Consider the following 49,464-nt stretch of genomic DNA (forward strand, 5'->3'; position numbering starts at 1 on the left):
TTTTCATATATAAATGAGCTCTAATGATAAAATTTATAGATTTTTAATGGATTGCATAAAAATTAAATTTTATACATTAGTTTCTGTGACTACTCATTCTATCCCATAACACACCTTAACCTTAAAAGTTGCCATTAGCTCACAGACGGGTTAACTTCCGCTATTGCTATAAATGCAGGCTTTATTTTCTGGTCAACTAACATAAATCCATAAATAAGTACTAAAAATATAAGTAATATGCTAATAAATGCTTTTAAGCTACCCTTCGTTTTTATACGGTGGTATTTCCTATAACGCAAAAAATCACCTCCTTCTTATATAAATATGATAAAGGTGGGTGATTTAGTTACAATTTTAATTTAGTTTGCTTCAATACGCAAGATAATAAAAGTACGTACTAATTTAATAAAGGTTATGCTCAATTGGCGTAGTATTACTAAAATTCGCATCTATAATAATCAACTTGAAAACCAATCTGAAATCCACACTTCTTATATAAATTAAAAGCTGTTGGATTTTCTGAATCCACATCAAGCACTACTTTATCCGATTTTTTTAGTCCTTCAATCAATGCAAACCCAACCAGTTTCTTTCCTAATCCTTTTCCACGATATGGTGTTGCAATCCCCACACCATAAAGGAAAGTATTTCGTTCCTCATAATTAAAATCAAAAACGCCTACTGGAATTCCTTCTTTGTAAGCTACATATCCCTTTCGGTTTTTAGAAGAAATTACAGTATCAATAAAATTGCTGCTTTCCTCTAAGTCCGGAAAAGCATCCCGTGTAATTTCTGCAAATATTTCTTTGTTTTGATTACTCACCTCAAAAAACTGTAAATCCGGATATTTGGGCAAAGCTTTTGAGCCATTATAAAACATCCTATATTCTGAACGCGCTAACTTCGCACACTCAAAAGTTTTTAAGACCGCAATACCGCTTTTGCTTTTGGGTTCTACGACCAACAAAGTTTTATTTATTCCTGCCAATACTAATGTTTCTTTAGCAGACTGAAATAGTTTTTTAAAATATCCTTTTCCTCTGTGCTCTGGATGTGTAACAGCTAATATTTCCGCTTCATAAGAAGTTGGCATAAATGTAGTTAAAAAAGCAATCAACTCATCATTTTCATATCCCATGTAGAAGCACTGCAATGACTTGTCAAAGTTTATTTCGTTTGATAAAAAAGCATGATTTTCTAAAGTATCTTCACAAAAAGCGACTGTTTCTAAATTTAGAATTTCAGTCATCTGATTTTCTGTTAATCTATTTGTTGTTTCGATTCTCATGTAAAGTCCACCTACCTCATAAAATATAAATAATCCTTAACTTCGCATTATAAGAAGATTATACTAATTATCTCATAGTAATTTTTCATATAGTCTAAACCAGTTCAACCCATAGTTTCCAAGTCCCAAGTCAACTGTATCAATATATTTAAAACCACATTTTTCATACAGCCTAATGGCAGGTATATTACCTTCGTAAACATCCAACCTAATTGATTTAGCTTGTGAATTAATACTGTGTTCAATAGAAAAATCCATTAATGCTTTGCCTACACCACATTTCAAGAATTTTGGATGCACTACAAATGTATATACAACAAAAACATCTGAATAGTCAGACTCAAATTCCCATTTAGCTTTATAATATGCAGGTTCAGGTTCAGGTTCAGGTTCAGGTTCATGGTTTAGAATAACAGAGCCAATGATTTTCCCATTATGTTTTGATACATAGAGATTACCATGTTTAACTCCATCGATTGCATTTTGCCGAACAGGATATATATCCTTTATCCATCCAGGATAGTTTACTCCTTTTGCCAAATGGTCATTCAAATCATTATAAAGCTGTTCTAATTCATCAATATCATTTGCTTTTCCTAAATTAAAAATAATATCCATATATGTATCTCTCCAATCCACGTAAAATATAAATAATCTTCGTAATATCTTACTATTGTATACAATATATTTTATCTTTTTTATCCTTCCCATAAATAAGTACTAAAAAAATAAGTAATATGCTAATAAATACTTTTAAGCTATCTTTCGTCTTCCTACGGTGGTATCTTCTATAACGCAAAAAAAATGACCCCCTTCTTATATAGATATGTCTCATAAGGGTGATTTAGTTATAATTATTCAGGGATAATATCTCCCGAAATATTCATAGCTTTAGATTTCAATAATCATATTACAGAATATGCAGTTATGATCTAAAGTTTTTTCATTTCTGTGTTTGTATTTTGTGGTAGCATCTTATAACGCTATTTTTCTACGATTATTTTCCAATACATTCCTTAAAATAGAGACACTTATCCCTTGTTCTTAAAAATCTGTGAATTTTATTAACAGTAGGTTATAAATCTATTTCATTCCTTCTAACGAAGGTATCCTTTCTATTCGATTGAATATTTCCCAAAATAGATTTATTATAAACTAGTTGACCTTCTTTTCTCTCGATTTTTACAACTACTCTTCGTGCTTTATTCCAGCTTTTCGCTTGGTACATAAATTCTCCATAGTGCGTGTAGTTTTTAAAGTAATTATTATCAATAATATCGTTTATTTCTTCAGTTAATTGTTTTAGTTACTCTATTTCTAATTTTGTATTTAAGCGAGAAACTGTAGGTTGTGAAGCAAGTTTTTCATCGAAGGATTTGTAAAGTAATAATCCGGAATCAGAGGATAAATTACCACCGTTGAAATTAATTTTAAATTTGCTATTGAAATTTGTTGCTGTAGCGTGTACACTAGTCATGAAAATAGCCCCTTATATTTGGATTGTTTTTACACTTTACAATACCAGATTTGAGGCTATTTTCATATATTTTTTTATCACTTATTAAGTGAAAGTGATAAATTATTGGAAGTATTCAAAATACATGTGTTTAGTAATTTATCATATAGCCTATGCATAATTCAGGATTATACTGTATTTCATTATATTTTTGGATTAATTTATCTCTAAAAATTTTTACACGTTACAGCTAAAACTTGATGAAGTGATATTTATAGGGATTCGTTCTAAATTAAATGTTATTTAAATAGGCTTCAAGTTCTACGGTTTTTTCTCTACTCATTGGTTTTATACCCTCTAGCTTATAAGGGATTCCCATAGCCTTATACTTGTTTTCTCCTAAGTTATGGTAAGGAAGAAGTTCAATCTTTTCTACATTTTTAAAGCCTTTTATTATTTTTTTCAAGCTAGCTAAATGTTCTTTACTATCTGTTATGCCTGGAACCATTACGTGTCTAATCCAAAGCTTCATATTTGCATCTATTATGGCTTTTTTAAATATTTCAAATGATGAAATATTTCCACCTGTTAGTTTTCTATATCCTACTCCGTTTATATGCTTTATATCTAAAATGACCAAATCTGTATACTTTAGTATTTCTTCATAGCTGCCTTTCCCAAATCCTGCAGTATCTATGGCTGTATGAATACCATTTTCTTTACATAATTTAAGAAATTCAATTAAAAATTCTGCTTGCATAAGAGGTTCCCCTCCTGAGCAGGTAACTCCTCCACCTGATTTTTCAAAATAAGGCTTAAACCGTAGTACTTTTTTTAAAAGTTCCTTTGATGTGAATGTTTCTCCTTTATAAAAATCCCAAGTATCAGGATTGTGACAATAGGCACATCTTAACTTGCATCCTTGAAAAAATGTCACAAATCTTATGCCTGGGCCATCCGTAAGCCCCATGCTTTCACAAGAATGTATTTTCCCAATCATATCCTCACCTCTACACTGCCATATTTTCGTGAAAGGTTCTACTAATGACTTCTAATTGCTGTTTCCTTGTAAGGCGATTGAAATTCACCGCATATCCTGAAACCCTAATAGTTAGTGTAGGATATTTTTCTGGATGATCCATGGCATCTAAAAGAGTTTCTCTATTTAATACATTTACATTTAAATGATGTGCCCCTTGCCCAAAATATCCATCTAATATATTTGCTAAATTACTAATTCTGCTATTTTCATCTTTTCCTAAAGCTTCAGGTACAATGGTAAAAGTATTTGAAACACCATCTTGACAAACAGATTCATAAGGAATCTTTGCTACTGAATTTAAAGATGCTAAAGCACCATTTTCTTCCCTACCATGCATAGGATTTGCCCCAGGTGCAAAAGCTTCTCCCTGCTTTCTTCCATCTGGTGTTGCCCCTGTCTTCTCCCCATAAACAACATTTGAAGTAATGGTCAGTACCGATAAAGTGTGCTCTGCTTCTCTATAGGTTTCATGTTTTTTTAGTTCTTTGATAAACTTATTCACAATTTCCACTGCGATATCATCCACCCTATCGTCATCATTTCCAAATTTAGGAAAATTTCCTTCTATTTGAAAATCTACCGCAATGTCATTTTCCATTATAGGTTTTACTTTTGCATATTTTATAGCACTGAGAGAATCCGCTGCAACAGATAAACCTGCTACACCAAATGCCATAATTCGATCAACATCTGTATCATGTAGACTCATTTGCCCTGCTTCATAGGCATATTTGTCATGCATATAGTGAATGATATTCATGGTATTTACATAAAGTTCTGCCACGTATTCTAGTACTTTAAAATACTGCTCTTTTACTTTTTTGTAGTCTAGTAATTCATCTTCTATTTTATTCATTTTAGGTACAACCAAAGTTTTTTTCTTTTCATCTATTCCACCATTGATCGCATATAAAAGGGCTTTTGCTAAATTACATCTTGCCCCAAAAAACTGCATCTGTTCTCCTATCTTCATTGCAGAAACACAGCAGGCAATTCCATAATCATCCCCATAAATACCTCTCATTAGATCATCATTTTCATACTGGATCGAGTCTGTCTCAATAGACATTTTCGCACAATATTTTTTAAAAGCCTCAGGTAGCTTTTCTGACCATAAAACAGTCATATTAGGTTCTGGAGAAGATCCTAAATTTGTTAGTGTATGCATAAAACGATAAGATGTCTTTGTTACAAGGCTCTTTCCATTTATACTCATACCTCCTATGGACTCTGTGATCCAGTTTGGATCTCCTGCAAACAATTCGTTATATTCAGGTGTTCTTAAATGTCTTGCCATTCTTAGTTTTATAACAAATTGGTCAATAATCTCTTGTGCACCAATTTCTGTGATTACACCATTTTTTAAATCTCTTTCAATATATATATCCATAAAGGTACTTGTTCTTCCAAGAGACATAGCTGCTCCATTATTTTCTTTTATTCCAGCCAAATAACCAAAGTATATAAATTGCATCGCTTCCTTTGCATCCTTGGCAGGTTTTGAAATATCTATACCATAAGCATTGGCCATATTTTTCATTTTCTTAAGTGCACGTATTTGTTCTGCTATTTCCTCACGCTGTCTTATTAATCTTTCATCCATTTTCCCTTTTAACTTTAAACGGTCTTGCATTTTTTTCTCTATTAAAAACTCAATACCATATAAAGCAATTCTTCGATAGTCTCCTATGATTCTTCCTCTCCCATATGCATCAGGAAGCCCTGTTAGCAATCCTGCATTTCTTGCAGCTTTCATTTCCTCTGTATATACATCAAATACCCCTTCATTATGTGTTTTTCTATAATTTTTAAATGCCTGATCCATTTCATGATCTATTTTATATCCATAAGCTTCTAAAGATGATCTTACCATTCTTATTCCCCCAAAAGGATTGACCATTCTCTTTAGCAGTGCATCTGTTTGTAATCCTAAAATAACCTCATTTTCCCGATCTATATAACCTGGCGCAAAGCTATCGATCCCTGAAACATGCTTTGTATCCACATCCAAAATCCCTTTTTTTAATTCTTCTATACATAATTTTTTGCAAATAGCCCAAACCTTTTCTGTTTTTTGTGTAGCTCCTACTAGAAAGTTTTCTTCACCTTCATAAGAAATATAATTTTTTTGTATAAATTCTCTTACATTTACTTCTTCTACCCAATTTCCTTCTTCAAATCCTGTCCATTCTTTTCTTAACATAAAAAATCCCTCCCTGACTTAATCTCAAGTCCAAGAGGTTTCAAAAAAAACAGAGAACCCCCTGGACTTTTGTGCCCAGGCGGTCGGCTTTTATTCAATCATGCTCCATGTGGTTCATTCCACTTCCGCCAGTCGCATGATTTATGCTAGTCAATTTAATTGTTCATTTGAATAATGTAATATTATCAGCAATCAAATATTTTGTCAATCATTTAAATAAAAATAAAGTATTTGTTCTGCTTTATGGACAATAAAAAAGTTCACTATAAGTTAACTTACAGTAAACTTTTATTTGTAAAACAATAAATTTAATAATCTTTCTAATGTTAAGCAATGACATCCTTTTTCATTTTAGATACCTGAATAAAATATCCTGCTATCATAAGTACTCCACCGATTGCAGTCCATTTTATATTCGGCATTACCAAAAATACCCCACCTATACAGAATAACAAACGTTCTAGTACTGACATATTCGTTCTAAAGTAACCTGTCAATGCTGCTGCTACACCTACGATTCCGATGAGTGATGTTACGACGATAAATACAACCTGCATAATGGTTACATCAATTAATAACATTTGAGGACTATATACAAAAATATAAGGGATTAGGAAAGCTGCAATGGCAAGCCTTGCTGCTTGCATCCCTGTACGCATTGGCTCTGACTTAGCTACTCCTGCAGCTGCAACAGCAGCAAGACATACTGGCGGTGTTACGTCCGCAATAATTCCAAAATAAAATGCAAACATATGTGCTGCTAAGATCGGCACATTCAACATTAATAAAGCTGGTGCTGCTATCGTAGATGTTATAACATAATTGGCTGTAGTCGGTACACCAATTCCTAAGATCAAAGAAGTAACCATGGTAAAGAATAATGTTAGTAAAAGTTTCCCATTTGCGATACTTACTAGCATTGATCCCATTTTGAGTCCTAGTCCTGTTTGTGTTACAACCCCTATTATAATCCCTGCACAAGCACATGCAGACACTACCGTTAATGCAGTTCTAGCTCCTTTTTCAAGTCCATCAATAATATCCCTAAAGCTTAATCTCGTTTCTTTCTTGAGTGCAGAACAGATAATCGATGAAGCGATTGCACCCAATGCTGCTCTAATCGGCGTGTATCCTGCAACTAATAAATAGATCACAAGAATAATTGGTAATAAGAGATGTCCTCTCTCTTTCATAATCTTCGCAAATTTAGGAATCTTATCTTTTGGAAGTCCTTTTAAACCAAGCTTCTTTGCTTCAAAATGTACACCAGCAAATACCCCAAAGTAATATAATAAAGCTGGAATACAAGCTGCCGTAATAACACGAACATATGGGGTATTGGTAAACTCAGCCATCAAAAATGCAGCTGCACCCATAATTGGTGGCATTAACTGCCCCCCCGTAGAAGCTGTCGCCTCAACCGCTCCAGCGAATTCACTTTTATATCCTAATTTCTTCATCATTGGAATAGTAAAACTTCCTGTTCCAACAACGTTCGCAACAGAACTTCCTGTAAGCGTACCCATACACCCACTAGAAATTACTGCAACTTTTGCAGGGCCACCTGCCGCAAAACCTGCAATTGCATTTGCTGAGTCTATAAAAAATTCACCCATACCTGTTTTTTCAAGATATGCACCAAACAGTAGAAACATAAAAATAAAGGTTGATGAAACGCCTATAGGTATACCAAGTATTCCTTCTGTAGTAAAAAATAGTTGTTGCACTAAATTCTCAATATCAACACCTCTATGTGCAAGCTTTCCAGGAATATATGGTCCAATCAAGGCATATCCAATAAATAATACTGCAATAACAACCATTGGCCATCCAATTACACGTCTTGCCGCTTCTAATACTAAAATAATAGCAATTAACCCGACAATCATATCAATAGTCGTTACTCTTCCTGCTCTAAACACTAGCTCTTTATAAAATACAACAATATACATACACACAGATGCTGCTGTAACAGCTAAAAGCACATCTACAGGATGCATCTTTTCTCTGGACCAATTCTTTCGTGTAGGATACAAAAGATACACCAAACTTAAACCAAATGCCAAATGTATAGCCCTTTGTAACATTGCATCTAGTACACCAAACACACCTGTATATAATTGAAAAAGTGTAAAACATATTAAAATAGCAGATATAATCTTCGCTGCAAAACCTTTGAGTTCACGATAATCTGAACCTTTATCGAATTGTCTTAAAATCTCATCGGCATTTCCAACTTCCTGAATTGATTCCATATCTAGCGGTTTTTTTTCAGACATAATCGAGCTCCCTTCTCAATAGTCTATCTTGTCATTAGAATAATCACATCTATTTCTTCGTATTAATATGAAAACTTGAAATAATCCTCAAACCTCTTTTATCAAAAGAGGTTTGAGCATTAGATATACTTTAAAACACCTTATAAAATTGTTTCCCTACCTTAAAACCCCACTGATCAACAGCATATATTTTGACTAGATCTTCTGGTTCTTTCACTAAGTTAATCAATTCATATCGATCTTCTCCTATGCTTAACCAATGCTTTGGAATGGGAGACACTCTTAAATGAATTAAATCGCAAGACCTTTTTATATTCAATATAAATTTCCCATTCTTTATGTCAAATTCCCATTTTTCCTGAGAAAATGGCAGTCCCACACCAAAGGATTCATAGATTGTTTTGTAAAGCATTAGATTATTATCATCCTCTACTTTGAAATATTCCTCTGCTGGCGTTAGTAAAACAGAGTGAATATATCCCAAAGTAAAAGTTTTATCTGGAAGGACATACTCTGTCTTCATCTTTTTATCAAGATCTTCAACGATCAATACTTTCTCTTCTTTCAAAAAGCTTTTTGAACATAATACAATCAATCCTATGCATAAAATGCATGCAATAACTATTTTTTTCCCAAAGATGCTTTCATTTTGAAAGTCCCACACTTGTCTTCAAACTCCTTATTTTAGTAATCCTTTTTCTTTAAAGTATTTTTCAGCACCTGGATGTAATTTAATTGACATACCATCTAATGCTGTATCTTCTGTAATATATTTTCCAACATTGTGTGCTGCAACGACTCTATCATGATTTTCATAGATCGTCTTTACTAATTGATATGCTAAATCTTCATTCAATTCAGCATTTACAGCTAACATAGATTTAACTGTTAATGTTTGTACATCTGCTGTTTGACCGTTGTAAGTATTTGCAGGTATTGTGAATTTTGTGAAGAACTTATATTTCTCTAATAATGCGTCTGCAATTTCACCATCTACAGGTACTACAAAGACATCATGTTGTGCACCAAGGTCTTGAATGGCAGCCGTAGGGATTCCTGCTGTTAAAAATGCTGCATCTACTTGCTTATCCTTTAAACCCGTTGATGCTTCTCCAAATGATAAGAATTTTGCATCGATATCTTTTTCAAAATCAAGTCCAGCAGCTGCTATGATTTGTCTAGCATTTGCTTCAACCCCACTACCAATCGCTCCAACTGCTACTCTCTTACCCTTTAAATCCATTACTGATTTTATACTTGAATCTGTTGTAACAACTTGAAGTGGCTCAGAGTACATAGTAACTAATCCTCTGATATCTTCATATTTTCCATCTTTAAACATAACTTCTCCGTTCTCTGTGTACCAAGCAACATCATTTTGTACAATGACAACTTCAACTTTTTTGTCTTTCAATAAGTTAATGTTTGCTACTGAAGCTCCGGTGCTTTGTGCAGTTGCATTAATCCCTTCGATATTATTATTCCATATTTCAGCAAAAGCACCCCCTAATGGGAAATATGTTCCAGCTGTTCCACCTGTTCCTATATTTACAAAAACTTGCTCTGCTGGTTTATTCGCATCGTCATTCGCTTTTTCATCAGTATTACTGCTACATCCAACAAATAATCCAATGATCATAACAAATACTGTTAATAACGCTAATAATTTAAATTTTCTTTTCATTTTCTTTTCCCCCTTAAAATTTTCAGTGAATTTTTTTCTCATTTTTACAATATGTACCTAATACGCTTATGATCCATCCCCCTTCATTCATATTTTTATAGTTAATTTCGTAACTATCCATCTAAAAAACATACGCATTATTCATATATTGAAAAATACCTCCCTTATGTATAAATACGTATTTTTTTATACAATAACCGTTTTGCAAGTCATGCATATCTTTCATGCAATTATTCGACCTTCTCTAATCACAACACACATATATTTTTCATCAAAAAAGATTTAATATTCCCTATTACCAGATGGCAATCCCCTTAAAAAACATTATGTTTTAGATATTTTTCTACTTTTTACAACATAATTATTCTATATTATGTTATATATAGAATTATTTTATTTTTCTTAATTTTTAACACTTTAATATATTTTAACATATATGCATCAATTTCACAATTTTTTTAAACCGACACAACACTGTAAAAATATTATAGAGTAAAACGGTGGATTTGATTTAATCTCTTCCCCCATCTCCTCATCAAACCGTACGTGAAGTTTTCCCTCATACGGTTTTCTGGTATTCTTCTTCTATCTGCATTACGAGTTTTTAGCAACGTATTTTAAGCCATTATCATTAAAGAAATATACTATTTTATAAAATTCTTTTCTCTTGCGTTCTTGTCTTTTGTTGCTTAAACCAAAAGACTAAACGCATCCTAATATACCTAACGTATCCATAGTTAATACCCATATATTTACACATTCAAAAAAACATAGCCGAATCCTTTAAAATAAGTTAAAATATTTTCTCCACAAAATATACTTATATGAAAGGATTGACTATGATTAACAACCAAGAATATTTAGGCATCTGGTAATGATTTCAAACCCTGTAGCAAGCATATTCTTTTGGATTGGTTTAACTGCTCTTTGAATTCTTTTTATGATAGGAAATTGCTATCTTACAAAATGGATTTATAAGATTACTATAAAGTATTTAAAGATGAATTCAAAAATGATTAAGAATTTATTTAGAAATCTACTTCGGGAGGGTGCAAAATGAATAAAAATATGAAAAAAATAATTTTGGTTACATTTGTTATTATGCTTGTATCTTTTGGAATTTCGGGGGCATTGTTTATTCAATCAGGAGATAACATTATAAATATTGAGAGAAAAGATATTGATCTTACAAAAAACGTGAAGCTAGATGATATTAAAAAGATTCATATTGATATGACAATTACCGATGTGCAGTTGATTTCAGAAGATAGAAAAGATGTAAAAATTCATTTTTATGGAGAAATAACTAGAAAGACTCCCCAATTAAATGTGGAAAAGAAAAATAAAGAATTACTCATTCATAGAGAAGATGAAAAAGCTTTTTCAATAGAAATTAAAAATTTTTTTAAAAAGCCCTCTGTGTTAAAACTTGATGTGTATATACCAAAAGATTATGCAAAAAATATGGAGATAGAAACCGTATCAGGAGATATTGATCTTTCAGATGTTCAAATAGAAAATGGGAAATTTTCAACTGTATCAGGAGAAATAGAAGGAAATACAATAATTGTAAAGAAAGGAAGTTTGGACACTACTTCTGGGAATGTTCATATAGATCGCTTTGAAGGGTCATTAGATTGGAATACCACATCAGGTAATATTGATATAGATAATTTTATAGGAAAGTTAGATGTAGATACTACCTCTGGTGATTTATCCGTAAAAGTAAAAAAACTAGATGATAATATATCGGTTTCATCTATATCAGGGGATGTTCAAATAAAACTTCCTGAAAGTGCTCAGTTTCGCTTAGAATCAAAAACTGTTTCGGGAAGTATTCAATGCGCATTTCCCCTCACGATAGAAGGAGAGATAAATAAAGATTATGTAGTAGGAAATACTGTAGAGGCTAATGAGATTCAAAGTATAATAAAGATTGAAACTATTTCTGGTGATATTGAGCTATCAAAAGAATAATGACATATTAAAACCATCGATCGACATATGCCTTTTGATGATGATAGCATTCAGTATATTATCAATGATATTGAATCAGAGTATAAGTTATTTGAATTTTTACCCAAAATTCGGTATAAAATGAGCCAGCTTTTAAAGATTCAAAATAATGCTATAAGGTGTTTTGATTCAAAGAAAAGCCCAACTGTCCCTTTTGTTTCTTATTTGGTGTAGTTCTCAAGTTCTGCATCTTTATAATCACTTGGTCCAACTATAGGGTTAAATCTCGTTCAAAGTTCTAAATTGTAAAGTCCCGCACTACCATTTGCACTCTCTAAATCCATGTTAACCCCCTCCTATGATATCAATCATCTTTGTATTATTCTACTATTGCGTAATATGTATTTTATCTTTTTTATAATATATTGATCGTACAGATAATACTATACAGCAAAACCAGTTCTTTATCTTTTTGTGATGTTATTTCCTTAATAGGATGTGCTTTAAATATCTTTTTAGTTTTGGCATTGACTTAGACCAAAATTGATAACTAAATCCACCTATCACCTGTTTCAGTTCTCTAAAAGTACATTCGATTTTGAAACGATAGGCATAAAGTTCTATCATACTTGTTGGGCCTAAATCAAGTTTTGTTGATACGAGAATAGTGCACTTCCCTTGGTATTTTACAAGAACAAAGCGAAGTTCACTATAATAGCCTTTACCCCCAAAAAAGATTGAGCGTAAGATATTCCACTTCTTCCATCTTTCCATAAAGGGTTCTTTCTTATTTAGTGTGGATTTAATCGCTTGATATTTTTTATAATTATGGAAATTAGAATTATAATTATGCAAAAGCTGTTGGTAGATTAAATTCTAAAGTTTTTTGGTTTTGTGCTTTTAACATCTTATTCCCAAGGAGGTATCATAAATTTAAAACACAACTCTTCTTAATCGTATGTAGAAAAAATCATCATTTTATTGTTTTTTCTTTTTTTCTTCTCGCTTTATTTTATCAGGAATTAACTCTTCTGAAGTTTCCATATGCGCTTTAGGAATAATTATTCTTATTGGCTTGATAGATTTTGAAACTTTATCTTTATAGATACCCTCTTTTAAATTTTTTGAAAAGTATTTCTTCACAAAATATAATGCTGTATATAGTAATACCAATGTAACACCTGCTATCAACCCATATCCTTGTCCTTCAACTAAGGGCATGCTCAGTATAATACCCATTAAACTTAACATTGCTATCCACGAAGAAAACGGATAACCTGGTAGTTGGCATTTCCCATTTGGTGGACAACCATTTTTCTTTCGAAATTTATGATGTGTAGCCAATATCACTAAATACGTAAACAGTAGCGCAAATCCACCTGAGCTAACTAGAAAAATATACACTTTCTCTGGTAACACAAAGCCGAAAAATAATCCTAAAAGCATTGCAACCCCTGAGAAAATAATCCCTCTATAAGGAATATCCCCTTTATCTTTTAGCCATAGTGGAGCATGTCCTTCATCTGCAAGAGAGCGAATCATCCTACCGAGACCAAACATAGCTGCTAACATAGTAGAAAGGATAGCCGTTATTAATACCACATTCATTACTCTTCCAGCCCAACCTAGGTTCCACCTTGTCAATGCCAATACCATTGGACTTTTTTCTTCTGTAAACTGACTAATAGGGATTAATGGTAAAAGCACCATAATAGCTGCTACATATAGTCCTACTAAAATGATTACAGTATAAGCTATTGCTTTTGGAACTGTCTTATGAGGATTACTAGTCTCAGAAGCTGCTAAACCAATGATTTCAAATCCAGCATATGTAAACATAACAATCAGCATACTTCCAGCAATCCCTAAAATTCCGCCAGAAAACCAAGATTCTTGCTGCAAAGCACCCATTCCAATCTTTGGTGCATCTAAGCCAATATCAAAAATCAACATGATTCCTAATACAATAAATCCAACAATCGCCAAAAGTTTAATGATAGCTAAGCCACTTTCTAATTTGCTTAATTTATCAGCTCCTAGTAAGTTAAGCAGTGTAACAACAATAATAATAATTGAACCAATTAAAGGTAAAGAAATATTAGGTATCCAACCTTTCAGAAAAATAGATACCGCTGTTGCTTCACTAGACATGGCTAAGGCAATTCCCGTCCAATAGACCCAGCCTACTACAAACCCTACCCCTGGACCATATGCTTTCTCAGCAAAGGTTCTAAAAGATCCTGGAGGTGCATCTGCTACTGTCATCTCCGATAAAGCAAAAAGAATAAAATACACTAAAATACCTCCAAGTATATACGAAATGACAACAGCAGGTCCTGCTGCACGAATCGCTACAGAAGACCCAAGAAAAAAAGATCCTCCAACCACTGTCCCAAGTGCCATCATGGCTAATTGCCCTGCCGTCAAACCGTTATGAGATTCTTTCATCCTCATACCTCCTTATGCTATGCCTTTTAAATAGTATTTCCGTATTATTGAGAAGCTACTCATTCATTCTGTTTATAGGAGATTTATTTACTATACATGAGCAAATTTCAATCCAATAAATATAAAACATTAGATTTCAATCGACGCAAAACTCCCCCCCTTCTTATAAAAGAATTTGAAAAATCCATAGGAAGAAAAGCCAAAATTAATCAATTATATTTATGATCTTAGTGAACGGGATCTTAATCCTAATGATGTGGAACCAATCTATAGTAATTTGTTAAATATAGTAGAAACAAACGAAGTTTTAGAAACATATGGATACTTTGATGTCTGAGAATAGAAGATGCAAAAATGGCTTATAACTAAAAAAAAGCAATGAACAAACCAGAAGATCATGCAATCATAGGTTGCGCAACAGGCTGTTTAGAAGTTTCTTCATTCATGTATCCATACACTGCATGGAAGGACTCATTTATTCATAATGCCTTTGAAAATACTGGTGCTACAATGAGTGGCGTTGAAGCTGCCTGTAGGAAAAGTTTCCCCTGGATAAGCAACAATTTAGAAAAGATCTTACGCAAGTTATGGCTGCACATACACGCCCAAAACCAAACTACCTATTGAAGAATTTTTAAAACTTCAAGGAAGATTTAATCATTTATTCAAAAAAGAAAATAATCATCTACTAGAAGATTTTCAAAGAGAAATAGATAGAAGATGGGAACACCTTCTTATCAAATGTAATGAAACCGTTTAAATATACAAACTCAATTAAAAAGAGATGAAAAACTTAAACTTTTTCATCTCTTCACTTTTCAATCGTATTTAGCTATATATACTTATAAATTATCTATTGCATAAACCACATCATTTAATGAATAGTCTTCAAATTTTATACGTTGCTTAGATGAGATATAATTGCAATTTTCTATGTATCCATCTATATTTTTATAATAATCCCTAGAAGTTTTGAAACAGAAACTGCTTGTATAGGTGAAACAATAACCCCATATAAATCATCTATTCTTACGCCTATTCCTTCTATTTCACAATTACTAAAATCTATTCCTTTTAATTTTGTTCCTGATATTTGGGACTGTTCTAAATTACAATGATCAAACTCAACCTTAGTAAAATTAGCTTCTTGAAAATCAGCATTATTCAATAAACAATTTACAAAATCCACCTGCTTACATTTTGTAAATCTGAAAAAAGCATAACGGCCATTACAATTCTCCAACACTACATTTTGTAAGGTTGATTCACTCAAATTAATCCCTAAAATCTTACAATTTATCATCTCTACTCTATGGATGATCGCTCCACAAAAGTCTACATTCGATAAATCGCAGTTTTCAAATCTAACATCTGTTAAATCGATACATTCAAATGATACTTCTTTAAAGGTAACATTCCTAAATATCATCTGTTTGAAGCTTACTTTTTTAGCCGTTTGATTTTCAATAGAGCAATCAGAAACAATGCTCATACAGAAAGTATCTTCATTTTGAATAGGTTCATTAGAAAAGTAAAATAAATCTAGTTCCTTTGGTATTTTAGGGCGTACTATTTTGTATTTTATTTTTTTATCTTCCATGCTAATTGCCCCCAAGTTTTAAAATGATTTTAAACTAACGCAAAAAAAATAGTCACTAACGCTGCTGCAGTTCCTCCCAAGATGCAACCTTTACTAAAAACAACCAGCTTTATTTTTGTTAATTCTCAATGATTTGTTGTCTATGGCTCTTTGCACAGCTAATATCCCATCCAAATGATCATATTCATGCTGTATCAATTCTGCTAAGTCCCCTTCAAATTCAACAACACAATCATTCCATTCTAAATCTTTATAATAAACCCTCACTTTTTTATATCTATATAGCTTTACCTCTACTCCTGGATAGCTCATGCAATCATCCCACATCACAAATTTTTCATCTCCAATAGCTTCAAGTTTTGGGTTTATAAAAGCTATTGATTTACCATCAAAGTTCATGTAAATCACCCTATAAAGTTCATTAATTTGTGGTGCTGCTATGGCTCTACCAAAACCATATTTTTCTCTAAAATGCATCATTGTATTATGTAAATCTTCAACAACTGCCTTTGCTTTTTCAATTTCTTCTTTTGCAATTTCTTTAGCTATTTTGTATAAATTTTCATTTCCTAATAACAATATTTCTCTTATAGCCATACAGTATTTCCTCCTATTATCTTCATATTCTTTTCTATACAATTCTACATGATTAAATCTTTTTCCTCTCTTATTGCATTATTTTCTGTAATGAAAAAACCCCCTTCATATATAAATATGCAGAGAGCATTCTAGAAAAATACATTAAATAGAGATCTCAACCCGATTTCTTCCATTTTCTTTTGCTTTGTACAATCCTTCATCCGCTCTTTTTATGATATCCTCAATAGCATCTCCTTTTTTGTAGATTGATACCCCAAAACTACTCGTTCTACAATTAATTTCTTGAAATTTATGTTTCTCAATTCTTTTTCTTAATTTTTCTGACAAATCTAATGCTTGATTTATATTTGTTTCAGGGCAAATAATTAGAAATTCTTCGCCTCCCCATCTACCTACCGTATCACGATTTCTAACATTTCTTTTTAATAAATCCGCTATCTCAATTAACACTTTGTCCCCAACATTATGTCCATATGTATCATTAACAGATTTAAACCGATCTAAATCTAGTAGCATAACCGAAAGCCCTTTGTTGTCATTTTTTGCTCTATTATACTCATATTTTAAAACTTCATTCAATTTTCGCCTGTTATAAATATTTGTTAGTCCATCTTTTATTGAAAATTCCGTCAATTTTTCGTTCATTTTTTGTATTTGCTCCGTTTTTGCTTTAAGCTCTTGGTTGTTTGTTTCTATAATTTTTTGATTGATAAATTCTTTTACATACTTATAATAGTTGATGAATGAAGCAATCCATGCAATCATAGCATTCGCAACCGTATCTTCCACATAACTACTTACTGTAAGCGTAGGTTGAAATATAGGCAAGAATAAAATTACCGATACACTTGTAACAGAATATACGATAAAACTTTCAAATGGGTTAAAATAAAAAATAACAGCAAATCCATAAAACACAGCAATGAATATAGTTGGTAATCGAAACATGTCATTTTGTATTAGTAAGACCCTCATAGCTGCAATAAAAAATCCGTAAAATCCAAAACTCACTTCATAGATTTGGAATATACGCGCGCTACAAACAGGCTTTCTCTTTTGTATATATAGACTTGCCATAGCATATGTAAGCATAACCAAGGCTGTCAACAAATGTATTTTTTGAATCAAGCTCCCATTTTCACGCACAAAAAAACCATAATACGCCTGTTCTATCGTTAAAAAAACAGCTAAAAATAATATCCGAAAATTATTATGTACAAATTTTTGTTGTGAAAATTCTTGTTGATCCTGCATTGATACAGTTTGAAAATAATTTTTATAAAATAAAAACATTACAGCACCCCAATACATAGTAGCATAAATGATCCACTTTGATCGTGTTCTATATTTACTATATACTCTTTCTAAAATATATAATTCATCCTATTCAGATGCTATCTTCTAATTATTATTTTCCATATCCATATTTCGAATGAACCTATGCATTAAAAATTCATACTCATCTAAAATTGATCTATGCACAATTTTATGGGTATCAAAATGAAATAATTCAAATATCCCCTGAACTGTATACCCTATCCCAAGAACATAAATCCCTGTTCCTAAATGGCTACTTTGAGGAATGATTTGCAACTTATTAATCATATCTATAAATACACCTATAAGAATCATATTTGTAATGGTTCCTAATTTTGGAATTTGTCCCATTATTGTAGTAAATACAACAATAATAAGTCTCGTTAGGATTTGGACCGCTCCTAATGTAATGGGTATATGTTTTATAATCCCTACATGAAATGCAGCCCATGGTCCAAGACCTATATTTGCATTCACTGATAAGACAATACTAATTGCACATAATAATAGTCCAAAGCTTAATATAATTCCTACCTTTATACACTTCATCCTATGGTTTCGCCTTTTATGTACATATCTCAATTTAAAAGCAATCACAAATTTTATCAATTTCTTTAATTATACAACATTTTCTACCTATTATAAAATATTATTTTATAATACAAAACCACCCCTTCATATTTAAATATAAAAAGGGTGATCTAATGAAAATTTATGGATACATTTTATCAATTTCATCTTGTAGTTCTTCATTTTCTAGGAATTCATCAAAAGTAGTTTGATTATCTACAATCCCTTTAGGTGTTATTTCAATCACGCGATTTGCAATGGTTTGAATAAACTTATGGTCATGTGATGTAAATAGCATCGTTCCTGAAAAAGCTACCAATCCATTATTTACAGATTGAATAGATTCTAAATCTAAGTGATTTGTTGGTTCATCAAGAATTAACACATTCGCAAGGGAAAGCATTAATTTTGAGAACATACATCTTACTTTTTCCCCTCCAGAAAGTACTTTTACTATTTTTAAAGCTTCTTCTCCAGAGAATAACATTTTTCCTAAAAACCCTCTGATAAAGGATTCTGATTTTTCTTCTGAATATTGTCTTAACCAATCTACCAAATTCAAATCGACATCTTCAAAGTACGCTGCATTATCTTTTGGAAAATGTGCTCTACTCGTCGTAATTCCCCACTTAAATGATCCTTCATCTGGTTCCATGTCACCCATTAGAATTTTAAATAGGGTCGTTCTTGCGATCTCATTTCTTCCAAGGATGATCACTTTGTCCCCTTTATTTAACGTAAAGGAAATATTATTTAAAACTTTTATACCATCTATAGTTTTACTGATTCCATCCACTGTTAGAATATCCTTTCCAGCTTCTCGCTCTGGTGTAAATCCAACAAAAGGATATCTTCTTGTTGAAGGCTCTATATCCTCTATATTAATCTTATCTAAAAGTTTTTTCCTTGAAGTGGCTTGCTTTGCTTTAGAAGCATTTGAACTAAATCTCGCAATAAAGCTTTGTAGTTCTTTAACTTTCTCTTCTTTTTTCTTGTTTTGATCCTTCATAAGTCTTAATGCTAACTGACTAGATTCATACCAAAAATCATAATTCCCAACAAATAATTTTGCTTTACCAAAATCAATATCTAGCATATGTGTACAAACTTTATTCAAGAAATGTCTGTCATGGGATACCACGATTACTGTATTTTGATAATTTATTAAGAATTCTTCTAACCAGCTAATGGCTTTAAAATCTAAATGGTTTGTAGGCTCATCTAGTAAAAGAATATGTGGATTTCCAAAGAGTGCTTGAGCTAGTAAAACTTTTACCTTTTCTCCACCCTCTAATTCTTTCATCGTTTTTAAATGTAAATCTTTATGAATTCCTAGACCCATTAATAGCTTTTCTGCATTTGTTTCTGCTTCCCAACCATCGAGTTCTGCAAACTCTCCTTCAAGTTCAGATGCCTTGATGCCATCTTCTTCACTAAAATCTTCTTTTTGATACAATGCATCTTTTTCCTTCATAATTTCATAAAGTCTTTTATGTCCCATGATTACCGTATCTAAAACAATACATTCATCGAATTCAAAATGGTCTTGCTTTAGTACTGCTAGTCTTTCGCCTGGTGTTATAGATACATCCCCTTCATTTGCTTCAATATCACCAGATAAAATCTTTAAGAAAGTTGATTTTCCTGCACCATTTGCACCGATTACACCATAACAATTTCCTGGTGTAAATTTCACATTTACATCTTCAAATAATTTTTTATCTCCAAACCTAAGTCCTAGACCTGTAACTGTAATCAATATTCGTTTGTTATACAACAGTATTTGTATAACGTCCTCCTCTCTATTTCTTTTCAATAAAAAATTGCACAAAACAGTGTGCAATTTTTATTTCACTTATTCCATTATACATTCTTTTTCATGATTATTGAATACTTTTTCGAAATTATTTTATTTCAACACTTTATCAATTAACGCAATCATTTCTTTAACCGATTCATTTGTAGAAGGTATCCCATCGTACCATGTTTTTTTTACATGTCCTTTATCTGAAAAATAACGAGCCTTTAAAATCAACTCTGGTCTATATTCAAAATGCAAGATATCAAAATGCGCCCATTTACCACCCCAAATGAAAGCATGCTTCTCAAATATTTTTACAATTTCTCTTGGGTAGGATACCAATCGCTTCTCACCTTCTTCTTTTGAAGTCCATTTCCAATAATCTCTTTGATCTCTTGAAAGATCAATTGCAGTTCCAAAGGAATGTGGGCTTAATCGATTGGCTCCTGCAATACATCGATAGTTGAAAGTACCACTTATGGGATAGATAAATGAATAGATCCCATTCTTGGTTTGTGTCAATGCCGTAAGCTCTTTTATAGCTGATTTTAGTGCATCAGCAGCTTTATTATTTTGATTAAAAGGGTAATTTTTATATCCAATTTTTACATTTGTAAGATTCGATGTGACCTTTTCTTTTGAGACTCCATATACCTCTTTTAATAATGGATATACCCGAATACGTCCAGGGTCAAAATCTTTCTCCATCAATCTATTAATATCTGTGAGTGGATAAATTTGTTCCATCATATCTTGCAGATCTGGATTGTTTAATTTTTCTTGAATATTCTTTTCTTTTTTATCGTCATAAAGTATTTTTTTGTTCGATTTCATTACCACATAGACATCCCCATTATTTCTCTGTTCTACATTTGTAATATACTGTGGATAAGCCATCATCATACACAAAATATCTCGTTTCATAGTTGCATTATAAATCGCAGTCTGAGCATCCTTAGAAATACTATTTCCTATAGATTCTTTTTCGACACATCCGCAAACAATCAATAAACACATACATATCACACAAATAATCTTCTTCACAACCTTATCCATCCCTTCTTAACATCCCTACTCATTCTTTTTATCCTAATCCTAAGATTATTATGTGTATTTCAAAAATAAAAAAACAATCCAAAATCATTTTTTCGGATTGTTTTTCGTTCTTATTTATCAAGTATATTTTTTATGATGGATTTTAATACAATCTTTTCATCTTCTAGTTCTATTTTTACATTTGCACCTTCTTTGATCTCTCCTAATAGATATTTTTCGGCAATTTCATCTTCAACATACCTTTGAATAGTTCTTCTTAAAGGCCTTGCACCATATTTTTCATCATACCCTTTTTTAAGTAAAAAACCTTTTGCTTTATCTGAAACTTCTATATGAATGCTTTTTTCTTTTGCCTCATCCTTTACTTCTTGAAGCATAAGCTCAATAATTTTTCTCAGCTCTTCTTTTTTCAATTTTGTAAACACAACTGTTTCATCTACTCGATTTAAAAACTCTGGTCTAAAAATTTCTCGAAGTGCATCCTGCACATGACCTTCTAAGGCATCATCTCCGTCACTACCAAAGCCAATACCATTAGATTTTAAATTCGTCCCTGCATTAGATGTCATAACAATCACCGTGTTTTCAAAGGATACCAGTCTTCCTTGACTATCTGTAAGTCTACCATCTTCAAGAATTTGGAGTAACATGTTAAACACATCTGGATGGGCTTTCTCAATTTCATCTAAGAGAATCACTGAGTAAGGTTTTCTTCTTACTTTTTCCGTAAGCTGTCCCCCTTGATCGTATCCTACATATCCTGGAGGTGCTCCCACTAGCTTAGAAACCGTATGCTTTTCCATATATTCAGACATATCCACACGAATCATCGCTTCTTCACTACCAAAAAGTTCAAAAGCCAAAGTCTTAACCAATTCTGTTTTTCCTACCCCAGTAGGTCCTGCAAAAATAAAGGAAGAGGGTTTTTTCTTTTTTCTAAAACCTGATCGATTACGTCGTATGGTTCTTGCTAAGCTTACAATAGCCTTTTGCTGCCCAATAACCCGTCTACGCAATCGTTCTTCCAGATTTAAAAGTTTTTTTGCTTCCTCTTGTGTGATACTTTGAACTGGAATTTTTGTCCAAGATTCAATAACAGCTGCCACATCTTCTACTGTAATCTCTGCCTTACATTCTTTTTCTATTTCATTTATCTTTTCTTGAATTTTAAATTCTTCCATTTTACATTTCGCAACTTTTTCATAGTCATTACCAAATGCTGCTTCTTCTTTAGCTTCTTGAATTTTTTTAAAATCTTCTTTCAAGGCTTCCATCTCTAGCAACCCTTGATTTTTTAAATTTACCCTAGAACCCGCTTCATCCATTACATCAATTGCCTTGTCCGGTAAAAACCGATCTGTAATATATCGTTCAGATAAATTTACAGCAGCTTCAATGACTCCTGTAGATATTTTCACTTCATGATAATCTTCATAATATTTTTTAATCCCTTCTAAGATTTCTATCGTATCGCCTATGGTAGGTTCTTCCACCAACACAGGTTGAAATCTCCGTTCAAGGGCCGTATCTTTTTCTATGTGTTTCCTATATTCTTCAAAAGTTGTTGCCCCAATCACTTGTATTTCCCCTTTTGCAAGAGCAGGTTTTAAAATATTTGCAGCATTCATGACTCCGCCATGAACTTCCCCTGCACCCATAATATTGTGTACTTCATCAATGATTAGGATAATATTTTGACAATCCATTGCTTCTTTTATGATTGACTTCATTCGTCCTTCAAACTGTCCTCTAAATTGTGTCCCTGCTACAACAGCCGTAAGGTCTAAAAGATAAATTTCTGCATCAAAAAGTTTTGTTGGCACTTGTTTATTCGCAATGCGCACAGCTAATCCTTCTGCAATCGCCGTTTTTCCAACTCCTGGTTCGCCAATAAGTACAGGATTGTTTTTGGTACGCCTGTTTAATATTTGTACGACCCGATCGATTTCTCTATTTCTTCCAATCACTTGATCTACTTCATTGTTTTTTGCTTTTTGCGTTAAATTTATCCCATACTGATCTAAATGTTTTTTCTTCTTTATAGATTTTTTATTATTTATCTCGTTATTGGATTTCCCTTTATCATGCGCAACATAGTCCTTCGTATCTTCCTTCTCTGTTTGATGGTTCACATCTTTCATGAATGGAAATGAACCATTCATCATATTCACAAATGGATTATCCCCTTCTAATGCTTCCATATCCATATCTTCAAACATATCCTTCATTTGTTCTGCTAGATTTCCAACATCTTCTTCTGATATGCCAGTTTGTTGCATCAATTGATCTATGACAGGAATACCCATCTTTTTTGCACATTCTATACATAAACCCTTCATCTCAGATTTTCCATTTTCAATTTGTGATGCAAACACAATCGCTATATTTTTTTTGCACATAGAACACATCTTCATATCATCATCTCCATACTTGTATAAGTTAAAATGAAATTGTTATTATTACAGTATACCATATTTTTTGCCATAATATTTCGCCCCCTCTCTTCATTCATGTTAAATTTGAGTATTTTAAAATTTCCCTAAAAGATATTTATGTTTTTATGAATATTTTCACGCTTAACTCACGCATATTAAAGACATTGATTAGATATTATTTCCTCGGTAATATTTTCAGACCCTCCATTAATGCATATTTCATTGAAAATGTAACAAAAACCCATGTTTTTTATACTTGACATTTTAGTTAAAATTTTTAATAATAGATATAGTATAATTGTAAAATAGTCTTTTCAAACCATGTTTCACACTATATTTTAGAATATAATTTCCTATCAGTAATTTGTTTTTAATATAAATAATATTTTAATTGGAAAAGAGGAATGATAATTGGCAAAATACGCAAAAAACAAACTAAAATTATATGGTTTCAACAACTTAACAAAATCATTGAGCTTTAATATTTATGATATTTGTTATACAAAAACAGAGGAAGACCAAAAAAAATATATTGAATATATTGATGAACAATATAATTCTGAAAGATTAACGAATATATTGAACAATGTAACTGAAACAATAGGCGCAAGTGTACTAAATGTTGCAAAACAAGATTATGATCCACAGGGTGCAAGTGTCACTTTACTCATTTCTGAAGAGGAAGTTCCTCTATATGTTCTTGATCCATCATGCAATAAAGGCATTATCACACCAACGCGTGAAAACATTGTAGGTCATTTAGACAAAAGTCATGTAACAGTACACACATACCCCGAGAGCCATCCTCAAAACGATATCAGTACCTTTAGAGTCGATATTGATGTTGCTACTTGTGGGACAATCTCTCCATTAAAAGCATTAAATTATCTAATAGATAGCTTTGATTCTGATATTATCACCATAGATTATAAGGTAAGAGGCTTCACAAGAAATGTTAGCGGTAAAAAATATTTTATTGATCATAAAATTAATTCTATCCAAAATTTTATTGCCAAAAGGACAATTGATCGATATAGTTTAATTGATATGAATATCTTCCAATCCAATATATTTCACACAAAGATGAAACTAAACGATATTAAACTCGACAATTATTTATTTGACATTAATGAAAATGATTTAACGAAAAAAGAAAAAGAAGCGATTATACAAAAGTTAAATAGAGAAATGACTGAAATATTTTATGGGAAAAACATTCCTAATGTATAAATTTTTATATAGGGTAGGTGAGTATATCACCTACCCTATATAATCCTTATTCATTAAAATCTATTGCTCCATTCTTTGAATTCATTTTTGAAAATAATGTTAAGCAATAATCTCATCAGCATTATCATTAACATGCTTGACTTTTTTTATCAAATTTTGAACAACATCTTTTTTATCTTTGAGCAAGCCTACTATGCGCTCCCAAACTTATTGACCCGATATCTCTCAAACATAGTCATATCCATAATTCTATTATCAATAATGTAATTCACAATAAGTTTAACAAATTCCATTTGGTTAATATTTAATGTTTCATCTCTTAGAAATTCTAAAACGACATTATTAGCGGATTTGTAACACCACCCGTCCAAAAAATCTCCCCTATCTATCTTACCTTTAAGTTCTCCTGTTATCATTTCTTCTACCTACAGTTCTTTTTTGGAAATACATGTATATTATATCACTTGCAATATCATTTTTGTATATGATCTTCATATCCATTTACCTGCGTTTAATAGCAAAATACACAGCGTATAAATAATAAAACAGGTTAGTGAATTATTATTTACTTCACCTAAAAAAAATAACCCCTTCCAATAAGGGTCTATTTTCTATGCTATAATTTCATATATATGTTTTACTGGCTCTGGTTTCGTTTCACTGATGAAAAATGCCCCTTTAGCTGTTAATTCTGCTTGCTTATTTTCTTTTAAATTCGTATGCAAGATGCATAATGTTTCATCGATATCAACCTTATCACCAATTTTCTTATTAATCGTTATTCCTGCTGCATAATCTATTACATCACTTTTCGTTTTTCGTCCTGCTCCTAATAGCATTGCTGAGATTCCAATACTTTCTGCGTTAATAGCGTTTATATATCCGCTCTCTGTTGCTTTTACCTCGATGTGGTACTTTGCATTTGGAAGTTTACTTGGATTATCAACGACAGTGTCATCGCCACCTTGTATTCTAATCATTTCTTTTAGCTTTTCTATGGCTTTTCCAGACTTGATGATCTCGCTCAGTTCACTATATGCAGTATTAAAATCTTCAAATGCGCCACCTAACATTGTCATATAAGATGCTATGGTTAATGCTACAGTAGCTTCATCTTGTGAACCCTTTCCACTTAATACTTCTATTGCTTCCCTAATTTCATTTGCGTTACCTACTTCATGTCCTAGTGGTTGATCCATATTGGTAATAACTGCAACTGTCTTTCTGTTTAATGCTTCTCCGATGTCAACCATCGTTTTAGCTAATTCCTTCGCTTGCTCAACAGACTTCATAAAAGCACCCGACCCTACTTTTACATCTAGTACAATTGCATCTGCTCCTGAAGCAATCTTTTTGCTCATAATTGAACTTGCGATCAATGGGATACTGTCTACAGTAGCAGTTACATCTCTAAGTGCATATGTTTTTTTATCTGCTGGCGTTAGATTTTCCGATTGACCTACTATCGCCATTTTATGTTCATTTACATTAGTAATAAATTCTTCTCCACTTAGCTCTGTTTTAAAACCTTTTATTGCTTCTAATTTATCAATCGTTCCTCCAGTATGTCCAAGACCGCGTCCTGACATTTTCGCAACAGGAATACCTACAGAAGCTACCAGCGGGATTACAATTAAGCTTATTTTATCTCCTACCCCTCCTGTTGAATGTTTATCCACTTTTATCCCTTTGATTTTTGATAAATCAACTTGATCTCCAGAGTTTACAAAAGCAATCGTCAAATTGGATGTTTCTTCCTTACTCATTCCTTGAAAACATACGGCCATTAAAAATGCTGACATTTGGTAATCTGGTATCTCACCATTTGTATATCCCCTAACAATAAAATCGATCTCATCTTTATTTAGTTTTTCTCCATGCTTTTTCTTTTGAATCATATCTACCATTCTCATTTTAATTGCCCCCTTCCAAGCCCGCCTTTGCATCCTTCATTCCCTCAGTAATTATAATAGAAGCACTCGCTCCAATTCTATTAGCCCCTGCCTGAATAACGCGGTCTGCATCTTCTCTTGTTCTTACGCCCCCAGAAGCTTTAACACCCATATTCGGTCCTACCGTTTCTCTCATTAATTTCACATCCTCTATGGTTGCACCACCTGTTAAAAATCCTGTTGAAGTTTTTACAAAATCAGCTTCAGCTTCTTTGGCTATTTGACATACCTTCACTTTTTCTTGGTCATTTAAAAGACATGTTTCTATAATTACTTTTACAAGTGCTTTTCCTTTTGCTGCTTCAACAACTGCCTTTATGTCTTCTTTTACTACATCATATTTTTCATCTTTTAAAGCACCTACATTGATTACCATATCAATTTCCTCTGCACCATTTTCAATAGCCTGCTTTGTCTCAAAAGCTTTTACCTCTTTTGTTGTAGCACCTAACGGAAACCCTACAACTACACAAGTTTTCACATCGCTTCCTTCTAATGCTTTTCTTACGAATGAAGTATAATATGCATTTACACATACTGAAGCAAATCCATATTTTCTAGCTTCAGCACAAACTTTCCTTATTTGTCCTTCCGTTGCTTGGGGTTTTAATAAAGTATGATCAATAAATTCTTGGATTTTCATTTGAATCCTCTCCTTTTATTATGTAAATATTATAACTATATTTGACTTGATTTATCATATGTAATCGTTTACATTGAATTAAAAATGCAAATTGCATACTCTTACATTTGTTTTTTTATATATTTTTCTGATCCTTTTAATACAAGTTCTGGCAAAAGTGTCATTGTTTTGTAATTTCATAAGCATTCTCATACCTATAATCACCATAAAAAATGCACTGATCCCCTTTATGATCTCTCCAAAAAATGGATCATTTATTTCTGGAACGATAACCATACCCTGAATCATTTAAAACCCTTGATACTGTTGCACGAGACACGCCTACTTTTTTAGCAATATCATTTATTGTAACCGCCATTTTTGTTCCTCCTATACATTTGAACATATAAACGCGCATAATGTTACCGGTTCCATGCTAATTATAAACGATTTTTCTATGAATTTCAATGTACGCCGATCCTCTCTCTTTTTTTCCTATAGCCAGCAGTAATAATCCTATTAAAATTATAGTACAGCGCACCCTCTATCATCCTAAGTTTATTTAGGGATACCTAAAAATAAGTTTTCTATATTCCTTATTTACTACGTAAAAAATAAAAATTTTATAAATAAAGTGTTATTTTTAAAAAATTTGGGTATATATATAAAGCAGATATTAATAAAAAATCAAACTTAAAGGAGAATTTTATATGGATGGATTAAAACAAATGATACAAAGTGGAGATTGGAAAGGTGAAAAGCATGTACCTGTCATTCATGCTCCTGAAAAGATCACCTCTGATACATTAACAGAAATCAAAATTTCTATCGGTGATGCAATTAAACATCCCAATACATTAGAACACCATATTGCATGGTTTAAGCTCTTCTATTTGCCAGCTACCGGAAAGTTTCCTATAGAACTTGGTACTTATGAATTTAGAGCACATGGAGAAGGTAATGCTTTTACTGAACCTTGTGTATCTACAAATGTAAAATTACAAACTTCTGGTATCCTTTATGCATTAAGCTATTGTAATCTTCATGGTCTTTGGGAAAGTTCAAAAGAAATTGTCATTGAATAGAACAAAGCCCTAAATTAATAAATCATTCTGAAAATCAGATTTTAGATACAAGATATTAAATAAGACAATTACCGGTATTGAGCGCTTCTATCCTTTTACGGATAAACGGTATCGATTTGTATTAATCATTTTTCATCAAATATGGCTGAACCCTTTATTGGGTTGTTTTTTATCTATTTAATTATCCATTATTATATCAACAATGATTTCTCTATGAATTTTTTTTATGGTCTATTTTATATGTTTCAATAATCAAAAACATCCCTCTATAAGAAGGGATGTTTTTTGATTATTTATTTTTATTGAGTAGTGCATTTAATGTTACACCTACGATTGCTGCAAAGCTTAAACCTGTTATTTTTACGGTTGATGTAATAGGAATTCCTATTGGTACACCTAAATGCTTTTCAATCGTAGAAGCGCCAAGTCCTAATATAAGAACTGATGCCATAACCACTACATTCTTCATATTAAATGCTACTTTACTATTTTTCATCGTCTTTACGCCAATTAATGAAATCATACTAAAAAGCATTAAACTGATTCCACCCATTACAGGCACTGGAATGGTTCTTAAAAAACCGCCAATTTTTGCAACAAAGCCTAATAGGATTGCAAATACTGCAGCCATTCTTAATATAGCAGGATTATAATTCTTCGTGATTGCTAAAACGCCTGTATTCTCACCATAGGTAGTATTTGCAGGTCCTCCTATAAAACCTGCGAATAAGGTTGCCAATCCATCTCCTAAAAGCGTACGATTTAAACCTGGATCTTCAATGAAGTTTTTTCCTACTACTTGTCCGTTTGTTGTAATATCCCCTATATGTTCCATAAATACTGCAAGTACAACAGGTGCAATCATGGCAATAGCCCCCATTTCAAACTTTGGCAGTGAAAAGTTTGGCACTGCAACCCATGGCACTTCTTTCATAACGCTCATATCAACAATGCCTATTTTAATAGAAATCAAGTACCCTACTACTACACCTATTAAAATAGAAAGTTGCTTTGAAAAGCCTCTTCCTTTTAATGTAATTATCAGTGCTACTAAAAGCGTTATCCCTGCAACCATATAATTTGCTTTTGCCATCCCATATGCTACAGGTATAAGATTTAACCCGATTACTATAATCATGGGCCCTACTACTTGAGCAGGTAAAAATTTCTCTATTATATCAACACCGACTTTTTTAATCACAAAAGACATGGCTACATATAAAAGTCCCGCGATAATAATTCCACCTTGCACATATGCCAAATCTCCATGGTACATTTCTTTAACCGTTAAAATAACAGGAATAAATGCAAAAGATGATCCTAAAAAAACAGGTACCTTTCTTTTCGTAACTAAATGAAATATTAGCGTTCCTATTCCAGCTGCTACTAGTGCTACAGATGTATCAAAACCTGTAAGTATAGGTACCAAAACAGTGGCTCCAAACATTGCTACTAAATGCTGCATTGCTAAAATCACTTTCTTTACTGATTCTAAACCCATCTCCTCTTTTTTTGCATTTACATTTGATTTACCTAATACATTTTCTGACATAAAAAAACCTCCTTTGGATTTTCTCAGGAGAAAGTATCCTACCTTTTCTCCCTTTTTCAGCCTCTCTGGACCAAATTAAAAGGTAACATTTTTAATAATAAAAAACTTCTTGTCTACTGACAAGAAGTTATGCATATAAAAAACATAAGCATATTTCATCATCTTGCCAGTCTCTCTGGACTGAATTAAAGACTCGTTTTAAAATTCCATGTAATTATATCATCTTTTTTTATCTTATGCAACATAAAACAAAGTCCACTTATACTGTCACAAACTTTATTTTTTGATATCTTTTAAGGACATTTTTATTTAAAAATGTTATAATAATAGTCGAATTGAATTTTATAAAGACAGAAGGAATTTATTTTTTATTTATTCCTTAGAAAGGATCGATCTATGGATAATTTAAATCAATTTGTAAAATATGTTAAGTTAGACGATGAAAAGAGAATTTTAATTGCTTTACAAAATCAATTTGAATCTTATTTACAAGATCTCAAAATAAGATCAATGCTAAAAGATGCTGCTTCATCTTTATTGAAAGATGATTTTATCGAAGTTGAAATTGGCAAAAACATATGTAGGATTACTGTAGCAGAAGGTTCTGAAGAAAAAAACTTAAACCTTGTAAAAACAGAACTTGTAAAAGGCCTTGAGATGGCTATGGCTTTCTTTTCACAAATGAATCATCAATAAAAAGCTTGACATTTTTTCATGTCAAGCTTTTTATTGGTCTAAATTGATCATAGAAAAGTATCTATTTTTTTCTATATCCGCTTTAAAAGTCTCATTTCTACACAATATTCTTGTTTTTTTAAATCTATATAGTGATTTTTATAATCCATTTCAAAGTTCATAATAGCAGCATGTATATCCATATTCCTTAATATATGAATCGTACAATGATCATGATTTTTCAAAGTACAAAATCGAATCATTATTCCTCTTACCATAGAAAATTGAAGTCTAGGCTTTAAATATGGCACGCCATCCTCTAAATATAAATTCAAGGTTCTATTTTCTATAGGAATGAGTATGTCCATATCATTATCTTCTTCTCTTATTGTCTTTATTTCAAAATCATGTTCAATATATAAATTTCCTTTTTCGTATTTCATTTTACCTTCTCCTTATCACAAGTTTTAACTGGCTTTTTATAGTAGAAAATTTATTTGAAAAGATCTATAATGATCATAACAAAAAATAATATAATTCACAAATCTGTCTATTCTATATTCACATCAATAAAATGAGTCTATTTTTTAATTAACATTCCCTTATTCATATGATATAATTATCTATAGTTATGTCCAGTTTTTTTACTTTTTTCTTTCTATATTTGGGAGGGGATTTACTTTGACAGAAAATAACGAACGTAAACCGAACCGTTCGAAAAAGAAGAAGAAAAAGAAAAAAATAAGTATTATAAAAATACTTATTCTTATCATCTTATTAACTACCTTTATTGTAGGTGGTGTACTATTTGGATGGGTTTTCGCAATGATAAAATCTACGGATCCAGTAGATTTTAGTAAAATGTATACTTTGCTTGATGAAAATTCATTTATTTATGATAGTGAAGGCAAAATTATTGAAAAAGTAGAAAGCGAAGGTTTAAGAACAATTGTAAAATATAACCAGATTCCAGAAAACCTTAAAAATGCTTTCATCGCCATCGAAGATCAAGATTTTATGACCCATAATGGGATTAACCCCAAAAGAATTGTAAAAGCATTATGGGAAGATCTTAAAGCTGGTAGCGCTGTACAAGGAGCTAGTACAATTAACCAGCAATTGGTTAAAAATCTTTATTTATCAAATGAAAAAACGATTGAAAGAAAAGTAAAAGAAGCCTATTATGCCATTCAAATGAATCAAAAATTGACAAAAAATGAAATTCTTGAAGCTTATTTAAACACCGTATACATGGGTAGTGGTGCAAATGGTGTACAAGGTGCTGCATACACTTATTTTTCAAAAGACGTAAGCGAACTAGATTTAGCAGAATGTGCACTCTTAGCAGGTATCGTAAAAAATCCTTCTAAGTATTCTCCATTAAAAACACTCAAAAAAGAAGATGTTGATCCAAATAAACATTTTATTATAGACGATAGTGATGAAATTTATACAATTGTCTTTGATGAAAGGTATAAGCCTAGACAGCAATTGGTTTTAAAAATAATGAAAAATGAAAACAAAATTACAGATGAAAAATATAATCAGGCACTTAATGAAGATTTGAAAACTCACTTGAAACCTGGAAAAAAGCAAATTTATGGAATTTCTTCTTTCTTTAGTGACAAAGTAAAAAGTGATGTTTTAGAAGCCCTTATGCAGCAATTAGACCAAACAGAAGAAGAAGCAAGCAATATGTTATATAATAAAGGGCTTCGAATTTATAGTACCATAGACTTAAATATACAAAAAACGTTAGAAGCAGCCTATGAAGATAGTAAAAATTTCCCTAGTATAAAAGCTAGAAAAGATAGCGCTGGTAATATATTGGCTAAAAAGAATAATACTGTATTATTATATAAGTATACGAATCTTATCAATACTAGTGAACAATTAGTCATTCCTAAAGTGGACTATCAATACGATCAAGAAGGAAATTTAATTCTTTTTAAAGGAAAACGATTAAATTTTACACCCTTATATGAAGATGGCATAATGAAAGCCATTCAACTTTCTGTAAACGATGCTTATAAACAAAATGAACAAAAAGAAATATTAATGTTTAAAGGACGTAGTGTAAAAATCCCAAGTGAATACAAACGATATGATGATAATAAAAATGTTGTTGTTAGTAAAGAATTCTTCACTGCTAAGCCACAATTTTTCTCAAAAGATGCAAACAATAATCTGTTAATTGCAAAGGAAGACTATTCTATTAGTAGTAAAGGTGTTGTACAACCGCAATCTGCAATGGTGATTATGGATCAGCATACAGGGGATATTAAAGCGCTTGTTGGTGGTAGAGAAGTTAGTGGTCAAAAATTATATAATAGAGCCATTGCGCCAAGACAACCAGGTTCTTCTATAAAACCGCTCGCTGTTTATACACCCGCTCTTGATAATGGTTGGACAGAAGGTTCTATTGTAGATGATGTACCTCATTACGACAATAAGGGTCGCTCATGGCCTAGAAACTGGGATAGAAAATTTAGAGGATTATCTACATTACGCGAAGGTCTTCAGTGGTCTATGAATGTTATGTCTGTAAAGATTGCTGAACAAATAGGTGTCCAGACTTCTATAGATTATTTAAAAAAAATGGGGATCACTACAATCAAAGAAAGTGGTGCTTATAGTGATATGAATCTTTCGGCTATGGCCCTTGGAGGTATGACCCAGGGAATTAGCCCACTCGAGATGGCTGGTGCTTATGGTGCCTTAGCAAATGAAGGTGTCTATATCAAGCCAAAGTCATTTATAAAAGTTACAGACCGAGATGGAAATGTTATTTTAGAAAATGAAAGTTATAAAAATTTGGTTGTCAGTCCTGAAGTTGCATTTATTGTAACCGATATGATGAAAACTGTTGTAAGTAGTGGAACAGCCCACAGAGCAAAATTAAGCAATCCGAACATTCCTGTTGCTGGAAAGACCGGTACGACTTCAGATAATTATGATGCTTGGTTTGTTGGATATACCCCATACTATGTTGGTGCTGTTTGGATTGGAAATGACCTTCAAATCGAATTAGACGGTAAAGCTGGAACAAAAAAACTAGAGCTTTGGAAAAAAGTAATGGAAGAAATCCACAAAGATCTTCCTACAAAAAATTTTATAAAACCTAAAAATGTTATTTCTGTCCAAATAGATACAGAAAGTGGGAAGCTTCCTACTGATCTTAGTAGGCGTGATCCCCGTGGTACTATTGCCAGTAGATACTTTGTTAAGGGCACAGAACCTAAAACCTATGATGATGTACATATCGAATTAGAAGTAGATACAAGCACAAATAAGTTGGCTACCCCTTATTGTCCGCCAACATTAATAGAAAAACGTGTATTTACAAAACGACCTGTACCATATGTCCCTGCTAACAATGGCGGTATTGTTCCAGGTGATTATATCTACGAAGCACCTACGGAGTACTGCCCCGATCATAATGAATTTACAAATGCACCAATAGATATTCCTACTGATCCATTCTTAGATAATAATAATGATGAATTTCCTCCAGTAGATACTGAATTTCCTCCAGTAAATCCTGAATAAAATCCAATCATTAGTACACCCAAATAAAAAAGAAGGCACTTTGCCTTCTTTTTTATTTGGGTGTTTCATCCTTTGGTGGTGCAGCATCTCTGTCTATTGTATGTAAAAAATCTGGTCGGTACCGTACTTCTGGAATAGGTTTACGGAATAACACTGTTGCGAGTCCTCTTTTGTTAAATGGAATCAATGGCCATAAATATCTTACACCACCAAAAGATTTCGTTGTAAATAATACAATAAATGTAACTAAAAGCGCCCCGAAGAATCCTATCCCTTTAAACAATCCAGTTGATATGAGTAAAATCATTCGAAAGATCCTTATAGCCATAGAAAACTCAATACTTGGTGTAGCAAACATACCAATACTTGCAATAGCCATATATAATACAGTCTCTGGAATAAACCATCCAACCTTAACAGCAAATTCACTAAGAATTAATCCTCCTATGATCCCTAAAGATGTCGTCAAAGCGTTAGGTGTATGAATAGACGCGATTCTTAAAATATCAATCCCTATTTCTAAAATAACAAATTGTAAAAACAAAGAAATTTCTCCAGTTTCCTTTGGTCCAATAAACTTTAACCAACTAGGCAAGATTCCTTTATTATAAACTAAAACTAACCACAAGGGTGGTACTATATAAGATAAAACCATAGCCATTAACCTGATCCATCTCATATATGTCCCCACTGCTGGATTTTGATAATAATCTTCTGCATGTTGGGTAAAATGAAATATGGTCACTGGTAAGATCATCACACTAGGTGTTGTATCCACCATAACAATAATATGCCCTTCAAATAAATGGGTAGCAGCCACATCTGGTCTTTCTGTATATCTTGCTTGAGGTAACGGATTCCAGTTTCTTCCCAAAATAAATTCCTCTAAAGTTTTTTCTGCCATCTCTAATGCATCTGTATCAATCTGATCTAATTTATCCTTTATCTCTTGTACAAGTTTTGGATTTGCAATATCTTCTATATATCCTACCACAACATCTGTTTGTGATCTTCGCCCTACTTTGGTGATCTCAAATCTAAGCTTAGGATCTCTAACTCTTCTTCTTATTAATGCAGTATTAAAAACAATCGTTTCTGTTAATCCATCTCTTGCGCCTCTTGTCACTCTCTCTAAATCTGGTTCTTGCGGTCCTCTAACTGGATATGTTCGTACATCTAATATGATCCCCTCTTCTTCTCCATCTAGTAAGATAGCTAAAGCCCCTGAAAGAATCATAAATTTAATTTGCTCTATATCTTTACTTGCCTCAACCTCTAAATAAGGAATCTTTTGTTTGATTAATTTTTTTATAGCATCTCTTCTAAAATCTTTTTCATCTATATTCTGGAGAATTTCCATTACAAAAACCATAATATCATCTTTTGCAAAACCATCAATGAAGAGTAATGACGCATTTTTATCTCCTATTATAATTTCGCGGTTTACAACATCGAAACTTTTCTCAATACCTAGTTCTTCATCGAGGATTTCTAAATTTTCCTTTAAATTCCTCCTTAGTTCCATTTAAATAACCACTCCTATTTAGTATTTCTTCCATGGCTTTTGTGATAATCGGTGCACCAATTTCACAATCATCTTTTCCATCCATTTTTCCAATGTCTCCAATACCAACGATTACTGGAACATTACATTTATCAATAATATCTACTGTATCCCCATATAGGATTTCCCCTTTGTTTGGTGCTCCAGCTTTATTAACAGAATCTTTAATGATTTTTCCATCACAAGTTATTGAACAATCTATCTTAACCCCTTCTACTCCTTGTGTGTTTGAAGCTACAGCAATCACACCCAAAACTTCAATATCTGGATGATTTGCTATTTCATATAAAGCCCGTTCCCCCTCTGCTGTACTTGGAGAGCCTTTATCATCTACCATCACTACCACAGGATCATATTTTGCACTTTTTATTAATTCTACAATTTCTGCTCCTTGTATAGGTGTTGGATTTCCTCCTGATCGTGATATGCATCTTGCACCAATGTTTTTCACTGCTTTTTCAACAGCCCTTTGCGCAACGGAATCTCCGTCTGTAACTAAAATTACATTTCTTTTTTTCGTCATCATGATAATCCTTTCTTAAGTTATTATTTCTTAGATTTTGGATTAAAAATTAATGCCATTAAATAACCAAATACCACTGCTGCTGCAACACCTCCTGCACCTGCCTCAACCCCTCCTGTAAAAGCGCCAAGTATACCACTTTCCTTTGTAGCTTTTATGGACCCCTTTGCCAAAGTATATCCGAATCCTACTATAGGTACCGTAGCTCCAGCTCCTCCAAACTTGACAATAGGTTCATAGATGCCTAAAGCGGTTAATATTACTCCTGATGTAACAAATAAAACAAGTACATGCGCAGGTGTCAGCTTTGTTCCATCCATCAATAGTTGACCAATCACACATATTGTTCCGCCAACAATGAATGCACGAATATAATCCATATATATTTTCCTACCCTTCTATCCATTTACTATTGTTACAGCATGTGCAATACCTGGTATACTTTGTCCCTGTTGTGCACTTGTAGTTGATAACAATGCACCCGTTGAAATCAATAGTACATTATTTAAATTCTTTTTTATCATTTCTTTATAAATATATCCACAAAATACACAGGCCGAACATCCACATCCACTTCCTCCTGCATGGGTATCTTGGGCTTCATTATCAAATATCAATACACCACAGTCATTGTATACTTTCGTTATATTATATCCTCTGTCAAATACCATTTCTTCCGTGATCTCTTTGCCTATAGCACCCAGATCCCCTGTTACAATCAAATCATATTTTTCTGGTCTAAATCCTGTATCTTGAAAATGTGCAATCATTGTATCTACGGCCGATGGTGCCATAGCAGCCCCCATATTATTGACATCTTTTATCCCTAAATCTACCACTTTTCCAGTCGTTACATGGGTAATCTTTGGGCCATTTCCATTTGTTGATAATATGGCTGCACCCGAACCTGTAACAGTCCATTGGGCTGTTAACGCTCTTTGATTTCCATGTTCTAGTGGAAATCTATATTGCCTTTCTGCAGAACTAAAATGGCTAGATGTAGTCGCAACTAAATAATCTGCGTATCCTCCATCAATGATCATTGCACCTAAACTTAATGATTCTGCCATCGTTGAACATGCCCCGTATAATCCAAAAAAAGGTATTCCTAAATCTCTAGCTGCAAAAGAGGTGGACATGAGTTGATTGAGTAAATCACCTGAAAGCATATACTCCATATCTACAATGTTCTTATCTGATTTTTGTATTGCACGTTTTACAGATTCTCTTAATATCTTGCTTTCTGCTAATTCCCAACTATCTTCTCCATATAAATCATCGGATAAAATGTTATCAAAATAACTTTTTAATGGTCCTTCCCCTTCTTTTGGTCCTACAGTTGTTGCTGTAGCAACAATATATGGAGGATTTTCAAACTTTACCGTTTGCTTTCCTATCTTTTTTATTGCCAATGTGTTCACCCTCCCTATTTGCCAATAAACAAATATATCAGTCCCACAAGGACAGCACTTGTAAAACCATAAACTAAAACGGGCCCTGCCAAGATAAACATTTTTGCACCTATACCAAATATATATCCTTCTGTTTTAAATTCCATTGCTGGAGATACAATAGAATTTGCAAAACCTGTAATAGGAATAATTGAACCGCCTCCTGCTCTTTTGCCTAATTTGTCATAAATTCCCACGCCTGTCAAAAATGCACCCAGAAAAATTAAAATAATTGAAGTAGCTGTTCCTACTTCCTCTTTCTGAAGCCCGATAACTTTTAACGTATTCATAATAAATTGTCCACATATGCAGATGATCCCCCCAACTAAAAATGCCCATATTGCATTTTTAAAGAAATTTGGTTTAGGGCTTTTTTGTTTTACATATTGATTATACTTACATTGTTTATGAAAACGCTCTTTTTTCGTATTTTCCATAAAATAAAATCCCCTTCTAAAAACTTTTTTGATGTTTGATATGGTCTAAAGTTGATTTTATATCCCCATTTAATAAACTTTCTTCTATGCACAATGTTTCGATTTTTTGTCTTCTTTCTTGGTCTTCTACATTATCAAATCGCATTGAATTTATTTTAGTACATGGATAATGTGCTTTTTTCATCATTTTCATCATTTTCATCCTTTCTATTTATTTATAACCGTCCAGTAGATGAAGGATCCAATCACTTTTCCCCCTGCTAATGCAATAAAAAGATATTTTATATAATCATGCAAACCAAAGCGATTTATGATGACAGGAATAACATTGGTCACTTCAGTCAACGCAGAAGCCAACAAACCAACAAATGTTCCCATCAAAAAACCAATGATGACTACCATTATTTTACCTAAATGAATATGGATACTCAAAGCAGCTAGTACCGATATAAATGTAACTGTAACGGCAATTGTAACCTCATACACTTTTATATAATTTTCCGTATTGGTTAGTTGTGCAAGTCTTGGCACAATATCTAATATTGTTAGGAATGCAATGAGTGCCGTTCCTACCATAGCACCTTCAGAAAACCCAATAAAAGCTGTGAAAAACCTAAGTAGCACGCCCTTCACCAACCTATCTCTATTGATCTTCCTCTGTATTCTTTTGATGATTCAATATATACCCATCCATACTTTTTCGATATGAAGCCATTTCTACTTCCATAGGGCTTGGTTCATCACTAAAACGCTTTGGTAATATATGATTAAAAAACACCGCCATACCAAAACCAATCCCTAAAGAATATGGAATTTGAAGAATTAATGGTCTATTTTCATCTATCCCTGTAATCATTTTATAGATTTGTTTATGCGATTCTTGCATATTTATATCTGCATGAAAATTCATTAGTGCTAAAGCAGATCCTACAAAAACTACTGTACATACAATTATAAGTCTACATAATAACCATATTTTTTTCTCTTTTTTTTCTTTTTTTTCAATTTTCATGAGTATTTCAATCTCTCCTATAGGAAAGAGCTTTGTATTGGGATAACGTTGCACAATTTTTTCCATGATTGTTAAGACTGAAACAATAATATGTCCTCGGTCATCCTTTGGTATCTCTAAAACTTCTATGTCTAATACATCCTCCCTTATATCCTTATCTGTTAATATAACAGCTAAATCTCTTACGAATACTTTACTTTCTTGTACTATATTTACATTATCTTTTAGTTGTATATAGATCTCTTTTGTGAACATCTCTTCACACCCTTACATCATTAACATCTGTAGTATATATAATTACCAATTTAGCCTTTGTATACTTATTTACTTTTGGTTTATTTATAAATATATAGAATGAAGTAAAGACAATCATTAAAAGGAATAATGTTAAGATAATATATTTTTTTTGCAAATGCATACTATCACCTCTTAAAAATCTTTACTTTTAGTATTCTCCATTCATAAAAGGATCATTCTTTAAATTTTAGTAAAGAATTTTCATCATAAAAAAGACATGGTTTACCATGTCTTCTCTAACAATTCTTTCATTTCTCTCAATATTTTTTTTTCTATTCTTGAAACTTGAACTTGAGAAATTCCTAATGTTTGTGCAATTTCTGTTTGTGTTTTATCTTTAAAATACCTTAAAACAATAATGGTTCTTTCTCTTGGTTTTAACTTTGAAAGAATTTCTATCAAAGCAATTCTATCTAGTACTTCACTTTCATCCTGCGTTTTTGTTTCACTAATTTTATCAATTAAATGTACTGGTGATCCATCATCTTGATGAATCACATCATATAGATAATCTGGTTGCATATTTGAGTCTAGTGCCATTACAATTTCCTCTTTTGTAATATCTAATGTATCAGCTAGCTCCTGCAATGTTGGCTCTCTTCCAATTTTTTTAAACAGAGACTCCTTGGTACTTTTTACTCTTGCAGCTGTTTGCTTTAAAGAGCGACTCACTTTTATCATCCCATCATCTCGCAAAAACCTTTTAATTTCTCCAATAATCATTGGTACTGCATAAGTTGAAAATCTTACATCATATGTAAAATCAAATTTTTCTATTGCTTTTATAAGTCCTATACATCCTAACTGATATAAATCTTCTTTTTCATATCCTCTATTTGCAAACCTTTTTAATACACTCCTTACAAGACCTAGGTTATGGCTTACCAAAATGTCTTTTGCATTTTCATCCCCTGTTTGCGCCTTTTTTATAAGATCAATGGTTACTTCATGATTAAGTATTTTATTTTGGTCCCCAGATAATACACTCATACCCATGTTATCTACCCCTTAGTTTTCACAACTTGCAAATCTTTTTACCATTCTTACCTTCGTTCCAACATCCTTTTGCGATTCAATTTCAATGATATCCATGAATGTCTCCATCACGGTAAACCCCATTCCAGATCTTTCAAGCTCTGGTTTTGACGTATACAATGGTTGTCTAGCCTGCTCTACATCTTCAATGCCTTTTCCATTATCTTCTACAATGATTTCTATTTCACGATCTTCAATCCTACACGAAATGCTAACAGTACCATCCTTTCCTTCATATCCATGTATAATGGCATTTGTAACGGCCTCTGATACAGCTGTTTTTACATCAGCTAATTCTTCAATAGTAGGATCTAATTGTGAAGCAAAAGAAGCTACTACAACCCTTGCAAATGCCTCGTTTTGCGATTTACTCATAAACTCTACTTTCATACTGTTTTTCATCATCAATATTCTCACCCCTTTTACAGACTCTCTATTGCGTCATTCCTATTCTCAAATTTCTTTACGATATTAAACAATCCTGACATTTTAAAGATTCTTTCTACACGTTTGTTCATATTAATAACTGCAGCTTGTCCACCTGATTTTTGTACCTTTTTATATCTACCTATTACTACACCAATCCCTGAACTATCCATAAAATACATGTCTTTTAAATCAAATATAATATTTTTTATATTTTTACTATCTATTTGTTTATCTATTTCTTCTCTTATTTCTTCTGCTGTATGATGATCTAATTCTCCATCTACCTTAACAATTAAATGATTCTGAATTGTCTCAAACTGTATATGCAATCGTATCCCTCCTTATTATTGTTTCCTCTATTACATATTCTTTAATATAATTCTTTTTCCTTTGATGAAAATTGACTAGTTTTGTAATATGTGTGATTTTTTATAGAAATCAATCTTTAGTCAATATAAAAAGAAAGTGCCAAATTTTTTATTCGTCACTTTCTTTTTATATTTTTTACTTATTCTTCTATAGATACATGAATAACTTCTATATTTTCTACAGCTTCTTCAACAAGTCTTTGAACATCTAAATTACTTTCAGATTTCAGCATTTTATCAAGTCTAGGCTTTGTCACAGGTCTCCTAGGTAAAAATACAGTACAGCAGTCCTCATGTGGTAATATAGACGTCTCATATGTATTTATTCTTTTTGAAATATCTATAATATCAACTTTATCCAGCGCAATAAGGGGTCTAAATACAGGTAAATCTACAGCATCATTTGTTACCGTAAGTCCTTGAATTGTTTGGCTAGCAACTTGACCAAGGCTCTCTCCTGTAACCAATGCGTTACATTCTCTATTTTCTGCAACTTTTTCTGCTATTTTCATCATAAATCTTCTAGATAAGATCGTCATCTCTTCTTCTGGGCACTTTTCATTAATTTCTTTTTGTATAGGCAATAAATTCACACAATGAATACGAATATTTCCACAGTATTTCGCTAGGATTCTTGCTAAATCAATCACCTTTTCTTTTGCCCTTTCACTTGTAAAAGGGTAGCTGTGATAATGAACGGCTTCTATGTTCATTCCTCTTTTTGCCATCATCCAAGCTGCCACAGGACTATCAATTCCTCCTGAGAGGAGAATCAAGGCTTTTCCATTTGTTCCTAGCGGTAGCCCTCCATGTCCTGCAATCTTCTTAGAATAGATATAGGCTTTATCTCTTATGTCTACATATAACATTAAATCAGGATTGTGTATGTCTACTTTCAAATCTTTACTATGCTCTAATACATATCCACCCACCATTCTTGATATTTCTGGAGATTTCATTTTAAAGCTTTTATCTCCTCTTCGACTTTCAACCTTAAACGTTTTTATCGTATCCTCTTTCATTCTTTTTTTCATATGTTCTAAAGCTGCCTCATAAATAACATCCAGATCCTTTTCAAATCCATAGGCAGGACTTACTGACACAATGCCAAACACTTTTATTACGCGCTCAATAACCTCATCTTCATCATATCCATCCATATCGACATACACCAATCCACCGCCTTGATGTACCCTTAATTTCCCTAAATCCATTAAATTTGCTTGTATATGCTTCATCAATTTTTTCTCAAAATATGATTTATTTAATCCTTTTAAAGCAATTTCTCCATATCTTACAATTAACACTTTCTTCATTTTAACACCTCTTCATAATATTTCGTATATATTTTATATGTTTTTTTAGTTTGTCCACAACATAGTCTATTTCTTCTAGTTGATTGTGATAAGAAAAGCTGAATCGAATAGCCCCATCGATCTCTTTATCTGAAAGTCCCATTGCTTTTAGTACATAGCTTTTTGAATGTTTCTTAGATGAACAAGCAGAGCCAGTAGATACATAGATGCCATCTTGTTCAAGACTGTGTAATAATACTTCTCCTCTTATTCCTAAGAAGCTAATATTCGCAATATGCGGTGCACTACCTTCCTTCTCAAAACCGTTAATTTTTATATCTTCTATTTCGTTTTTAACAAGCTCAATAAATTTATTTTTAAGATCCCACATTTTTTCTAATTTATTGTCCATATCTTCATATAGTACGTTCGCAGCTTCTCCTAATCCTAGGATTCCTGGAACATTTTCAGTACCTGATCTTATTCCTACTTCTTGATTTCCTCCATGGATTAGTGGTTTTATTTTAAAATCTTTCTTTATATATAATCCTCCAACCCCTTTAGGTCCATGAATTTTATGTCCACTTATAGATAAAAGATCTGCACCAATTTTTGCAGGTGTAAACAAAATTTTCCCAAAAGATTGTATAGCATCTACATGAAATGCTGCCTGCATACTACGTTCTTTAATCAGTTTTCCTATCTGCTCTACTGGTTGTATGGTACCTGTTTCATTATTAACATGCATCATACTAATTAAAATCGTTTCTTCTGATAAGTGCGCTTTCAATTGTTCTACATTTATTTTCCCAAATTGATCTACATCTAAATAGGTTACTTCATAACCTTTTAATTCTAAATTTTTATACACATTTAAAACAGACGGATGCTCAATTTTTGTAGTAATAATTTTATCTCCTTTTCTTTTTTTAGATTCTACAGCGCCAATGATGGCCATATTATTTGATTCAGTTCCTCCAGAAGTAAAAATTATTTCTTGTTCCTTTGCACCTAATGCCCGCCCTAGCTGTCTTCTAGCATTTTTTATTAATTTCTCCACTTCTACACCCTTATGATGCAGTGATGATGGATTCCCATAATAATCTGTAAGTGCTTTCATCATTATATCCACTACTTTTTTATTCGGTTTCGTCGTAGCGCTATTATCTAAATACACTTCCATATTCAACATCTCCATTGTAATAATATTTGTCTATATCTTTCCATATTTTATATGAATCTATGACCTTTGTAAAGTTTTTTACGCTAAACTTATTATTACCTTCTATGGCAAAATACCCTACACAAAATGGATATGTCCTTATTTCTATAGAAACATTTATTTCGAAAAAAAATGTAGAAAAATGTCACAAGAACACTTGCTATTTTTGTCGGATTTTGTTATAATTTGTTTAGTGGTTATCCCCCTGATAACCTCAATAATATAATATCTATTCCCAATACCCCTTTTGAACGTAAATCAACAAAAAAACCAGTCTCGGCGGCTGGTTTTTTTGTGTTCTAACAAACATACTCAAAACAATTTTTATTTATTATAGCCATATTCATTTGTATCTGTTAATATATTAAATAGAATGCTTGTTTCTTTTTATACTAGCTTATTTGGTACATTTTTATTTGGCCTATACTAATTAATATAAGGAGGAATCTTTTATGAAAAATACAAATAAAGTTGCTGTTGTTTTTACAGGTGGGACAATTTCTATGAAAATAGACCCTAGAATATCCGCAGCTATTCCTGCACTATCTAGTGAAGAGATTATGTCTATGGTAACAAATATTGATAAATATGCGGATATAGAAGTTGTCAATTTTGATAGAATTCCTGGACCTCACATGACACCCAAAAGAATGATGGCGTTATCAAAAACTGTAAAACAGTTGACTTTGCGAGAAGATATCACAGGTGTTGTTGTCACACATGGAACAGATTCACTTGAAGAAACTGCTTACCTACTAGATCTAACCATTAGTAGTGCAAAACCCATTATTGTTGTAGGTGCTATGCGAAATAGTTCTGAATTAGGCTATGATGGCTCAAGTAATCTATCTGCTGCTATTTGTACTGCTATTTCAGAACATGCAAAAAATAAAGGTGTCCTAGTCGTAATGAATAATGAGCTAAATGCTGCTAGTGAAGTTACAAAAACACATACCTTAGCCCTTGATACCTTTAAATCAATGGAATTCGGCCCTTTAGGAATTGTAGATAATGATGAAGTAATTTTTTATCGAGACATTACAAGACATGTCTATATAGATACCGAAAAAATTGAAACAAATGTGGATTTAATTAAAGCTGTTGTAGGCATGGATTCTCGGTTAATAAAATTTTGTGTAGATTCAGGTGCTAAAGGAATAATTATTGAAGCAATGGGAAGAGGTAATGTTCCTCCAAAAATGGTTGAAGGTATTAAGTACGCCATAGATCATAATATAATCGTTGTTATGGTATCTAGATGTCCTATGGGAAGAGTTCTTGACACCTATGGCTATGAAGGAGCTGGAAGATCGCTGCGTAACCTTGGTGTCCTTTTAGGTGGTAGCTTACCTGGACAGAAAGCTAGAATTAAACTTATGCTAGCCTTAAGTACAACCACAGAAAGAGACAAAATAAAAGAAATCTTTGATAAAGGATTTTATCAATAAAGAATCAGGACACCTGTCCTGATTCTTTTGCTAATACATCCATTATTTTATATTCATTGGATTTATTTAAATCTATAAATCTATTACCAACTTTTACAAAAGGCCTTGTTGGTATTTGTTTATTAATAAGTATGATTTCCCCTATTTCTCCTGTATTTAGTTTCACAATATTTCCTACATAAAATTTTGAAATCTGCCAAAGAAATTTATTCGAAACATATGGATCTAGTATGCCAAATCGATTTTTAGCAATCAATTCTGCAACTTCAAAAGGTGATTGTTTACTTTTATAAATTCTTTGAGATGTCATAGCATCAAATATATCTGCAACTGCTATAATTCTAGCAAATTCATGGATTTCATCTCCTCTTAGTCCTGAGGGATATCCACTGCCATCCATTCGTTCATGATGCTGGAAAACACCACAGCATATATCGAAATTTATTTCATCTTGGTCTTGTAGCATTTCATACCCTAAAGTGGCATGTGTTTTCATAACATTATATTCATCTAAAGATAATTTTCCTGGTTTGTTTAAAATTTCTGTCGGAATCTTTGATTTTCCAATATCATGTAGCACCCCTGCTATAGATAAATTATTTAAATCATCTCCACTATAACCTAGCCATTTCCCTATCATTGTAGATAGAATACATACATCAATAGAATGCTTATACGTATAGTCATCTACGTTTTCCACGCTCCTTAGACGCCCTAATATATTATTATCAGTCATTATTTCTTCCATCAAAGGAGAAATAGCGTTTCGTATGATTTCTGATTCAATTTTTTTTCCTAAGCTTACTTCCTTATAAACAGTTTTAAAAGCAGATAAGCTTTTGGTATATTGTTCTGTTAACTGCGCATCTATTTTTACATGAAACCTATCATCTGCTTCTTTACCAATAGGTTCTTCATCTTTCTCATCTACATAAACATACCTTATTTCCATATTTTGAATACGCTCAATATGCTCTTCTGTTAATATTGTTCCACGTGTTAAAAATACTAGCTCATATTTCCCAATAATATCTTGTAGTAGTATCATCCCTTCTTTAAGCTCTTGTATATTTATAAATCTCATCCTACAAACCTCCTTTCAAATATATCCACTTACTTTCATGATATATTTCGACATATTTATACTATTTCTTTAATAATACTTCATTTTTGTGATAAAGCTTATCATATATTTAGTAAGCAATATGCATCTCATAGCAGAGTTAAACTGCTTACTCATGAGTTTTATGATGGATAAAGCAAATAAAACTTAGCATACACTGAGTAAGTGAGCTATATATAATCAAGGATTTCGATAGTCTACTTAATTTTATGCCCGCATTTTGGACAAAAGTTTTCTTCATCTTCTATTGGCTCTCCACAAATTCTACAATATTGCCAACCTTTTATTCTATTTAAACGTGTCTTCATTCTATGCTTTTCTTTTTCTAATCTTTGAATTTCTCCGCACTTCCCTTTAATTTCTGCTATAGGCATATTATTACTATTGCTTAAGAAATATTTATATACCAATTCACCTATATATAACTTTTCTTCTTCAATATATGCTTCAATGTTTTTTAACTCTATATTTAACTCTGTCATTTCAATAATTTCATCTGTTTTTTGAGATAAAATTTTTGTGCCTGATGATACCTTATTTGCCAACTTATCTATAAAATCCATAGAATTCACTCCCTTCTTATTATTAATATATTCTTTTTACTTAAGAAGCTACATTGATTTTTAAGTGTATGATATATTATAATATATTGACACACATACGATAGGAGTTGATCTTTTGGAAATTCTAGAATACCATCTTGAAGAAACACTAAAACTACCTAAAAACCTTGAATTATTATTAAACAGTTCAAATTTTGCCATTTTCGACATTGAAACAACCGGTTTAAGCCCTCGTTTCAATAACGTTATACTTATTGGTCTTTTGTATATAAAAAATAATCATATTGTGATAGAACAATTTTTTTGTAATAACCGAAAAGAAGAAATTCAGTTACTAACTTCCTTCAAAGAAAAGATTCAACAATTTGATTTGTTGATTGATTATAATGGAAATGCTTTTGATATTCCTTTTTTAAATAAAAGATTTTTATTAAATAGCATTGATTATTCTATTGGATCCTATAAAAGTATTGATCTCTTAAAATTGATAAGAAAGGTTCAAAAAAATTTATCTATTGCAAACTGTAAGTTGAAATCGATAGAACAATATTTGGGCATTCATCGGAGTGATCAAATTTCTGGAAAAGACAGTGTTTTGTTATATGATCAATTTGAGGAACAGCAAAGTAAACATCTAAAAGATATCATTCTTCTTCATAACTATGATGATCTATATTATTTAAGCAAATCCTTAATCATATTAGATAGTATTCGTTATGAAAAAATTCTTCAGTGTTTTCCTCAGGTTCTGCATATAGCTGGAGGTACAATATGTTATATCACAAAACAATTCATTAAGAATGGATCTTTCCATTTAGAAGGATTTTACCAGAACAAAGATATCGCTGACTATATTTTTTATGAAAATAGCTTTGACTTTCAGTATACGCAAAAGTCTAATACGTTTTCAATAAAAATTCCATTATATAAGGGAAGCCTTTCTACTGGTTCCAAATGCTTATATATTGATACCCATGATTTTCCCTTTCATTATGACCATAAACACTCAAAGCTTTCTATCCCTGAAAATATTATTCTATTTAAAGAAAATCAAGATATAAAAATAGAGGAAATTTATTCATTTGTATCTATTCTCATTATACATATTTTTAGAAAAATGAAAAAAAACACATTCTTATAGGAATGTGTTTTTTATTGGTGCCCAGAGGCGGAATCGAACCACCGACACGGGGATTTTCAGTCCCCTGCTCTACCGACTGAGCTATCTGGGCATATGGTGGGCCTTCAGGGATTCGAACCCCGGACCTGCCGGTTATGAGCCGGACGCTCTAACCAACTGAGCTAAAGGCCCCAATATAAATTGGTGGGCTTGGGAGGACTCGAACCTCCGACCTCACGCTTATCAGGCGTGCGCTCTAACCACCTGAGCTACAAGCCCAAAATGAATTTAACATAATTTCTTTTGGTCGGGGTGGCAGGATTTGAACCCGCGGCCCTCTGGTCCCAAACCAGATGCGCTACCAAACTGCGCTACACCCCGATTAAATAAATATCCATATTCTATTACAAACTGGCAGGGGTAGAAGGACTTGAACCCTCGGCACGTGGTTTTGGAGACCACTGCTCTACCAGCTGAGCTATACCCCTAAACTTGGTGGGCCTTCAGGGATTCGAACCCCGGACCTGCCGGTTATGAGCCGGATGCTCTAACCAACTGAGCTAAAGGCCCCTGTTTTGGCGGAGAAGGCGGGATTCGAACCCGCGCACCAGTTACCCGGTCTAACGGTTTAGCAAACCGTCCTCTTTAGCCTCTTGAGTACTTCTCCATACTTGGCGGAGAGGGTGGGATTCGAACCCACGGTCCCTTTCGGAATCACTGGTTTTCAAGACCAGCTCCTTAAACCGCTCGGACACCTCTCCAAACTTGGTAATTCATCCGCGACTCAAACGCGGAATACATTGATTAAAAGTCAAGAACTCTACTAACTAAGCTAATGGATCAAATTGGCGGGTCCACAGGGATTCGAACCCCGGACACACGGCTTAGAAGGCCGTTGCTCTATCCAACTGAGCTATGAACCCTTATTTGGAGCGGATGATGGGAATCGAACCCACGCTATCAGCTTGGAAGGCTGAAGTTCTACCATTGAACTACATCCGCATGCTATAATTACCAAAATTCTATATTTCGTTTGATTGCAGTATTCATCAACCTCATGTTTCTGAGTTTACTTCAATTACTGGAGCGGAAGACGAGATTCGAACTCGCGACCCTCGCCTTGGCAAGGCGATGCTCTACCACTGAGCCACTTCCGCATAATTTCTTATGTTGAATT

Annotated in this window: 46 protein-coding genes, 12 tRNA genes, 1 pseudogene and 1 riboswitch; of the genes and pseudogenes, 7 read left to right on the forward strand and 52 right to left on the reverse strand. The window is 32.5% G+C overall.

Features of this window, described 5'->3' with window-relative positions; translation table 11 throughout:
• Positions 1-134: 134 nt before the first annotated feature.
• The 10 genes and pseudogenes from EV214_RS18820 to EV214_RS14840 form a co-directional block, all read right to left on the reverse strand.
• Positions 135-299 carry a hypothetical protein gene (locus tag EV214_RS18820; protein ID WP_165916399.1) on the reverse strand — a complete coding sequence of 55 codons (165 nt, stop codon included), beginning with the start codon at positions 297-299 and terminating at the stop codon, positions 135-137.
• Between the two features lie 137 nt (positions 300-436).
• Complete coding sequence (locus EV214_RS14805) at positions 437-1,288, reverse strand: GNAT family N-acetyltransferase (protein ID WP_132247133.1); 852 nt, start codon at positions 1,286-1,288, stop codon at positions 437-439.
• A 72-nt stretch (positions 1,289-1,360) separates the two neighbouring features.
• Complete coding sequence (locus tag EV214_RS14810) at positions 1,361-1,906, reverse strand: GNAT family N-acetyltransferase (RefSeq protein ID WP_132247215.1); 546 nt, start codon at positions 1,904-1,906, stop codon at positions 1,361-1,363.
• 457 nt (positions 1,907-2,363) lie between these two features.
• Positions 2,364-2,582 (reverse strand): annotated as a pseudogene (locus EV214_RS14815) (transposase); the annotation flags it as partial.
• A 12-nt stretch (positions 2,583-2,594) separates the two neighbouring features.
• Positions 2,595-2,765 carry a hypothetical protein gene (locus tag EV214_RS18825; RefSeq protein WP_165916400.1) on the reverse strand — a complete coding sequence of 57 codons (171 nt, stop codon included), beginning with the start codon at positions 2,763-2,765 and terminating at the stop codon, positions 2,595-2,597.
• 271 nt (positions 2,766-3,036) lie between these two features.
• A complete protein-coding gene (gene pflA / locus EV214_RS14820; protein WP_132247137.1) occupies positions 3,037-3,744 on the reverse strand; it encodes a pyruvate formate-lyase-activating protein in 708 nt (235 codons plus the stop codon).
• Positions 3,745-3,754: 10 nt separating this feature from the next.
• The gene (gene pflB, locus EV214_RS14825) at positions 3,755-5,989 is read right to left on the reverse strand and encodes a formate C-acetyltransferase (protein WP_132247139.1); all 2,235 of its coding nucleotides are present in this window, start codon (positions 5,987-5,989) and stop codon (positions 3,755-3,757) included.
• Between the two features lie 66 nt (positions 5,990-6,055).
• Positions 6,056-6,135, reverse strand: a riboswitch (ZMP/ZTP riboswitch).
• Between the two features lie 180 nt (positions 6,136-6,315).
• Positions 6,316-8,268 carry a TRAP transporter permease gene (locus EV214_RS14830; RefSeq protein WP_132247141.1) on the reverse strand — a complete coding sequence of 651 codons (1,953 nt, stop codon included), beginning with the start codon at positions 8,266-8,268 and terminating at the stop codon, positions 6,316-6,318.
• A 130-nt stretch (positions 8,269-8,398) separates the two neighbouring features.
• Positions 8,399-8,932, reverse strand: coding sequence for a DUF1850 domain-containing protein (locus tag EV214_RS14835; RefSeq protein WP_132247143.1), 534 nt, complete (start codon positions 8,930-8,932; stop codon positions 8,399-8,401).
• Positions 8,933-8,947: 15 nt separating this feature from the next.
• Positions 8,948-9,952, reverse strand: a complete 1,005-nt coding sequence (locus tag EV214_RS14840; protein WP_132247145.1) for a TAXI family TRAP transporter solute-binding subunit — start codon at positions 9,950-9,952, stop codon at positions 8,948-8,950.
• 1,056 nt (positions 9,953-11,008) lie between these two features.
• Between EV214_RS14840 and EV214_RS14845 the strand changes: the two genes are divergently transcribed.
• Positions 11,009-11,929, forward strand: coding sequence for a DUF4097 family beta strand repeat-containing protein (locus tag EV214_RS14845; protein WP_132247147.1), 921 nt, complete (start codon positions 11,009-11,011; stop codon positions 11,927-11,929).
• 459 nt (positions 11,930-12,388) lie between these two features.
• Here EV214_RS14845 and EV214_RS14850 read toward each other — a convergent pair whose 3' ends face one another.
• The 9 genes from EV214_RS14850 to EV214_RS14895 all read right to left on the reverse strand — a co-directional run bounded on the left by EV214_RS14850 (position 12,389) and on the right by EV214_RS14895 (position 23,714).
• Complete coding sequence (locus tag EV214_RS14850) at positions 12,389-12,682, reverse strand: hypothetical protein (protein ID WP_132247149.1); 294 nt, start codon at positions 12,680-12,682, stop codon at positions 12,389-12,391.
• Positions 12,683-12,886: 204 nt separating this feature from the next.
• On the reverse strand, positions 12,887-14,356 hold the full coding sequence (locus tag EV214_RS14855) for an amino acid permease (RefSeq protein ID WP_132247151.1): 1,470 nt from the start codon (positions 14,354-14,356) through the stop codon (positions 12,887-12,889).
• A 943-nt stretch (positions 14,357-15,299) separates the two neighbouring features.
• Entirely contained in the window at positions 15,300-15,956 is a 657-nt protein-coding gene (locus EV214_RS14865; protein ID WP_132247153.1) for a pentapeptide repeat-containing protein, read from the reverse strand.
• A 93-nt stretch (positions 15,957-16,049) separates the two neighbouring features.
• Complete coding sequence (locus tag EV214_RS14870) at positions 16,050-16,553, reverse strand: peptide deformylase (RefSeq protein WP_132247155.1); 504 nt, start codon at positions 16,551-16,553, stop codon at positions 16,050-16,052.
• Between the two features lie 144 nt (positions 16,554-16,697).
• Positions 16,698-17,849, reverse strand: coding sequence for a GGDEF domain-containing protein (locus EV214_RS14875; protein WP_165916401.1), 1,152 nt, complete (start codon positions 17,847-17,849; stop codon positions 16,698-16,700).
• 108 nt (positions 17,850-17,957) lie between these two features.
• Positions 17,958-18,422, reverse strand: a complete 465-nt coding sequence (locus tag EV214_RS14880; protein ID WP_132247159.1) for a hypothetical protein — start codon at positions 18,420-18,422, stop codon at positions 17,958-17,960.
• Positions 18,423-18,585: 163 nt separating this feature from the next.
• Entirely contained in the window at positions 18,586-20,202 is a 1,617-nt protein-coding gene (locus tag EV214_RS14885; protein WP_132247161.1) for an ABC-F family ATP-binding cassette domain-containing protein, read from the reverse strand.
• Between the two features lie 150 nt (positions 20,203-20,352).
• Positions 20,353-21,300, reverse strand: coding sequence for a M15 family metallopeptidase (locus EV214_RS14890; protein ID WP_330571323.1), 948 nt, complete (start codon positions 21,298-21,300; stop codon positions 20,353-20,355).
• 110 nt (positions 21,301-21,410) lie between these two features.
• On the reverse strand, positions 21,411-23,714 hold the full coding sequence (locus EV214_RS14895) for an ATP-dependent Clp protease ATP-binding subunit (RefSeq protein ID WP_132247163.1): 2,304 nt from the start codon (positions 23,712-23,714) through the stop codon (positions 21,411-21,413).
• Between the two features lie 432 nt (positions 23,715-24,146).
• Between EV214_RS14895 and speD the strand changes: the two genes are divergently transcribed.
• The gene (gene speD / locus EV214_RS14900) at positions 24,147-24,965 is read left to right on the forward strand and encodes an adenosylmethionine decarboxylase (RefSeq protein ID WP_132247165.1); all 819 of its coding nucleotides are present in this window, start codon (positions 24,147-24,149) and stop codon (positions 24,963-24,965) included.
• Positions 24,966-25,156: 191 nt separating this feature from the next.
• On the opposite strand, the gene EV214_RS14905 is transcribed toward speD, so the two are convergent.
• The 4 genes from EV214_RS14905 to EV214_RS14920 all read right to left on the reverse strand — a co-directional run bounded on the left by EV214_RS14905 (position 25,157) and on the right by EV214_RS14920 (position 27,918).
• Positions 25,157-25,336: a hypothetical protein gene (locus EV214_RS14905; RefSeq protein WP_132247167.1), complete on the reverse strand. Its 180-nt coding sequence runs from the start codon at positions 25,334-25,336 to the stop codon at positions 25,157-25,159.
• Between the two features lie 240 nt (positions 25,337-25,576).
• Entirely contained in the window at positions 25,577-26,878 is a 1,302-nt protein-coding gene (locus EV214_RS14910) for a pyrimidine-nucleoside phosphorylase (protein ID WP_132247169.1), read from the reverse strand.
• 1 nt (position 26,879) lies between these two features.
• The gene (gene deoC, locus EV214_RS14915; RefSeq protein WP_132247171.1) at positions 26,880-27,560 is read right to left on the reverse strand and encodes a deoxyribose-phosphate aldolase; all 681 of its coding nucleotides are present in this window, start codon (positions 27,558-27,560) and stop codon (positions 26,880-26,882) included.
• Positions 27,561-27,810: 250 nt separating this feature from the next.
• Positions 27,811-27,918, reverse strand: coding sequence for a LacI family DNA-binding transcriptional regulator (locus EV214_RS14920; protein WP_132247173.1), 108 nt, complete (start codon positions 27,916-27,918; stop codon positions 27,811-27,813).
• 331 nt (positions 27,919-28,249) lie between these two features.
• Here EV214_RS14920 and EV214_RS14925 point away from each other — a divergent pair, with 331 nt between their 5' ends.
• Complete coding sequence (locus EV214_RS14925) at positions 28,250-28,624, forward strand: class II SORL domain-containing protein (protein ID WP_132247175.1); 375 nt, start codon at positions 28,250-28,252, stop codon at positions 28,622-28,624.
• Between the two features lie 289 nt (positions 28,625-28,913).
• Here EV214_RS14925 and EV214_RS14930 read toward each other — a convergent pair whose 3' ends face one another.
• Positions 28,914-30,125, reverse strand: a complete 1,212-nt coding sequence (locus EV214_RS14930; protein ID WP_334295690.1) for a uracil-xanthine permease family protein — start codon at positions 30,123-30,125, stop codon at positions 28,914-28,916.
• Between the two features lie 447 nt (positions 30,126-30,572).
• On the opposite strand from EV214_RS14930, the gene EV214_RS14935 reads away from it, so the two are divergent.
• Positions 30,573-30,872: a hypothetical protein gene (locus EV214_RS14935; protein WP_132247179.1), complete on the forward strand. Its 300-nt coding sequence runs from the start codon at positions 30,573-30,575 to the stop codon at positions 30,870-30,872.
• Positions 30,873-30,943: 71 nt separating this feature from the next.
• Here EV214_RS14935 and EV214_RS14940 read toward each other — a convergent pair whose 3' ends face one another.
• Positions 30,944-31,294, reverse strand: a complete 351-nt coding sequence (locus EV214_RS14940; protein ID WP_132247181.1) for a hypothetical protein — start codon at positions 31,292-31,294, stop codon at positions 30,944-30,946.
• Positions 31,295-31,532: 238 nt separating this feature from the next.
• Between EV214_RS14940 and EV214_RS14945 the strand changes: the two genes are divergently transcribed.
• On the forward strand, positions 31,533-34,400 hold the full coding sequence (locus EV214_RS14945; RefSeq protein ID WP_132247183.1) for a penicillin-binding protein 1A: 2,868 nt from the start codon (positions 31,533-31,535) through the stop codon (positions 34,398-34,400).
• A gap of 52 nt (positions 34,401-34,452) precedes the next feature.
• On the opposite strand, the gene EV214_RS14950 is transcribed toward EV214_RS14945, so the two are convergent.
• From EV214_RS14950 to EV214_RS15005, 13 genes are all read right to left on the reverse strand, one after another.
• On the reverse strand, positions 34,453-35,925 hold the full coding sequence (locus EV214_RS14950) for a spore germination protein (protein WP_132247185.1): 1,473 nt from the start codon (positions 35,923-35,925) through the stop codon (positions 34,453-34,455).
• On the reverse strand, positions 35,879-36,487 hold the full coding sequence (locus EV214_RS14955) for a stage V sporulation protein AE (RefSeq protein WP_165916402.1): 609 nt from the start codon (positions 36,485-36,487) through the stop codon (positions 35,879-35,881). The genes EV214_RS14950 and EV214_RS14955 overlap by 47 nt, the downstream gene beginning before the upstream one ends.
• A gap of 23 nt (positions 36,488-36,510) precedes the next feature.
• Complete coding sequence (gene spoVAE, locus EV214_RS14960) at positions 36,511-36,867, reverse strand: stage V sporulation protein AE (RefSeq protein WP_132247189.1); 357 nt, start codon at positions 36,865-36,867, stop codon at positions 36,511-36,513.
• 18 nt (positions 36,868-36,885) lie between these two features.
• Positions 36,886-37,899: a stage V sporulation protein AD gene (spoVAD, locus tag EV214_RS14965; protein WP_132247191.1), complete on the reverse strand. Its 1,014-nt coding sequence runs from the start codon at positions 37,897-37,899 to the stop codon at positions 36,886-36,888.
• Positions 37,900-37,913: 14 nt separating this feature from the next.
• Positions 37,914-38,375 (reverse strand): stage V sporulation protein AC, encoded by a 462-nt coding sequence (gene spoVAC, locus EV214_RS14970; RefSeq protein ID WP_132247193.1) that lies wholly within the window; start codon positions 38,373-38,375, stop codon positions 37,914-37,916.
• A 16-nt stretch (positions 38,376-38,391) separates the two neighbouring features.
• Positions 38,392-38,568 (reverse strand): hypothetical protein, encoded by a 177-nt coding sequence (locus EV214_RS18830; RefSeq protein WP_165916403.1) that lies wholly within the window; start codon positions 38,566-38,568, stop codon positions 38,392-38,394.
• A 14-nt stretch (positions 38,569-38,582) separates the two neighbouring features.
• The gene (locus EV214_RS14975) at positions 38,583-38,999 is read right to left on the reverse strand and encodes a stage V sporulation protein AB (protein WP_243116684.1); all 417 of its coding nucleotides are present in this window, start codon (positions 38,997-38,999) and stop codon (positions 38,583-38,585) included.
• A gap of 19 nt (positions 39,000-39,018) precedes the next feature.
• On the reverse strand, positions 39,019-39,642 hold the full coding sequence (locus tag EV214_RS14980) for a stage V sporulation protein AA (protein WP_132247195.1): 624 nt from the start codon (positions 39,640-39,642) through the stop codon (positions 39,019-39,021).
• 264 nt (positions 39,643-39,906) lie between these two features.
• Positions 39,907-40,680, reverse strand: a complete 774-nt coding sequence (gene sigF, locus EV214_RS14985) for an RNA polymerase sporulation sigma factor SigF (protein WP_132247197.1) — start codon at positions 40,678-40,680, stop codon at positions 39,907-39,909.
• Between the two features lie 12 nt (positions 40,681-40,692).
• Complete coding sequence (gene spoIIAB, locus EV214_RS14990; protein WP_207669702.1) at positions 40,693-41,121, reverse strand: anti-sigma F factor; 429 nt, start codon at positions 41,119-41,121, stop codon at positions 40,693-40,695.
• A gap of 20 nt (positions 41,122-41,141) precedes the next feature.
• On the reverse strand, positions 41,142-41,477 hold the full coding sequence (gene spoIIAA, locus EV214_RS14995) for an anti-sigma F factor antagonist (protein ID WP_132247201.1): 336 nt from the start codon (positions 41,475-41,477) through the stop codon (positions 41,142-41,144).
• A gap of 179 nt (positions 41,478-41,656) precedes the next feature.
• On the reverse strand, positions 41,657-42,832 hold the full coding sequence (thiI, locus tag EV214_RS15000) for a tRNA uracil 4-sulfurtransferase ThiI (RefSeq protein ID WP_132247203.1): 1,176 nt from the start codon (positions 42,830-42,832) through the stop codon (positions 41,657-41,659).
• 1 nt (position 42,833) lies between these two features.
• Positions 42,834-43,994, reverse strand: a complete 1,161-nt coding sequence (locus EV214_RS15005; RefSeq protein WP_132247205.1) for a cysteine desulfurase family protein — start codon at positions 43,992-43,994, stop codon at positions 42,834-42,836.
• A 491-nt stretch (positions 43,995-44,485) separates the two neighbouring features.
• Here EV214_RS15005 and EV214_RS15010 point away from each other — a divergent pair, with 491 nt between their 5' ends.
• Positions 44,486-45,481: an asparaginase gene (locus EV214_RS15010; RefSeq protein ID WP_132247207.1), complete on the forward strand. Its 996-nt coding sequence runs from the start codon at positions 44,486-44,488 to the stop codon at positions 45,479-45,481.
• 4 nt (positions 45,482-45,485) lie between these two features.
• Here the strand turns inward: EV214_RS15010 and EV214_RS15015 are convergent, their stop codons facing one another.
• Together EV214_RS15015 and EV214_RS15020 are read right to left on the reverse strand one after the other, a co-directional pair.
• Positions 45,486-46,565: an HD-GYP domain-containing protein gene (locus tag EV214_RS15015; RefSeq protein WP_132247209.1), complete on the reverse strand. Its 1,080-nt coding sequence runs from the start codon at positions 46,563-46,565 to the stop codon at positions 45,486-45,488.
• A 236-nt stretch (positions 46,566-46,801) separates the two neighbouring features.
• On the reverse strand, positions 46,802-47,167 hold the full coding sequence (locus EV214_RS15020; protein WP_132247211.1) for a zinc ribbon domain-containing protein: 366 nt from the start codon (positions 47,165-47,167) through the stop codon (positions 46,802-46,804).
• A 115-nt stretch (positions 47,168-47,282) separates the two neighbouring features.
• On the opposite strand from EV214_RS15020, the gene EV214_RS15025 reads away from it, so the two are divergent.
• Positions 47,283-48,308, forward strand: a complete 1,026-nt coding sequence (locus EV214_RS15025; RefSeq protein WP_165916404.1) for a ribonuclease H-like domain-containing protein — start codon at positions 47,283-47,285, stop codon at positions 48,306-48,308.
• 15 nt (positions 48,309-48,323) lie between these two features.
• Here EV214_RS15025 and EV214_RS15030 read toward each other — a convergent pair.
• The 12 genes from EV214_RS15030 to EV214_RS15085 form a co-directional block, all read right to left on the reverse strand.
• A tRNA-Phe gene (locus tag EV214_RS15030) sits at positions 48,324-48,399 on the reverse strand.
• A gap of 3 nt (positions 48,400-48,402) precedes the next feature.
• Positions 48,403-48,479 (reverse strand) — tRNA-Ile (locus EV214_RS15035).
• Between the two features lie 10 nt (positions 48,480-48,489).
• A tRNA-Ile gene (locus tag EV214_RS15040) sits at positions 48,490-48,566 on the reverse strand.
• A 25-nt stretch (positions 48,567-48,591) separates the two neighbouring features.
• Positions 48,592-48,668 (reverse strand) — tRNA-Pro (locus EV214_RS15045).
• A gap of 31 nt (positions 48,669-48,699) precedes the next feature.
• Positions 48,700-48,775 (reverse strand) — tRNA-Trp (locus EV214_RS15050).
• 5 nt (positions 48,776-48,780) lie between these two features.
• Positions 48,781-48,857: transfer RNA gene (locus EV214_RS15055), tRNA-Ile, on the reverse strand.
• Between the two features lie 6 nt (positions 48,858-48,863).
• Positions 48,864-48,954: transfer RNA gene (locus EV214_RS15060), tRNA-Ser, on the reverse strand.
• 5 nt (positions 48,955-48,959) lie between these two features.
• Positions 48,960-49,048, reverse strand: a tRNA-Ser gene (locus EV214_RS15065).
• Positions 49,049-49,053: 5 nt separating this feature from the next.
• Positions 49,054-49,129 (reverse strand) — tRNA-Lys (locus EV214_RS15070).
• A 4-nt stretch (positions 49,130-49,133) separates the two neighbouring features.
• Positions 49,134-49,210, reverse strand: a tRNA-Arg gene (locus EV214_RS15075).
• A gap of 5 nt (positions 49,211-49,215) precedes the next feature.
• Positions 49,216-49,289 (reverse strand) — tRNA-Gly (locus tag EV214_RS15080).
• 80 nt (positions 49,290-49,369) lie between these two features.
• Positions 49,370-49,444, reverse strand: a tRNA-Gly gene (locus tag EV214_RS15085).
• Positions 49,445-49,464: the final 20 nt, after the last annotated feature.

This window comes from Marinisporobacter balticus (genome assembly GCF_004345705.1).
Classification (GTDB): Bacteria; Bacillota; Clostridia; order Peptostreptococcales; family Thermotaleaceae; genus Marinisporobacter; species Marinisporobacter balticus.

Excerpts from the sequence above, each read along its gene's own strand:
- EV214_RS14925 (WP_132247175.1), top strand. The coding sequence starts at position 28,250 with ATGGATGGATTAAAACAAATGATACAAAGTGGAGATTGGAAAGGTGAA.
- pflA (WP_132247137.1), bottom strand. The coding sequence starts at position 3,744 with ATGATTGGGAAAATACATTCTTGTGAAAGCATGGGGCTTACGGATGGC.
- EV214_RS14920 (WP_132247173.1), bottom strand. The coding sequence starts at position 27,918 with ATGGCGGTTACAATAAATGATATTGCTAAAAAAGTAGGCGTGTCTCGT.
- EV214_RS15005 (WP_132247205.1), bottom strand. The coding sequence starts at position 43,994 with ATGGAAGTGTATTTAGATAATAGCGCTACGACGAAACCGAATAAAAAA.
- EV214_RS14865 (WP_132247153.1), bottom strand. The coding sequence starts at position 15,956 with ATGGAAGATAAAAAAATAAAATACAAAATAGTACGCCCTAAAATACCA.
- EV214_RS14805 (WP_132247133.1), bottom strand. The coding sequence starts at position 1,288 with ATGAGAATCGAAACAACAAATAGATTAACAGAAAATCAGATGACTGAA.
- EV214_RS14950 (WP_132247185.1), bottom strand. The coding sequence starts at position 35,925 with ATGGAACTAAGGAGGAATTTAAAGGAAAATTTAGAAATCCTCGATGAA.
- EV214_RS18825 (WP_165916400.1), bottom strand. The coding sequence starts at position 2,765 with ATGACTAGTGTACACGCTACAGCAACAAATTTCAATAGCAAATTTAAA.
- EV214_RS18830 (WP_165916403.1), bottom strand. The coding sequence starts at position 38,568 with ATGAAAATGATGAAAAAAGCACATTATCCATGTACTAAAATAAATTCA.
- spoVAC (WP_132247193.1), bottom strand. The coding sequence starts at position 38,375 with ATGGAAAATACGAAAAAAGAGCGTTTTCATAAACAATGTAAGTATAAT.
- EV214_RS14895 (WP_132247163.1), bottom strand. The coding sequence starts at position 23,714 with ATGAAGATGTGTTCTATGTGCAAAAAAAATATAGCGATTGTGTTTGCA.
- EV214_RS14830 (WP_132247141.1), bottom strand. The coding sequence starts at position 8,268 with ATGTCTGAAAAAAAACCGCTAGATATGGAATCAATTCAGGAAGTTGGA.
- sigF (WP_132247197.1), bottom strand. The coding sequence starts at position 40,680 with ATGGGTATGAGTGTATTATCTGGGGACCAAAATAAAATACTTAATCAT.
- EV214_RS14955 (WP_165916402.1), bottom strand. The coding sequence starts at position 36,487 with ATGACGAAAAAAAGAAATGTAATTTTAGTTACAGACGGAGATTCCGTT.
- EV214_RS15015 (WP_132247209.1), bottom strand. The coding sequence starts at position 46,565 with ATGAGATTTATAAATATACAAGAGCTTAAAGAAGGGATGATACTACTA.
- EV214_RS14840 (WP_132247145.1), bottom strand. The coding sequence starts at position 9,952 with ATGAAAAGAAAATTTAAATTATTAGCGTTATTAACAGTATTTGTTATG.
- EV214_RS14935 (WP_132247179.1), top strand. The coding sequence starts at position 30,573 with ATGGATAATTTAAATCAATTTGTAAAATATGTTAAGTTAGACGATGAA.
- EV214_RS15010 (WP_132247207.1), top strand. The coding sequence starts at position 44,486 with ATGAAAAATACAAATAAAGTTGCTGTTGTTTTTACAGGTGGGACAATT.
- spoVAE (WP_132247189.1), bottom strand. The coding sequence starts at position 36,867 with ATGGATTATATTCGTGCATTCATTGTTGGCGGAACAATATGTGTGATT.
- EV214_RS14980 (WP_132247195.1), bottom strand. The coding sequence starts at position 39,642 with ATGTTCACAAAAGAGATCTATATACAACTAAAAGATAATGTAAATATA.
- deoC (WP_132247171.1), bottom strand. The coding sequence starts at position 27,560 with ATGAAAATCCAAGAATTTATTGATCATACTTTATTAAAACCCCAAGCA.
- EV214_RS14810 (WP_132247215.1), bottom strand. The coding sequence starts at position 1,906 with ATGGATATTATTTTTAATTTAGGAAAAGCAAATGATATTGATGAATTA.
- EV214_RS15020 (WP_132247211.1), bottom strand. The coding sequence starts at position 47,167 with ATGGATTTTATAGATAAGTTGGCAAATAAGGTATCATCAGGCACAAAA.
- EV214_RS14880 (WP_132247159.1), bottom strand. The coding sequence starts at position 18,422 with ATGAAGTGTATAAAGGTAGGAATTATATTAAGCTTTGGACTATTATTA.
- thiI (WP_132247203.1), bottom strand. The coding sequence starts at position 42,832 with ATGAAGAAAGTGTTAATTGTAAGATATGGAGAAATTGCTTTAAAAGGA.
- EV214_RS14940 (WP_132247181.1), bottom strand. The coding sequence starts at position 31,294 with ATGAAATACGAAAAAGGAAATTTATATATTGAACATGATTTTGAAATA.
- EV214_RS14845 (WP_132247147.1), top strand. The coding sequence starts at position 11,009 with ATGAATAAAAATATGAAAAAAATAATTTTGGTTACATTTGTTATTATG.
- EV214_RS14855 (WP_132247151.1), bottom strand. The coding sequence starts at position 14,356 with ATGAAAGAATCTCATAACGGTTTGACGGCAGGGCAATTAGCCATGATG.
- EV214_RS14930 (WP_334295690.1), bottom strand. The coding sequence starts at position 30,125 with ATGGGTTTAGAATCAGTAAAGAAAGTGATTTTAGCAATGCAGCATTTA.
- EV214_RS14890 (WP_330571323.1), bottom strand. The coding sequence starts at position 21,300 with ATGGATAAGGTTGTGAAGAAGATTATTTGTGTGATATGTATGTGTTTA.
- pflB (WP_132247139.1), bottom strand. The coding sequence starts at position 5,989 with ATGTTAAGAAAAGAATGGACAGGATTTGAAGAAGGAAATTGGGTAGAA.
- EV214_RS14875 (WP_165916401.1), bottom strand. The coding sequence starts at position 17,849 with ATGTTTTTATTTTATAAAAATTATTTTCAAACTGTATCAATGCAGGAT.
- spoIIAB (WP_207669702.1), bottom strand. The coding sequence starts at position 41,121 with ATGAAAAACAGTATGAAAGTAGAGTTTATGAGTAAATCGCAAAACGAG.
- EV214_RS14870 (WP_132247155.1), bottom strand. The coding sequence starts at position 16,553 with ATGGCTATAAGAGAAATATTGTTATTAGGAAATGAAAATTTATACAAA.
- EV214_RS14850 (WP_132247149.1), bottom strand. The coding sequence starts at position 12,682 with ATGGAAAGATGGAAGAAGTGGAATATCTTACGCTCAATCTTTTTTGGG.
- EV214_RS14910 (WP_132247169.1), bottom strand. The coding sequence starts at position 26,878 with ATGAGAATGGTAGATATGATTCAAAAGAAAAAGCATGGAGAAAAACTA.